This window comes from Acidovorax sp. KPB24-07 (assembly GCF_057543315.1).
This window is the reverse complement of record NZ_BAAJYS010000004.1, coordinates 1-57,671: the sequence shown is the minus strand read 5'-3', so window position 1 is coordinate 57,671 and position 57,671 is coordinate 1. Positions and strand designations below refer to the sequence as shown.

The window sequence follows — 57,671 nt, the reverse complement described above, 5'->3', positions numbered from 1 at the left end:
GCTTGACCTGCTGGCTGACGGCGCCCTGGGTGATGCAAAGTTCGGCAGCGGCCTTGGTGAAGCTGCCGTGGCGGGCGGCTGCATCAAAACAGCGCAGCCAGGCGAGCAAGGAGGCGGAGAGGTGGATGTCCATTACTTTGGCTAATGCGTTCGCCACTATAAATGCGTTGTGGCAACAGGGTGACGGGCGAAGAATGCGTTACAGGGGCCCATTTGGAAATCGGCCCGAAAACCGTGTCCCATTGCTGCCTGAACCTGATATGTCCTATCCAATCAACCGTTCCCCGCAGGCTGGAGTTGACGCATTGGCAATCCGCCTCCGGCAGGCCCAACCGTGCCTGTGGACCAATCCTGAACGCCTGGAACATCCGCCGGCCACGTTGGAGGCACTGGGGCGCAGCATTAGTCTGGATGATACGAAAGCCGCTGCCGCTCGCCTGAAACGTTTCGAGGCATTGCTGGCACAGGTGTTTACGGAATTGGCAGACGCGAAGGGCGTCGTAGAGTCGCCCCTGCTGCCAGCTGCCGCGTTGAAGCCTGTGCTCGGCCTGCAGCCAGGGCAGGGCAACCTGTTCATCAAGGCCGATCATCGCCTGCCAGTGGCGGGCTCCATCAAGGCGCGTGGCGGGATGCATGAGGTGCTGGAGTTCGCCGAACAACTGGCGTTGAAGCATGGGTTGGTGTCGCAGAGCGGTGACGAACATGCCTACCTTGCGCTGGCCGGCACTGCGGCACGCGAAGTGCTGGGACGCTACGAAGTGGCAGTGGGGTCTACCGGCAATCTGGGGCTGAGCATCGGCGTGGTGGCCTCGGCCCTGGGATTCAAGGCGGCGGTACACATGTCGGCCGACGCCAAGGAGTGGAAAAAGGAGCGTCTGCGCCAGCGTGGCGTGCTGGTGGTGGAGCATGCGGGCGACTATGAGCGCGCAGTGGCCGCCGGTCGCTCCCAGGCCGGAGCCGATCCCACGTGCCACTTCGTGGACGACGAGCAGTCGTTCTCGCTGTTGCTGGGGTACAGCACCGCGGCCTTGCATCTGCAAAAGCAGCTGGCAGAGCAGGGCATCGTGGTGGATGCCGGTCACCCCCTCATCGTTTACCTGCCTTGCGGGGTGGGAGGAGCACCTGCGGGCATCACCTTTGGCCTGCGGCAGTTGCTGGGACCCCATGTGCATTGCTTCTTCGCGGAGCCGGTTCAGTCGCCATGTTTCCTGGTGCAGATGCTGGGTGGGCAAGCCGGCTTGGCAAGCGGTTCAGCGCACCCTTCGGTATATGACTGGGGCCTGACCAACCAGACGGAGGCCGATGGGCTGGCCGTGCCGCGCGCTTCGTTGCTGGCGGCCGAATTGATGGCGCCGCTGCTGTCCGGGGGGTTCACGGTGGCGGACGACACCTTGTTCGCCCATTTGGTGCAGGTGCTGGATGCGCTGGGCGAGCGCATCGAGCCCTCGGCCGCGGCAGGCTTCAGCGGCCCCGGCATGCTGACCGGCACCGACGCGGGGCAGGCTTGGCTTCGCAGCACCGGCGTGGGCGAAGTGCTGCCCCAGGCCACCCACCTCGTGTGGACCACTGGCGGGCTCTTGGTGCCTGATGCGCAGTATCAGGGCTTTGTGAAGCGCGGGCGGGCTTTGCTTGCCGCGCGTGACTGACGCAGCGTGCGTCTGCGGCATTTCTCGATGTCTCTTTTTTCTATACCCTTGTTTGACCCTTGGAGCTAACGTCATGAACCGCAAGAAGCTGCTTTTGTCCGCTGTGATCTGTGCCTTGGGCGCGGCTTCGTGGGCCCCTGCCATGGCACAGGAAGCGCCATTCCCCACCAAGCCCATCACGCTGGTGATTCCGTTTCCGCCCGGCGGCGCCACCGACGTGCTGGGCCGGCTGATTGGCAAGAAGATGGGCGATCTGCTGGGGCAAAGCGTGGTCATCGACAACCGCGCCGGGGCGGGCACCACCATTGGGGCTGCTTATGCGGCCAAGGCAACGCCCGACGGCTACACGTTGCTCATGAGTTCAGGCACGACCTTTACCGTGAACCCTGCGGTGCGCCCCAAGCTGCCCTACGACCCGGTCAAGAGCTTCGAGCCCATCGGCATTGCCGGGCGCACCAGCCTGATCCTCTTGGCCAACAAGGACGTGCCGGCGGCTGACCTGAAGCAGTTTGTGGCTTTGGTGAAGGCCGCACCCGATAAATATTCCTATGGCTCCTTTGGCGCGGGCACCACGTCGCAGTTTGCAGGCGAGATGTTCTTTCACGCCGCGGGTTTGAAGATTCAGCACGTGCCCTACAAGGGCAGTGCGCCCGCCATGACGGACCTGATGGGTGGGCAGATTCCGTTCACGGTAGACACCGTGTCGGCGGCACTGCCTCAGCTCAAGGACGGCAAGATCAAGGCCATTGCCGTCACGGCGGGCAAGCGTTCGGCCCTGCTGCCCAAGGTCCCCACGCTGGTGGAAAGCGGATACCCCGGCCTGGAGATGGACACCTGGCTGGCCATGGTGGCGCCGCGCGGGCTGCCGCCCGCCGTCAAGTCGCGGCTGGAGTTGACCCTGGCCCAGGTGGTGTCGGACCCGGAAACCCGCGACAAGATGATCGCTGTGGGCTTTGAACCTGCCTATGCTTCGTCCAAAACGGTGGCCGAGTTGATCGACAGGGAACTGCCCCTGATGCGCGCCATTGCCCAGCGAGCAAGCATCACGGCCGATTGAGACCCACACCGCGCTGTCTTCACCGTGCCATGCGGTAGGACGTTGCCCGCGGGACAGAAAGACTTTGCGCTGCGGCCACTGTTTTGGACTGCCGCAGGTTCAGAGGCTGACGGTGGTTCGCAGACATCATGGATAACGAATGGATACGCGCTGCCGGATGTGCACTGCCAAATCGACAAGGAGACGAATACCCCATGATCACCCCCAGCACGCTGGTCGAGTTGACCGCCAACGAACTGCGTCACCGCATCGGCACCCGAGAGGTATCACCTGTGGAACTGCTGGACGCCTGCATCGAACGCATCGAGGCCGTGAACCCGTCCGTTAACGCCATCACCGCCACCTGCTATGACCGCGCTCGCGTTGAGGCCAGGGTGGCTGAGGAGGCCGTGCTGCGCGGCGAGCCGTTAGGTCTGCTGCATGGCCTGCCGCTGGGCGTAAAGGATCTGGAAGCCACGGCTGGGCTACTGACCACCTATGGCTCGGAAATCTATCGCGACCACATCCCTGTGCAAGACAACGTGCTGGTGGCCCGCCTGCGAGCCGCTGGCGCCATCGTGGCGGGTAAAACCAACATTCCCGAAATGGGCGCCGGCGCCAACTCGCGCAACACCGTGTGGGGGGCTACGGGCAACCCGTTCAACCCTACGCTGAATGCCGGGGGCTCATCGGGCGGCTCGGCCGCGGCACTTGCCTGCGACATGCTGCCCGTGTGTACGGGCTCGGACACGGGCGGTTCACTGCGCATTCCCGCCTCCATCTGCGGCGTGGTGGGTTTTCGGCCGTCACCCGGCGTGGTGCCGAGCTCGCGCAAGCTGCTTGGCTGGACGCCCATCTCCGTCGTGGGCCCGATGGGCCGCACGGTGGAAGAAGCTTGCCTGCAACTGGCCGCGACGGCGGGCATGTCGGCCGGCGATCCGCTGAGCTACCCGCTGGACCCCACAAGCTTTCTATTACCCGAAACGGTGGACCTGGGCCGCCTGCGCGTGGCGATCACGGAGGACTTTGGTGCCTGCGCGGTGGACAACGGCATCCGCGCCGTGTTTCGCACCAAGGTGCAAGCCATGAAGCACCTGTTCGGCACTTGCGACACGATCGACATGGATCTGGGCGACGTGCACCGCTGCTTCGACGTACTGCGCGCCGAGGCCTTCGTGGCCGGCATGCGCGAAGCCTACCAGCGCGACCCAAATAGCCTGGGTCCCAATACCCGCGCCAACTACGAAATGGGTGCCGCTATGACGCTGCTGGACAGCGCCTGGGCACAGGCCGAGCAAACGCGCATTCTGGCGCGGTTTCAGGCGCTGTTCGAGCAGTACGACGTGATCCTGTCTCCTACCACGCCCGTGTCTCCCTTCGCATGGACGCAGCTGTTCGCCAGTCACATCAACGGCGAGCCGCAGGCCAATTACTACCGCTGGCTGGCACTGACCTATGTGACCACGCTCACCACACACCCCTCGCTGAGCCTGCCGTGCGGGCTGGACGACGCAGGCATGCCCTTTGGCCTGCAGATCGTGGGACGTTTCCGGGCAGACCGCTACACGCTGGGCGTGGGCCATGCGATGGAGCAGGCCTTCAAGGGCATCGCCGGGCTGGACCGCCCAAGGCCGGACCTGGCCAAGTTGGTGGCAACCCGCGTGGAGCCCGCACTGACCTCGATCGTGACCGGCGCACCTGATCCGCGCGATGTCCGCAGCCTGCCGCGCGATGACCGAGCGGCCTCGGCGGCGAAGGTGTCTGCGGTGTGATGGGGGAGCGTGAAACCATGCAATCAGTGGACTTCATCATCATCGGCGCAGGCATCGCAGGTGCCTCGCTGGCCTGGCAATTGGTCAATTCGGAGGGTGAGAGCGACCGCCCCGGCGTGCTGCTGCTGGAGCGTGAATCCCAGCCCGGTTATCACACCACAGGGCGTTCCGCGGCGCTCTATATGGCCACCTACGGCACCCCCAACATCCAGGCGTTGACCCGGGCAAGCCGCGCCTTCTATGACGCGCCGCCGCCCGAGTTCGGAGCGGACCCCATCCTCTCGCCCCGTGGCGTGGTCTATGTGGCGGGGCCTGACCAACTGGACCTGCTGCAGCAGGCTTATGACGAAGCCCGGGCCGCATCACCCAATGTGGAATGGGTGGAGAAGGCAGCACTGCTGGCCCAACTGCCATGCCTGAGGCCCGATGCCGTGGCTGCAGGCATGCGCGAGCCCGACGCTGCCGACATCGACGTGCATGCGCTTCACCAGGGCTATCTGCGTGGGCTGCGGCAGCGTGGTGGTCAGGTGCTGACCCATGCCGAGGTAACGGATCTGCAGCGCCAGGGCGGCGGTTGGCGGGTCACACTGGCAGATGGCCGGCAGCTGCAGGCCGGAACCATCGTCAACGCGGCGGGCGCCTGGGCCGATGTGGTGGCAGGCCTCGCCGGCGTGCCGCCCATCGGATTGGAGCCGCGCAGGCGCACCGCCTTCACCTTCGCCGTGCCCGAGGGCCTGGATGCCGCCCACTGGCCGGCCGTGGTAGGCATTGACGAAAGTTTTTACTTCAAGCCTGACGCAGGCCAGTTGCTGGGTTCACCTGCCAATGCCGACCCCACCCATCCGCACGACGTGGTGCCCGAAGAGCTGGATGTGGCCACCGGCATCTATCACATCGAGGAAATGACGACTTTCCAGATCCGCCGCCCATCCCATACCTGGGCGGGGCTGCGCTCATTTGTGCCGGATGGCGACATGGTCATCGGGTGGGACAACCATGTGCCGGGCTTTTTCTGGTTGGCAGGGCAGGGCGGGTATGGCATTCAGAGTGCTGCTGGCGCGTCGCTGCTTGCTCGGCAATTGCTGCGCGGCGAGCCACTGCCTGAGGAATTGGTGCGTGAGGGCTTGGTGGTGGAAGAGCTATCGCCGGCCCGGCTGTCCACACGGCAAAGCACTCCGGGCCAGGTGACATAGCCCTTTCCTGGCCGCGAAGTCAAAAACCATTCCCCGATCACCGATGGGTGTTGTCTGTATCGCGGTCATGGGACATCCATGGCGGCCACCACGATCACGACCTTGGGCCTGAGAGGTCAGGTCATTTTGTACAGCTGATGGGACGCGGCCAAATTCTCGAGCTGTGCACCGAACTGTTCCGCATGGCTCCAAAAGCGCCGGTCCAGGCCATCGAGCACCTGGTTCGCAATTTCATATTCAGGGTGGTCTTCCGATGCCGTGCGCATGAGGTCGAAGCGAGCCACGCGGTTGGCGGGTACTGGTGCGTCACCGAATACCGCAGCCTTTGCCTGCAATAGAAGGTCCAGGGCCAAGGTATCTCCGATCTCTTTGAGCGCATCGACGGTTTCGCGGTAGTGGTTACCGCTGGAGTTGGAGAAGAACTGATCGAAGCCTCCGTTGTGGACCTCGCCAGAAAGGACGCTGAGCAAGTAATAAAGCTGGTCGCCATGCGAGAGCGATTCAAAGCCCTCGCCCTTGTACACCCGGTCGACGAGGGCAATCCAATACAGGCGTTCCGGGGATTCTCGATCGGCACGCTCGGCCTCGCGGCGCTGCCGATGTTCCTCGCGACGCTCTTCAATGGAGCGGGTATTGCCTCGCACACAAGGCATGCACAGGCCATCGTTGCTTGCTGCCGTATCGGGGTGAATGGAGTCGCCGCATCTGGTGCATGGAAGACGTTGCAAGGGTTGATTCCTGTCTGTGGCTCAAGTCGCCTGCGCCGTTCGTTGGGATCACGAACTGGCTTGTGCGTCTGAAGTGGATGACTTTGCCTCGCCGTCCGTCCTTCATGCAAGCGCTGAAACAATTTGCTGCAGTACCACCAAGGGCTGAGGGTGCGCCAGACCAGCATGGGCGTACAAGCTGATCTCGAAGGTCAGAAACCCCCCATAGGTTGGGCTGCCCGTATTGGTTCTCCAGGCTTCGAACGCGCCGATGATGCTCTGCACCGTGCTGGTCGCATTGAATTCAGAGAGTGGTAGGAACATCACCGGAGTCAGGGTTTCAATGGCCGGTGTGGAGCTTGCGACACGGTAGCCATAGGTGGTACGGACCAAGATCTCGCGACCCGTTTCATCGCTGTCGAACAACGCGTTGAACAGTGGCGTCAGTGGGTTGGTGGCCACGTCGTTGGTCCAGATGCCGATGGGCAGCGGGGTATCGATGCGGATGAGTGGGATCAGAGGTTCTGAAAACCCCCTCTGCGGGGTTCGGTAGACAAAGGCCGGGCAGGTCAGGGCGCCGTCGGTGCCCAGCAATTGCGCATTGCGTATGACGGCCACGGTCGCGTTGGCCCGTTGATAGCGAGCCACGTGCAGACCGGAAAGCGTCCATTGGCACGACACAGGGGTGAAAGCCGGCACATTGGGCACGCCTTCACCCGCAGGAAAGTTGTAGTCACGACTCTGGCCCACCGGCTCTACTCCGATCAGCAGGACGTTCACGCCGTCTGCACAGAGGATCGTGATCTCGGGCCATGCTGCGGGCCCATCGGCTTGCAGCCGCTGCAGCGTCAGTTTGCAGTAGGCCGGTGGATTGGTCCCCTCGCCAGCGGCTGTGGTGGTGTGCAGCGTTGCCAGGTATTGGTAGCACTCATGCGGCACACTCGCATCGGTCAAACTTGGCATGGTGGCGGAATGCGCGGCACTTTCAGAGCTGCTGGAAAGGTGTGGCGCCCGATGTCCGCCCATGCGGTGCGTGGCAGGGGGCGAGTACTGCGAATCATGGCTGGGCCACCAATCCGACCAGAGTGCACCCACACGTTCGGCCAGGTCGGCGAAGGTATGGAGTGCTGTCACGAGCACCGGGTCCTTCGGCGAAACACTGGGCGCTTGCAGTTGCTCAAGGATGGCCCAAAGGGGTTCCTGCACGGCCGTGTACTGCGCCAGGGCCTGGAACAGCGCGTTGTCACCCCGGTTCCCGAGGTCGGTGGCAACGGGCGGCTGACCGTTGAATTCAATCTCGATGAGGGCTTGGTCTTGTGCTGCATTGTCGTGGGCATGGGTGAACACATAAGACCAGTGCAGAGCCTCTGCCAGCGTGGCTGGGTCAACCGGCCCTTCGGCCTGATGCGAGACCACGATCGGAGGGTTGGGGCAGGCGCGCAGCGGTACCGGTACGACCGTCGTGCCCAGCGGCGCGCTGAAAGCCGCGGGTGGGAACCGTTCGAAGTCGCGCAAGAAGCTCAGTCGCTTTGGCGTGCCACTGTCGTTGTCCGAAAGCTGGCCGGCGACCTCCATGTCATGGACGGCATAGTCTGGTTGCAGTGCCACCGCTCGGTGGAGGGCGGGCTGGTCGACATCCAGCGGGAAGGAGACAGTGCCTTTGCGGGTGTTGGCCAGGGCGGTCGCGGCATTTCCCAACTGGCAGATTTTCCACGCGCCTGGATCGTCGGAGACGGAGTCGTGTGCGCCTGCAGCCTGTGGATTGCCCACGTGCCCAGTCCCCCAGAGCCGTGCCATGGACGCGGTGGCTGGGGATGTCACAGCGGCATTGAACTGCAGGATGGCAGCGGTGTCGTAGCCACTCAGCAACTGGTCCTGCAGGCGCTGTTGCAGTGCTTCGCGAGCCGCTTGCCATGCCTCCGAATCTAAGGCACCAAGGCTTGCCTCCTGGATCACCAGGACGGGGGAAAGCCCGTTTGCCACGGCGCGGGACAGAACCTTCTTGGCGGTCATCAGCCGAGCGAGCGCTTCGGGCGCCACTTGTGCAGCGGGCACGGCATAGCGGCCAGTGCAAAGCTGGTCCAATCCCGCCAACCAGATGCGCGCCCAGGCCTCCAGGTCGATGCCCTGGTAATCGTTGACAGTGGAGGCACCCCAGCCGCCGGTGGTCTCGTCAATGGATCGGATTTCGACGCCAGTCGCGTGCTCCAACGTGTTTGACAGAGGGCGCAGCGCGAAGCTCAGCGGCTGGAGCCCTTCAACCCCGGGCACGCTGGCCTGTGGCGACACCTTCACTTCGGCGATGCCGCCAGGGTCGACGAAAAGAGATGCCCCATACATCGACGGGGGTAGTGCCATGCTCCGTGGCCAGTTTCAGGCCCATCACAGTGCTCTCGATGGCAACAGCCAACTGGCCCAGCGCGACAGCGTTGCTTTCTTGGCCATCGCCAATGCCGTTGCCCACCGCCACCACCACGCTGCTGTCCTGCACCGCCGCGCCGGGCGCTTCTGTGGTGCCGCGCAACGCCGGTGGTACTTGGTCAGCGTCGCGCTTCAGCGTAACCCAGGTACGCAAAGGAAAAATCGCTCCCGGCAGTTGCCAGCCGCCAGCGCCGAAGGCAGCGCGCAGTACCGTATCGACCGGCGGCAGAAGCAATTGCGCGCCGGCTGCCAGAAACGCGGTGCGCTGATTCGCGCGGACCAAGTCCTCGATGCTGACGTCATTCCCGGCCAACGCGAAGCGGCGGATGATGGCATGGATGCTGTCGCCTTGCGCGGTCTCAATGGTGGGTTCATCGGCGACTTGCGATGGCTTGAGCAAGACGCTTGGCACGATCAGCTTCGGCGTGGCCGCATTGGCGCGGAGCAGTGCTGTCGCACTCAGGCCATAAGCGATAGCCAGATCCTCTGGCGTGGTAGCGCTTGCCAAAACAGCGGGTGGACAAAGTAGCAGCGCGCCAGCGGCCAGTGCTTCGGGATCGGTGGCGATGGCCGTGGCAAATTCATCCAGAGTGACGGCTGGGTTGGATCGCGCGATCAGCGTGTCGAAGCTGTCGCCGGATTGGGTGGTCAGTGGCTGGCCTGCGACGATGATCACCTGGCCTGGCGCCAGCGTGGCGGGCATGGAGCGGTTGGTCTCGCACAATGCCTGTTCGTCTGTTTGCTCTGTGTCTGTCGCTGCGGCCGGGACGAACAGCCCAGCAATGGTGGACAGTGTTTGACCAGCGCGAACGCGGTAAGGAATGCGCAGCGAAAGGGATGTGCCAGGCCATGCCGCCAAGCCGGGCACGGGCAAATCGCGCACCGCCAGTCCCGCGTTGTGGCGCAGCAGATCGCCCGGTCCGATGGCATGGGCGTGGGCCAAGGCGCCGAGAGGCTCTGCATCCAGGCCTGTGGTCAGCGTGGTTTTGAGCAAAAGCGCCGAACCTGCAGGGAGCAGATCGACCGTACCGACATTGAGTCTGGCCAGCGGGCCCATGGCAATGCCGGTGGGGTTGTCCGCCAGCGTCCAGCCGGCTTCGATCAGCCTGCGGTCCACTGCCAGCGTGATACCAGGGCGGAACATGCCTGGCTTGTCTGCGTTGGCCAGGGCGACCATGGCCGCTTCAATCGATACACCTTTGTCTGAAAAGAGGTGCGCGATGTCGTTCAGGCAGGCATCGGCGCCTGGATCGCCTTCGGCCGGAACTTGCACGGCCACGCCTTCGGCTTCGAAGACAAAACCTGGCGCCAGCAGAGCGGGGCGGGTGCAGTTGGCCGCCACCAGACTGGCCGGAGTCAGGTGCAGCGTGGCGGCGACTGCCGACAGCGGCAGGCCGCCGGTGGGTTGTGTCTGGTCGGTGGTCGGAATCGCCAACTCGATGCCGGGGTTCAACGGCAGTGAGATGTTGTTCGGGTCGGTCAGCACGGCAGCAGGGTCCAGATCCTCGGCCACCAGCGCTGCCACGGTGCCACCGGCCACGAAAGCGGCATAGCTGGGCATCCACAGCCCCTCGGGTGGTAGGTGCACCAGGGTGCCAATCGTGCGGTCTCGAGCGGCCAAGCCCATCGCCTGCCAATCCACACCGTAATGCGAATAGACATCGGCCAGCGTGGCTGCTGCGACGGGGTCGGCCATGGCCACGCCCAGCGTTGCAGCCGCTTGGCTGAATGCGTGGCACGCTGCGGCATAGGCGCGCAGCGGCGGGATTTCCACCGGCATTTGGATCGGCGTGCCGCCAGCCGGCTGGTTCAGCGAGGTGGCGAGGGACAGTTGCATGTCCGGCTGTACCAACTGCCACATGATGGCTTCGAAGCGGGTTGCGACTTCGCTGGCCATGGCTGCCGCCGCATCGCCCGCCGCTGTGGGTGCGGGCAGCAGGCCTTCGGGACGCATGGCGATGTTCACCGCCAATGTGGCGCCCGTTGTCTCGGCACTGGCAGGCAAAAAACGCCATGCCATGGTGGTGCTTGGCCAGGATGCAATGCCCAGCACGGCATCGCTGTAGCCGACCGGCGTGCTGTCGGTGTCGGCCTTTGCATCGCTCGATGGGGCGGTGGCTTGGGAGGGAGAGGGCGGAGAGTTCACTGCGGCGCTCATGGTCGCGCGTCCCCTGGCGCTGTCAGGCTGGCCGAGACGGCCGATGCAACTGCCTTGGATGCAGTGCTGCTGCGCAATATATCTTGGAAGCTCTGCACCACCTTCGGGAAATGGGTGGCACGCTGAGAGCCGGCACCAAGATGCCTGCCCGGCCAAACTTCAGCAAGCCCCTTTCACCAAGCCGTCTCTTGACCCTGCAGCGCACGCCGGGCCATCAGGAAGGTGGCTGCATTCCAGCTTTGCCCGGCCATGCCGAGCGGCGCCAGCGTGCGGCCGTGGAACCACTCGGTGAAGCGCCAATTGTCGAGTTCGTTCGTGCGCGCCAGCTTGACCAGTTCGGCCCAGCCTTCTGCTTGCAGGCCCACCTTCGTCAGTGCCATGACCCAGAAAGCACCGACGAAGGGCCAGATACCTCCGTTGTGGTACTGGTGCGCAAGGTTCTGTCGATGCCGTCCCATGTAGGCTCGCCAGAGATCGTGCTGTTCCGACAGGGGATGCAGCACCACCCGCACCGGATAAGGATCGCTGGCCCGCGCGGCCCCGATCGCGTTCGTGATGCTGTGCGACATGGCCTCGTCGGCCAGGCCGCATTGGATGGCCAGCAAATTGCCGAACACATCGCCTTCGTCCCCCACGACCGCCAGATTCACGAAGCTCAGGTAGAGCCCACGATCCCGGCGGCCACGGCGCGCATAGTGCTGCAGCAGGCGCGCACGGTGGTACTGGTGCAGATCGCGCTGGAACGGATTGAAGAGATGGTTGAAGTGGTGCTGCGTCTCGTCCGCATGGCACAGCGCGAAGCGGCGCTTGACGTCGAACCACAGCGCGTTGGTGTAGAGCACGTACCCCGAGCGCGGCATGATGTCCGCCCAGTCGCTTGCCTCGTTCTGCTGCAAGAGGCGAAAGTGCTGATGCTCTTGTGCCAGCAGCCATCCAATCGCTCGGTCGACTTCGCTGGCCCAGTGGTCCGCCCCCACCTCACCATGGCGCCGCACGTGGTCCACCGCGATCAGCCACCACAGCGTGGCGTCAATGCAACCCAGGTACCAGAAGTCCGCATCATGGCCTTCCGGATCTACGTACTTGGGAATCTGCCCGTTAGGCGCCTGCTTCACTGCCAGCGCATCCAGGCTGGCCACAGCGCCCTGTTCGAGCGCCTGAACACCGCTGCCGCACATGGCCATCACGCAGATCGCCGCGTCCCGCCCGAAGATGCGCGTGTAGCGTCGCGCCTCTGCGGCCGCGGTGCGGCTTGCCGCCAAAATGCCGTGCTGGGTGAGGTTGCTCTCCAGCAGCGTCAGCGCAGCTTCCGAGCAGGTTTCAATCAAGGCGAGCGAGGACGGATCAAGGGTATGGTCGGACATGGGCAGTTCAGATGCCAAAGTGAACGATGCGTGGATTTTGCCGATCGTGGCGAGCGCTGACCCTTTCTCCTTTTGCGCGGCACATCGCTGCAAATCAATGGAAACGACAATCCATCCTATGCCAAACCAATCGAAGCGGGCGAATAACCACGATGGATTCGTTCTTGTGCGGGGCGCACGGGAACACAACCTGAAAAATGTGGATGTCGAGATTCCCCGCAATGCCATCGTGGTGTTCACCGGCGTCTCGGGCTCCGGTAAATCTTCGCTGGCGTTCGGCACCATCTATGCGGAAGCGCAGCGCCGGTATTTTGAGTCGGTGGCGCCCTATGCGCGTCGTTTGATCGACCAGGTGGGCGTGCCTCAGGTCGATGCCATCGAGGGTTTGCCGCCCGCTGTGGCCCTCCAGCAGCAAAGGGGCACGCCCACCGCACGATCCTCCGTGGGCAGCGTGACCACTATTTCCAGCCTGGTACGCATGCTGTACTCCCGCGCTGGAACCTACCCAGCCAGACAGCCTATGCTGTATGCGGAAGACTTTTCGCCCAACACCCCACAGGGCGCTTGTCCGCACTGCCACGGCTTGGGCCGCATCTACGAGGTGACCGAGGCTTCGATGGTGCCCGACGATTCACTCACCCTGCGCGAGCGGGCTGTGGCGGCTTGGCCCAGCGCCTGGCAAGGGCAGAACCTGCGCGATATCCTGACCACGCTGGGGCATGACGTCGATGTGCCTTGGCGAGATCTGCCGCGCAAGACGCGGAACTGGATTCTCTTCACCGACGAGCAGCCGACAGTCCCTGTGTACGCAGGCTTCACGATGGAGGAGGTACGCCGGGCACGACGTGCCAAGCAGCAGCCCAGCTACATGGGCACCTTCACCGGCGCTCGCCGCTACGTGATGCAGACTTTCGCCACCAGCCAGAGCGCCATGATGAAGCGCAAGGTGGCCCAGTTCATGGTGGGGACGCCCTGTCCCGTGTGCCATGGAAAACGGCTCAAGCCGGAGGCCTTGTCCGTCACTTTTTGCGGACTGGACATCGGCGACCTCACGCACCTGTCCCTGTCCGCATTGGCCGATGTACTCGGCCCGGTGGCAGAGGGTTCGCCATCCGGTGGGCCCTCGGAAAATGCAGGCGCCAGCTTGTCGAAAGCGGCTCGCATGCGTGCGGCCGCAAAGCGCGAAGCGACAGGAGCTTCGGGCCACGCGGGCGCGTCCGACATCCGCCGTACGCCCAACCTGTCGGCGGAGAAGCAATTGGCCGCTCAGCGCATTTCGCAAGAGCTACTTTCCCGTGTTCGCGCATTGACGGACCTCGGACTGGGCTATCTGTCGCTCGATCGCGCCACACCTACCCTGTCGCCCGGCGAGTTGCAGCGGTTGCGTCTGGCGACCCAGCTCGCATCGCAACTCTTCGGCGTCGTGTACGTGCTCGACGAGCCTTCTGCAGGCCTGCATCCCGCTGACAGCGCATCGTTGCTCACGGCGCTGGAGCGTCTGAAAGCCGCCGGCAACTCCATCTTCGTGGTGGAGCACGACATCGCCACCATGCGCCGTGCCGACTGGCTGGTGGATGTGGGACCGGACGCCGGAGAGCATGGTGGGCAGGTGCTCTACAGCGGCCCACCGCCAGGATTGGCCTGCGTGCCGCACTCCCATACGCGCCGGTATCTGTTCGACGACGTTGCACGTGATCGCCGCGTTCAGCGAACACCGCAAGCCTGGCTGACATTGGAGGATGTGCATCGGCACAATTTGCATGGTGTGGATGCAGCTTTCCCCATCGGCTGCCTGACCGCCGTAACCGGTGTTTCAGGGTCAGGCAAGTCGAGTCTGGTCAGCCAAGCGCTCCTGGAACTGGTCAGCGCCCATTTGGGGCAGCCCATGCCGACGCCCGAGGACGGTGGCATGCCGGAAGGACCGCCCGATGCGGCTGCTGGCGATGATGATCCGGGCGCTACTCTTGAGTTGGGTGGAGCCATTCTCACCGTGGGCCGACTGGGTGGCGCAACCGATCAGGTGCGCAGGCTGGTGCGGGTGGATCAGAAACCCATTGGACGCACGCCCCGCTCCAATTTGGCCACTTACACGGGCCTTTTCGATGCCGTGCGAAAGTTGTTTGCGGCCACACCTGCTGCACGAAAGAAGCAGTACGACGCAGGGCGGTTTTCGTTCAATGTCGCGAAAGGTCGGTGCCCCACCTGCGAGGGCGAAGGTTTCGTCAGCGTGGAGTTGCTCTTTCTGCCCAGTGTCTATGCGCCTTGCCCCACTTGTCACGGAGCACGCTATAACCCCCAGACATTGGCCATTACCTGGAACGGACTGTCGATTGCCGACGTGCTGGCACTTACCGTGGACGCAGCATGCGATACCTTCGTGGAAGAACCCACTGTTTTCCGGTCTTTGCAAGTCCTGCGCGACATCGGTCTCGGCTACCTGCGCCTTGGCCAGCCCGCCACGGAACTGTCGGGTGGCGAAGCACAACGCATCAAGCTCGCCACCGAATTACAGCGCACGCAACGCGGGCACACGCTGTATGTGCTGGACGAGCCGACCACCGGTTTGCATCCAGCCGATGTGGACCGCCTGCTGTCCCAGTTGGATGCTCTCGTGCAGGCAGGCAACACGGTGGTAGTGGTTGAGCACGACATGCATTTCGTCGCCTCTAGCGATTGGGTGATCGACATCGGCCCGGGGGCAGGCGCCCAGGGCGGTTGCATCGTGGTGAGCGGAACTCCGGCGGAGGTGGCACGCTGTGCAGAGTCTCGCACCGCCGCCTACCTTAAAGCGGTGTTGGGAGTGATCACAACTGAAGCCTAAGCCAGCAGGAACCCATGAGCAACGGCAGGATGCACCGCCCCGCTTAACCGCGTGATGGGGTGGTTGTGCTACCTGTCGTCTTGCGAGACTGGTATTTTTTCCAGAGATAGCCAGCGACAGCCATGAGAATCATTTTTCGCATCTGAAGACTCCGTTTGATGAAGCCCAGAGCTTCCATGCGTTGTCAGCCACGCCTTGTAGGAAGTCCGGGCGAGGCCATGTCGTCTTCTGCGGAATGCACTGATCCTTGTGTGAGGGGGTGAACGAGAGGTTGGGCTTGTCGAGCCCATTCACGGCAGCAGAGTGAACGCACTGGCTTGGAGGGTCTCCCATCAATGCTGCTGCGCTGAATCCAGCAGCCAACTCCTAAAGGTCTGCAGGGTCGGTGATTGCACTGACTCTTCCGGATAAACGAGGTAGTAGCCCTTGGGGCTGCGCCATGTGCGCGAAGACAGGCGCACAAGCCGCGTGGCCTGCACCATGTCGTCGGCCATGTAGTCCGGCAGCAAGACCACGCCCAGGCCCGCCACAGCGGCATTCAGTGCCATGGACATGATCTCAAGCGGGGGCCGGCGCGGCCGGGGTCAGCGTCGATTTGCTCTGCCAGAAACCACTGCTCCCACGCATCCGGCAGTGTGTGGTGATGCAGCAGCCCCGAACCGGGCGTTGCTGCCCCGATCTGCGCGCCGTGGCGCGCCACCCAGGCGGGGGCGGCATAGGGTGCGAGGTCCAGTGCCGCCACGAAGTCGCAGCACAGGCCGGCGCGCTGGCCATCGCCGAATTCTAAGGAAGCATCAATGGTGCCAGTCTTGAAATCGGCGGGGCCCACGCGTGTGCTCAAGCTCAGCGTAATTTCTCCATGCGCCCGGGTGAATGCAGGCAGGCGGGGGATGAGCCAATACGCACCGATCGAAGCGCCCACCGACAAAGCCAACCCGCCGCCGCGCCCTTTGAACGCCATCACATTGACCGTGGCCCGCTCCAGGCGCTGAAGCAATGGCGCAATCTCCTCGAGGTAGTAGCGTCCGGCATCGGTGGTGATCAGCGATTCACGCCGCCTAACGAACAGACGCACGTTCAGCCGTGATTCCAAGGCCTGTATCTGCCGGCTCACCGCGCCCTGGGTGAGGTGCAATTCCTGGGCTGCGGCAGTGAACGAGCCGAGGCGCGCGCTGGCCTCCAGGCATAGCAGGGACATGGTGGATGGAGCACGGTACATGAAGAGAAACCATGAGCAATGCACATGCCGGCAGCAAGATGCACCTGGAAGGGGTCAAAGATCACCGCAATAGTGCATGAGAAAAAGACATGGTATCCCCAGCAAACATGGTTTGTGCCAAGCCAGATCGATTTCTAGCATTCATGCGGTTGAATCCAACGAACTGAAGGAATGCACCGATGAACGCTCCGCTCCGCCCCGCATCCCTGTCGCGCCGCCGCTGGCTGCAGACGGTCTCTCTCACCCCCTCCGTCGCACTGTTGCCGGATTCGACCCGGGCGGCGCCAGGGTATCCCGATCGTCCCATTCGCCTGGTCGTGCCATCGGCCGCAGGCGGTTCTCCGGATGCCGTCTGCCGCATCCTGACGAACGAGTTGCCCAAAGCACTGGGCCAGCCCTTCGTGGTGGACAACAAGCCCGGTGCCAGCGGCAATATCGGCATGGCCGACGTGTTTCGTGCCCCTGCAGACGGCTATACGCTGGGCTATGCCAACGTGGGCACCCTGGCCATCAACAAGGCCCTGTATTCCAAGCTTCCTTACGACCCTTACGCTCTGGTTTCCATCGGTTTGATCGGCTTCGTGCAGAACGCTCTGGTGGTGCGCAAAGACCTGCCCGTGCAGAGCGTGAAGGACCTCATCGCGCTTGCGCGCGCCAAGCCCGGGGAGTTGACGGTGGCTTCGGGCGGCAGCGGTACCACGGGGCACCTGAGCGGCGAGTTGTTCAAGGCATCGACCCAGGTGTCGATGACGCACATCCCCTACAAGGGCAGCCCGCAGGCCATCACTGACCTGATGGGCGGCGTGGTGGACCTGATGTTCGACAACCTCAGCTCCATTCTTCCGCACATCCAGTCGGGCCGGGTGCGCGTGCTGGCCGTGACAGGCGCCGCGCGCAGTCCGCAACTGCCGCAGGTGCCCACCGTGGCAGAGGCCGGCGTGCAGGGTTACGAGACCGTGGGCTGGGGTGGCATCGTCGCCCCGCCTGGCACGCCCAGCGCGATTGCCGCCCAGCTCAACAAGGCCCTCAATGACGCTCTTCGCCTGCCCCCCGTGCAAGAGAAATACGCGGCCCTCGGCTTCGAACTGACGCCTGGTCCTCCTGAGCGCCTGATCGAGCGGGCCCGAAAGGAATCACCAATGTGGGCAGACGTCGTCAAGCGCTCGGGTGCCCAGGTGGGGTGAGGCAGGCCATGTTCGATCTCCTCATTTTCGGAGGCACCGTCGTGGATGGCAGCGGAGCGGCTCGTCGGCAGGCCGACGTCGGCATTGCAGGCGGGCGCATTCTCGCCGTTGGCGACCTCTCAGCACAGCCTGCCCGCCAACGCCACGACGCTGTCGGGCGCATCGTGTGCCCCGGCTTCATCGACGTCCATACCCATGATGATCGGTTGTTGCTCACATCACCGGCCGGCCCCCATCCCAAGCTCACGCAAGGCGTGACCACAGTGGTCACCGGAAATTGCGGGATCAGCCTGGCGCCGCTTCTGAGCAATGAGACACCGCCAGCACCACTGGACCTGCTTGGCGCGGACGACTGGCGGTATGACCGGTTCGGTGACTACCTCGATGCACTGGAGGCCGCGGGGCCGGCGCTGAATGCGGCATGCCTGGTGGGGCACTCCACTTTGCGGGTGCGCCATGTGCCGGACCTGCGTCGACCGGCCACCCCGCCCGAAGCTGAGCGCATGGCCAGGGATCTGGCCGAAGGATTGGATGCGGGCGCTTTCGGCTTGTCCACCGGGCTTTACTACCCTCCCGCCCGGGCGGCCACGGCAGAAGAGGTGATTGCGGTGGGCGCTCCGCTTTCGGCGGCGCAGGGCCTGATCACGATGCATATCCGCGACGAGGCAGATGCCATTGACGATGCATTGCGCGAAGCCTTGCACATTGGCCAGGCGCTGGGGGTGAGCACTGTGCTGTCGCATCACAAGTTGATTGGCCAACGCAACCATGGGCGCTCGGTGAACACCTTGGCCGTGGTCGACGCCGCCGCGCTGTCGCAGCCCGTTTGTATGGACTGCTATCCCTACAACGCTTCGTCCACCATGCTGCTGGCCAGCCGCGTCGGGCAGTCCCGGGAGGTTCTCGTGACTTGGTCTGTTGGCGATCCATCGGCGGCTGGGAAATCGCTGTTTGCAATGGCGCGCGAACGGGGCTGTTCCCCCGAATCCTTGGTGGAGCCGTTGTCTCCCGCGGGTGCGGTGTACTTTGCCATGCATGAAGATGATGTGCGCCGCATCCTCCGACACCCTTTGACGATGGTCGGCTCGGACGGACTGGCCCACGATGCGGTGCCGCATCCTCGTCTATGGGGAACCTTCCCCCGCGTACTGGGGCATTACGCGCGCGACCAGCGCCTGTTTTCTCTCGAAACAGCGGTGCACAAGATGACTGGGTTGAGCGCGCGCCGCTTCGGGCTGCGCGACCGGGGGGTGATCGCCCAGGGTCATGCGGCGGACATCGTGGTGTTCGATGAGACGTGCATCGCGGACCGTGCCACGTTCGAACAGCCCACCGCACCCAGCGCAGGCATTGATGCAGTGTTCATCAATGGCCAGTTGGCTTGCGCGCATGGCCATACCGTCAATGCGCATGCAGGTCAGGTGTTGCGGCGACAACGCTCGTTCTGATTTCCGAACGCAGGAAGCCACTTGGTTGGCGGGCATGCCAAGCGCGTCCGGGCGATTGATTCACTGGAGGCTGGATGGCTCTGCAGCGTCGCCGCACCACGAGCGTGGATGTTTCTGTCGATGTGATTAAGCAGTTTTCCCATTTTTATCAAATACCGATAATTGATTTAATCAACTCCTTCAATAATTGCATCTGATAAGAATTCATAAGAAGTTTTTTTCTCGTGTCCGATAAGACATTCTTTGTGGTTATGTGAATAAAGAATCTCAAATATTTATCGATACTGTAAGTAAAAAATACTTTGGTGCGTGAGGCATTCATCGTTAGCAGAAGGGGGCCTGAATCTCATCTCGGAGTACTCATGGCCTGTGTGCGATATGGAATGGTGGAACGGGCAGTGATTGATCATTATATTTTTCTATTGGTAACGGTTTTTTGTGGAATTGCGTTTGAGGGGATTATTCACTGTTTGAATAATAAGGGTAAACCCTTGCATTGAGAGCGGCCACCCCTAATAGACTTTTTGAAAATAAATGTGTCGGCTCAAAATAAACAGCCGTAATGGACAGGGACGGGAGGGATTCATGTCATTGAATCAATGGAGAGGGTGGGCGCAGCGTATGGGCGTGATTTGGAAGGCGCGTCATTGCATGGGCGTCCAAGGTGCTGGGAGGCCGGGGTTGCGTCTGCGGGCGTGCATTCAAAAAAGCGACGTCGGACGCCGCAGAATGTTTCCACCCGCGGGCCATGGGAGGGCTTGGTCTTGCTCCGCCTACCGGCGCCCCCACGCGAGTAAACGCTCCGGTGTCTTTGGCGCATTGGATGTGTGTGGATGTTTTTGCCTAACGCCGCTGCAACGCGCCACTGCTCCGCCATGCGGCGGGGGCGAGGCCGGCTGGCCGTTGCATTCAGGCGGTTTTCCAGGGCGGCGGTGAAGGGCTTTCTTCCCTTGATCTCGAACGTCGACTAAGCCCGGCAGGCGCGGGCCGCCAAGGCCGCGCGATGCCGGCACGTTCCACACCCGGCCGGCTCTGGCCGGCCAGCGCGATCTCAGGCTCTTGCGAGCCTGCCAATAACGATTTCAAGAGCGACATACGTCCGTGCGGTGCAGGTGCGGATGCTGACTTTCGTCCATACGACAGGGAGAATTGCATGAATACGGTCGATCAATCCGGTGGCTCCGCCGAGCTCATGGCAGGCCAGATGGCCATGTGGCTGGGGTCTCAGTTCGCTTCGGCAGACACCAACTTCAATTTGGCTGAGGCCATCGACATCGAGGGAGACATCGATCCCGCATTGTTCGCCGAGGCGGTGCGCCGAGTCACCGACGAAGCCGAGGCCACGCGGCTCAACTTTCTCGATGCGGGGCAAGGCCCGAAGCAGGTGCTCGCACCGACCTTCAATGGAGAGTTGCCCTTCCTCGATTTCAGCGGCGAGGCCGACCCGATGGCCGCAGCGCAGGCATGGATGCAGGCTGATTTCAGTCATCGGGCAGAACTGGCATCAGGGCAGTTGTGGCTCTGCGCGCTGATCCGACTCGCGCCAGGGCGGCATGTCTGCTATCAGCGCAGCCACCATATCCTGCTGGATGGTTTCGGTGGCGGCCTGGTGGCGCGGCGCATTGCGGATATCTACACGGCGCTGGCCCAGGGGAACACCATTCCTGAAACCTCGCGACTTGCACCGATGGCACAGTTGGCCGAAGAGGAGCGCGCCTACCGTGAATCCGGTCGGTTTCCGAGGGACCGCCAATACTGGATGGAGCGCTTTGCTGACGTGCCGGAACCCTTGACCCTGGCGTCGCGTCAGTCGGTGAACATCGGCGGCCTGCTGCGCCAGACCGTGCACCTGCCGGCCGCCAGCGTTCAAGCGCTTCATGCCATCGGCCAGGCCTGGGGAAGCACGCTGCCTCAGATCCTGATCGCCACGACGGCTGCCTATCTCTATCGCACCACGGGGGTTGAAGACATGGTGATCGGCATCCCGGTCACCGCGCGGCACAACGAGCGCATGCGACGGGTTCCTGCCATGGTGGCGAATGCATTGCCGCTGCGCCTGTCCATGCGCCCTGACCTTTCCTTCCCTGAGCTCGTTCGCGAAGTGGGCCGCCAGATGCGCCAGATCCTGCGGCACCAGTGCTATCGCTACGAGACCCTGCGGGGTGATTTGAATCTTCTGCTGAACCACCGGCAACTCTTCACCACGGTCGTCAATGTGGAGCCTTTCGACTACGACTTCCGTTTTGCGGGGCACGTGGCCAAACCACGTAATCTTTCCAACGGAACGGCAGAGGATCTGGGCATCTTTCTGTACGAGCGCGGCAACGGCCAGGATCTGCAGATCGATTTCGATGCGAATCCAGCGCTGTACACCGCACAGACCCTGGCCGAGCATCAGCGGCGGCTGCTGACGCTCATGGCGGCCGTGATCGAGCGGCCGGATCAGGCCATCGGACGCATCGAGTTGCTGGGCGCGCAGGAGCGCCAACAGGTGCTGGCGGGTTGGAATGACACGGAGCAGGCGGTGCCCGACATTCACCTGTCTACCTGCATTGAGGCTGGTTTGCTGGCTGACCCCCAAGCCACTGCCTTGCGGTTCGAGGACCAAGTGCTGAGCCGTGGTGAACTGGATCAAAGGGCGAATCGGTTGGCGCACCTGCTGCGTGCGCGTGGCGCAGGGCCGGAGCGTGTTGTGGCAATCGCCGTGCCGCGGTCGCTGGATCTCATGGTGGCCTTGCTGGCCATTCTGAAAACCGGGGCCGCCTATTTGCCGGTTGATCCGGACTTTCCGGCGGATCGCATTGCCTACATGCTGGGCGATGCCCGGCCGGTATGCCTTGTCACGACCAAGTCTTTAGCGCAAACCCTGGCCGCACCAGTGTCGTTTGTGCTGTTCGATGACCCGGAAACCATCGACGAATTGGGCAGACATCCCGAGACCCGCCCGGAGCCGCTGGGAACGCTTGACACGGCGCAGCCGGCCTATGTGATCTACACGTCTGGATCGACCGGAAATCCGAAGGGGGTCGCTGTATCGCACCGTGCCATCGTCAACCGGCTCCGGTGGATGCAGAACCAATATGGCCTGCAAGCCGATGACCGAGTGCTGCAGAAGACCCCTTCCAGCTTCGATGTGTCGGTGTGGGAGTTCTTCTGGCCCCTGATCGACGGCGCCACGCTGGTGCTTGCCAAGCCGGGAGGGCATAAGGATGCAGCCTACCTGGCCGAGATCATCGTTCGCGAAGGCATCACCACCCTGCATTTCGTGCCCTCGATGCTGGAGGTCTTCCTGCTGGAGCCGGCAGCATCCGCCTGTGCCAGCCTGCGGCGCGTGGTCTGCAGCGGCGAGGCCCTGTCGTCTGCGCTGGCAGGCAAATTTCACCAGCAGTTGGGATGTGAACTGCACAACTTGTACGGTCCCACGGAGGCGGCTGTCGATGTGACTGCATGGGCCTGCCCAAGCACGCCGCTGATGGAGCCGGGTTCGGAGGGCGTACCCATCGGCCACCCCATCTGGAACACGCAAATGGTGGTGCTGGACAGTGGACTCCAGCCGGTGCCCGTGGGGGTGACGGGCGAGTTGTACATCGCGGGCATGGGCCTGGCGCGGGGCTACCTGGGCCGCCCGGTGCTGAGCGCAGAGCGCTTTGTGGCCAATCCGCATGGCGGTCCGGGCAGCCGCATGTACCGCACAGGCGATCTGGCGCGCTGGCGCACCGACGGCAGCCTGGACTTCCTGGGCCGGGCCGACCAGCAGGTGAAGATCCGGGGCTTGCGCATTGAGCCGGGAGAGGTCGAATCGGCCTTGCTGCAGCACCCTCTGGTGGCGCAGGCGGCGGTGATAGCCCGCGAGGACGTGGCGGGGGAAAAGCGGCTGGTGGCGTACGTGGTGTCCACCGGTGAGGGCGAGCCTGCGTCAGGGGAACTGCGCAGCCATCTGGCGCTGTCTCTGCCCGAGTACATGGTGCCATCGGCGTTCGTTCAATTACCGGCATTGCCGCTGAGCCCGAGTGGAAAGCTGGACCGCAAGGCGCTGCCTGCGCCAGAGGTACAAAGCGCCGTTGCTTATGCGGCACCGCGCACACCGACGGAGAAGGCACTCGCGGACCTGTGGGCCGAGACACTGCATCTGCCCCGTGTCGGCATTCACGACAACTTCTTCGAGTTGGGTGGGCATTCTCTGATGATCGTGCAGTTGATCTCGATGATCCGGCAGCAGTTCCTGATCGATCTGCCCCTGGGCACCTTGTTCCAGGTCTCCACCATTGCGGGGCTGGCGGAACGGCTGGACCAGGAGGCGGTAGTGCGGCCGCGCCTGGCACCGATGCCCGCCCGGCGCGGATTCCGCTGTCGTCCGCACAACGTCGCCTGTGGCTCATGAACCAGCTGGACGGTGCCAATCCGGCCTACAACATGCCCCTGGCGTTGCGTTTGTCCGGCATGCTAGACCGCGTGGCGCTGCACGCCGCCTTGGGCGATCTGGTGCAGCGTCATGAGAGTTTGCGCACGGTCTACCCGCATGAGGCGGGACTGCCATACCAACAGATCCTTGACGGTGCCGACGCCCACCCACCCGTGATTGAGGCGGAGGCCTGCGAAGACGATTTGACTGCGCAGTTGCACGCGGCGGCCCGCCACGCCTTCGACCTGTGCCATTCGATGCCTTTGCGGGTCTCGCTGTTCCGGCTGGCCGAGGACGAGCATGTGCTGTTGCTGCTCACCCAACACATCGCAGGCGATGGTGCTTCGCTGCTGCCATTGGCGCGGGACCTGAGCGTGGCCTACGCCGCGCGTTGCAGCCGCCAGACTCCAGAATGGGAGCCGCTGCCGCTCCAGTACGCTGACTACGCACTGTGGCAGCAGGCGCTGCTGGGCAGCGAAGACGATCCCGATAGCCTGGCCGGCCGGCAGCGCAGGTTCTGGCATGACGCGCTGCGCGACCTGCCTGAGCAAATGGCATTGCCTGTCGACCGTCCCCGCCCCCTGGTGCCCAGCCACCGTGGCGACGTGGTCCCGCTGCACATACCGGCTGCGGTCCATGAACGCATGCTGCAGCTGGCCCGAGACGGGCAAGCCAGCGTTTTCATGGTGCTCCAGGCTGCCTTGGCCGCGTTGCTGAGCCGCTTGGGGGCTGGCGACGACATCGTGATCGGCAGCCCGGTCGCGGGGCGCAGTGACCACGCCCTGGATGGGCTGATCGGCTGTTTCGTTAACACGCTCGTTTTGCGTACCGATACGTCGGGCCAGCCAGGGTTGCGCGAACTGATTGCGCGTGTGCGTACCACCAATCTGTCGGCCTATGCGAACCAGGATTTTCCTTACGACCGCCTGGTGGAGTTGCTGCGGCCGGGGCGCTCGCGGTCCAATCTGCCGCTGTTTCAGGTCATGCTGGGATTCCAGAACAGCAGCCGGTTGTCATTCAGTCTTCCGGGGCTGTCGATCACGCCGCAGCCTGTGGCCGTGGACACTGCCAAATTCGATCTGTCCTTCATCCTGACGGAGCAACGCCATCACGATGGCCTGCCCGGTGGGATCTCGGGTGGCATTCAATACAGCACCGATCTGTTCGACAGGTCCACCGTGGAGTCCCTGGCGGTCCGGCTGGTAAGCTGGCTGGAACAGGCGTGCGACACCCCGGACGAGGCGATGAGCCGCATCGACATCCTGCATCCCCAGGAGCGCCGCCGTTTGTTGCAGGAGTGGAGCGGCTTCGAGCGCCCCTTGGTTACCAAGACGATTGCCTCGATGGTTGAGAACCACGCCAGCCAGCGACCCCAGGCACCTGCGGTGATTCTGGATGGCACCACGATCCGCTATGGCGAGCTCGACACACGGGCGAACCGCCTGGCCCACCTGCTGCAGGCACGGGGCGTGGCTGCTGGGTCCATCGTCGCGACGGTGCTGCCGCGCTCGCTCGATCTGGTCGTAGCGCACCTGGCCATCGTCAAGGCGGGGGCAGCTTACCTGCCCCTCGATCCGAACCATCTGGCAGGACGCAGTGCGCTGGTGTTTCAAGAGGCCGCTCCCACCGCCGTCCTTACGCACGAAGCGCTGCTGCCGAGGCTGAGCGATGTGGCGCATTGCATGGCGCTTGACAGCGACCTGACGGTTGCGGCCCTGGCGATCCAGCCGGACAGCCGCCCAGGCGGTTGGGGCGCTGCGCGACACCGTGATAGCCCTCACGCGCAGGAGGCGGCATACCTCATCTATACGTCGGGCTCCACCGGAACCCCGAAGGGGGTCGTGGTGCCGCACGCAGGCCTTCACTCCCTGGCCGCTTCCATGGCCGAGCAGATGGACATTGGGCAGGACGCCCGCGTACTGCAGTTTTCTTCCAGTGGTTTCGATGCTTCGGTGATGGACCTGTTGATGGCCTTTCACGTTGGCGCGGCGCTGGTGTTGCCCGGGCCTGCGCCATGGCTGGGACAGGATCTGGCGCAGGGGCTGGTTCGCCAGTCGATCAGCCATGCCCTGATTCCGCCTGCCGCGCTGGCTTCGGTGCCGCCCGGCGAATTTCCAGCGCTGCGCACGCTGGTGGTCGGTGGCGATGTGTGCCCGCCCGCGCTCGCAGCGCAGTGGGCGACAGGGCGGCGCATGATCAACGCCTACGGCCCGACGGAGATCACGATCTGCGCGAGCCTGAGCGAGCCCATGCAGGCCGGGACTGTGCCATCGATCGGGCAACCGATCTGCAACACGCATATGTACGTGCTGGACGGAGACCTTCAGCCGGTGCCCGTGGGGGTGACGGGCGAGTTGTACATCGCAGGCATGGGCCTGGCGCGGGGCTACCTGGGGCGCCCAGTGCTGAGCGCAGAGCGCTTTGTGGCCAATCCGTATGGCGGTCCGGGCAGCCGCATGTACCGCACAGGCGATCTGGCGCGCTGGCGCACCGACGGCAGCCTGGACTTCCTGGGCCGGGCCGACCAGCAGGTGAAGATCCGGGGCTTGCGCATTGAGCCGGGAGAGATCGAATCGGCCTTGCTGCAGCACCCTCTGGTGGCGCAGGCGGCGGTGATAGCCCGCGAGGACGTGGCGGGGGAAAAGCGGCTGGTGGCGTACGTGGTGTCCACCGGTGAGGGCGAGCCTGCGTCAGGGGAACTGCGCAGCCATCTGGCGCTGTCGCTGCCCGAGTACATGGTGCCGTCGGCGTTCGTTCAATTACCGGCACTGCCGCTGAGCCCGAGTGGAAAGCTGGACCGTAAGGCGCTACCCGAGCCGCAGGCGCCGGGCGACCAGCCTTACGCCGCCCCGCGCACCGACACGGAAATCGCTTTGGCCGCGTTGTGGGCTGACATCCTGCATTTGCCGAGAGTGGGCATTCACGACAATTTTTTCGAAATCGGTGGCCATTCGCTGATGGCAATCCAGTTGGGCATGCGGATCCGGGACCAGATCCACCCCGACTTTCCTCATGCGGAGGTTTACAACCGCCCGTCGATCGCACAATTGGCCCAATGGATGGACCAAGCCGGCGACGATGGAACCTCCCTGGATCTGGCGCGCGAGATCCATTTACCAGAGCACATCCAGGGACAGCCCGGGGCGCCCAGTCTGACGCCGGCGCATGTCTTTCTCACCGGGGCCAGCGGATTCGTCGGAAGCCATCTGCTGGCTGCGCTGTTGCGCGACACCTCGGCTTGCGTGGTCTGCCACGTGCGGGCTGCCGACGAGGCGCAGGGGCGGCAGCGCCTGCAACGCGCCATGGCAGAGCGGCAGCTTGGCGCGATATGGGACGATGCGCGAATCCAGGTGGTCACGGGCGATCTGGGTGCACCGCAGTTGGGGCTGGATGAAGCCGCCGTGCAACGGGTCCGCGACGGCTGCGACTCCATCTACCACTGCGCCGCGCAGGTGGATTTTCTGCATCCGTACGCCAGCCTGAAGGGCCCCAATGTGGACAGCGTGGTCACATTGCTCGAATGGACATCGCAAGGGCGGCCCAAGACCCTGCATTACGTCTCGACGCTGGCCGTGATTGGCCAGAACGAGGACGGTGGCACGGTCACGGAGCGTTCGGCGCTGCCTTCCTGGAACGGCCTGGTGGACGGCTACAGCCAGAGCAAGTGGGTCGCCGACGCGTTGGCCCGGGAAGCGCAGGCGCGGGGAATGCCGGTGGCCATCTATCGGCTCGGTGCCGTGACCGGTGACCACGATCACGCGATTTGCAATGCCGCTGACCTGATCTGGCGGGTGGCACACCTGTATGCGGACCTGCAGTCCATCCCCGACATGGACTTGCCTCTGAACATGACCCCGGTGGACGATGTGGCGCGGGCCATCCTGGGCCTGGCTGCCCGGGCATCTTCGTGGGGGCAGGTGTACCACCTGGTGAGTCCGGCGCCGCTGCGGGTGCGGGACATTCCTCCGGTGTTCGAGCGTCTCGGGCTGCATCTGGAACCGGTGGCGCTGGAGTCCTGGCTGCGGCGTGCCCACGTGCGGCTGGCCGAGGGGCAGGACCGCGATTTGGCTGCCGTGCTGGCCATCCTGGACCGCTATGACGCATCGGCCACGCCACCGAAGGTGTGCGGCGCGGCAACCCACGCGCAACTTGAATCCATCGGTGCGGCAATCCGGCCGGTGGATCGTGATCTGCTGCACCGCTATTTCGTCGATCTGGGTATCGATGCCAAGGCACACCGTGCCTTGGAAACCAGCATTTCTTGAACGAAGGAGGAAACCATGGCACGTTATCTCATTGCAGCAACCGCCCTGCCGGGACATGTGTTGCCCATGCTGGCCATCGCCCAGCATCTGGTGCGTCAGGGACACCAGGTGCGGGTGCACACTGCCAGCCACTTCAAGGAACAGGCCCTGGCCACGGGCGCGTCCTTCACCGCGTTCGATCCGTCGATTGACTTCGAGCACCAGGAGCTGGACCGGCGGTTTCCGCAACGTCTGCAACAGCCTTCCGCCCATGCGCAGCTGTGCTTTGGACTGAAGCACTTCTTTGCCGACGCGATGGCGCCGCAACTGGCGGGGTTGCGGCGCATCCTGGCGCATTTCGATGCCGATGCCATTTTGGTGGACACGATGTTTTGCGGCACGTTCCCGATGCTGCTGGGACCGCGGGAGGAGCGGCCCGCCATCGTCGCCATCGGCATTTCGGCGCTGGCGCTGTCCAGCCGGGACACTGCCTTTTTTGGCACGGCGCTGCCGCCTTCGTCCACGGCCGAAGGTCGCACTCGCAACCAAGCCATGAACCGCAATCTTCAGCAGGTGATGTTCGGCGATGTGCAACGCCATTTCAATGGTGAACTGGCGCGCTTGGGAGCGCCGGCACTGCCCCATTTTTTCATCGATGCGATGGTGACGCTGCCGGATCGGTATCTCCAACTGACGTCGGCATCTTTCGAATATCCACGCAGCGACCTGCCTGGCTCCGTCCGGTTCGTGGGGCCGCTGCTGGCACCGTCACGTGCCGACTTCAACCCACCTGGCTGGTGGCCCGAACTGGATGACGGCCGGTCCGTCGTGTTGGTCACGCAGGGCACGCTGGCCAATCAGAACCCTGCGCAGTTGATCGGGCCCACCGTGCAGGCGCTGGCCAGGTTCGATGACATCCAGGTGATTGCGACCACGGGCGGACCAGTGCCCCCAGGCCTCAGCGCCGCGATGCTGCCCGCCAACGCCCGTGTGGTGCCATTTTTGCCATATGACCGGCTGTTGCCCAAGGTGCACGCCATGGTCACCAATGGTGGATATGGCTCGGTCAACCATGCGCTCAGTCTGGGCGTGCCGCTGGCCGTGGCGGGCGCGACCGAGGAGAAGCCGGAAATCGCCGCGCGAGTCGCCTGGTCGGGCGCCGGCATCAACCTGGCCACCGGGCAGCCCAGCGCGCGTCAAATCGGCGATGCGGTGCGCAAACTGCTGGACGACCCTTCCTACCGGCAGCGCGCCCAAGCGCTGCGACTGGATTTCGCACGCCACCACGCGCTGACCGAGATCGCATCGGCCCTGGTGACGTTGCATGAAAGAGCCCCCGCCATCGCGGAATTTGCATGATTTTCCAAGGAGACCTGACATGAGCAATCCATTCGACGACGAGAACGGCCGTTTCCTGGTGCTGACCAATCCCGAAGGCCAGCACTCACTGTGGCCCGAGTTTCTCGATGTGCCCGCTGGCTGGGAGGTGGCCTTGCCTGCATCCGACAGAGCAGCGTGCCGTTCGTACATCGAAACGCACTGGAGGGACATGCGGCCCCGTTCACTGGTCGTCGCAATGGGCGGTTGATCGCCGTGCCATCGGCCGCCGCGAAATTTCCTTCGGGATTCAACGCGTTTTTTCCGGAAACCCTTGTGCGGCCCATGCGACGGTCTGGACGCCCATTCCGTGGCGCGCGGCCTGCGCAGCCAGGAGGGCATGCATATCAAAGAGTTCGGTGCCCTCCCAGCGCTCTTGTGCATGCGTCACCATGCCTGCTTGCGCACGCTCTGCCATGTCAGGACACCACTGGCTCAACACCCGTGGGAATGCCCGGCAGTACCCCTTGGCGACGCCAGCGAGTTCGGCCAACTGCCCATACCCGACTCGCTTGCCAGCCGGTATCCGCCGCACGATGTCGACGATGCGATCCTTCCAATCGTCGCTCAGAGGGGGAATCGGCGCAGGTCCTTTGCAAATGGCATCGCCCACCCGCAGCATGCCGCCTTGCAGCACCCGCGCCAGTGTGCCGCGACGTCCCTTCAACGCTTTGACGACGCCCGGCCGGCATTGCTCCAGGCGGGCGCAGGGCTCGCATTGGAAGGTGATCCAGAGCACCACCTCCGGGCCGATTCTCAACAGCGACCCGGAGGGCAGGCTTGCCGTGGGGCCATCGATGAGAAGGTTTTCGCGCAGCGTGGAAGGTGGCAGTTGGAGGTCGCGATACGCATCTATCCCCGCCAGCAAAACCTGGCGTGGCGAAAGCCGATTGGCATACCGGTCGCCAAGCAATCCCTGATCGGTCATGGCCATGGCCTCCGATACCAACTGGGGGCCTGGAGCGGCCTGACTGTGCAAGCACAGACCTTGCAGGGTGCCCACGGCCCGCCAGGGCATGGATGGGGGAAACTGCAAAGTGAGGGCACCCGCAGGGGCAGCGACTGGCATCTGGGGAGGCGGCAAGGGGCGGGAACGGCGTGTGGGCAGAGCTTTGTTCCACAGCTTGACAGAAATTTCCATGCGACGGCGGATGCAGGCGCAATTCCTACAACCTGGCTGCGGCCTGCCGAGCAAACTGGCTCGCCCACCAGGCCGTGAAAGAAGCGCCATGCAATCCAGCCAACCTTTGTCGGCAGCTCGCAATGAGAACTGCGGCGACCGCTTTGCTTCTGCCCACTCCGTGCGACTGCGCGTGAATGGCCAAGACCACCATGTCGAAGTTCCCAGTTGGGTCACGCTGCTTGACCTGCTGCGCGATCGGCTGGGGCTAACGGGAACCAAGAAAGGCTGCGATCATGGCCAGTGCGGCGCTTGTACAGTGCTGGCTGATGGGAAGCGCATCAACGCGTGCCTCACGCTCGCGGTCATGCAGGATGGGGTGGACATCATCACGGTGGAGGGGCTGCCCGCCCTGTCCGGAGAAGGGCTCACAGACACCGGACTGCATCCCTTGCAGCAGGCCTTCATCGACCATGACGCATTCCAGTGCGGCTATTGCACACCAGGGCAGTTGTGCTCCGCGGTGGGTCTGCTGAACGAAGGGGGAGTGCACACGGCTGAGGAGGTTCGGGAGCGCATGAGCGGTAACCTCTGCCGTTGCGGGGCCTATCCGCAGATCGTGCAGGCGGTCGCTCAGGTGGCTGGCATCCGGGTCGATGCCATGTGTTATTCATCGCCCGGCCCCTTCAAGGTGCAGGGGAGCCAGGCATGAGGGCATTCGGGTACGAAGCCGTCGCCACTGCGGATGCCGCCCTGTCTGCAATGCGCGGCCAAGCGCCAGACTCTGGCGAGACCGCACCGCAGGCCAAGTTTCTCGCGGGGGGAACCAACCTGATCGACCTGATGAAAGAAGACGTCGTGCGCCCACAGTGGCTGATCGATATCAGCCGCCTGCCGCTGGCCTCCATCGAGGCCCTGCCCCATGGAGGCGTGCGCCTTGGAGCCATGGCACGGAATGCGGCCACTGCGCGCCATCCCTTGGTGCGCGAACGCTATCCGTTGCTGTCGGCGGCCATCCTGGCGGGCGCATCGCCGCAGATTCGCAACATGGCGACCAATGGGGGCAACCTGTTGCAGCGCACGCGGTGCCACTACTTCTACGACACGGGAACACCCTGCAACAAACGTGAGCCGGGCACGGGTTGTCCCGCGCGTGAAGGGCTGGCCCGGCAACTGGCCATCCTGGGGACCAGCGACCATTGCGTGGCCACGCATCCGTCGGACATGTGCGTGGCGCTTGCCGCGCTCGATGCGGCGGTGCATGTGCAATCGCCGAACGGGCAGCGAACCATCGCGTTCGCCGATTTCCATCGATTGCCAGGCAACGCGCCGCAGCGCGACAACACGCTGTCGGGCGATGAACTCATCGTGCACATCGAACTGCCGGCCAACGGGCTGCAGCAGCACAGCACCTATCTGAAGCTGCGTGACAGGGCCTCCTATGCCTTCGCCCTGGTGTCGGTGGCTGCGGCGTTCGAGCTGGACGCTGCCGGGCTGATGCGAAGCCCTCGCATTGCGTTGGGCGGCGTGGCCCACAAGCCCTGGCGCGACGCCGAAGCGGAACAGATTCTGGAGGGGCAGCCGCCGGAAGCTGCGGCCTTCCATGCGGCGGCGCAGTTGCTCTTGCGGGATGCCTGCGGCCACGGGGCCCCGGGTGGACCCGGTGACAACCGTTTCAAGATTGTTCTGGCCCGGCGTGCCATCGTGCGTGCGCTCGAGATGGCGCGCGATGGCGAACTGACCAACACCGGAGAGCTGGGTACCGGACCTGTACAGGAATTTCAACCATGAGCACCCACGATGATTTCCGCACAGACCCCGGCGCCGGGCAGGCCCTCTCCCAGCAGCCCATGGCGGAGCCTGGCACCGGGCTGGTGAAGACGGGTGCGCCCGTCTCCCGCATCGATGGCCGCCTCAAGGTCATGGGCCAGGCGCGCTACGCTGCGGAGCATGCCAGCGATGACCTGATTTATGGAGTGGTCGTCAACAGCACCGTGGCAAAAGGGCGGATTCTGAATCTGCGGACGGATCGAGCGCGTGCAGTGCCGGGCGTGCTCGATGTCATCACACACATGAACCGCCCCGCGGTTCGGTCGCTCGATCTTTTCTACAAGGACATGACTTCCCCTGGGGGCTCGCCGTTCAAGCCCCTGCACGACGCGCGCATCCACTACAGCGGCCAGCCGGTCGCGCTGGTGGTTGCCACGTCGTTCGAGGCGGCGCGCTGTGCCGCTGCCTTGGTGGAGCTGGATTACGAGGTTGAAAAACACGAGACCCATCTGGTGCACAACTTGCGCCATGCGCGGGAACCGAGCCGGCTCAAGGCTGGCTACTCACCGCCACCCAAGCCCCGGGGGAATGCCCCCCGAGCGTTCGGCGCGGCTCCGGTCAGGATCGATGCCCAGTACTACAGCGGCGTGGAGCACCACAATCCGATGGAGATGCATGCCTCCACCGTACTGCGCAGTGCCGATGGCCATCTCACCATCTATGACAAGACCCAGAGCCCGCAGAACAGCCGGTGGGTGGTGTCGCGCGTGTTCGGTCTTTCGCAGGAGGAGGTGACCGTTCGCAATCCCTTCGTTGGCGGGGCATTCGGGTCGGGCCTGCGGCCGCAGTACCAGCTCATCCTGGCGGTGATGGCTGCATTGCACCTGCAGCGTTCGGTGCGGGTGGTGCTCACGCGCCAGCAGATGTTCACGTTCGGGCACCGGCCCGAGACATGGCAGCGCGTCAGGCTGGCCGCGGACCACGATGGTTCTCTGAAGGCTGTCATGCACGAAGCTGTGGCAGAGACTTCGCGCCTTGAAGACTACGTGGAAGTGGTGGTGAACTGGTCCGGCCAGCTCTATCAGTGCGACAACGTCAGCCTCGGCTACCGATTGGTCCCTCTCGACCAGTACAGCCCCCTCGATATGCGCGCACCGGGTGCCGCCCATGGCGTGCACGCGCTGGAAGTGGCCATGGACGAATTGGCCTATCAGCTGCGCATGGATCCGCTGATCTTGCGGCTCAAGAACTACGCCGATCGCGATGCCTCCAAGGGGTTGCCCTTTTCTACCAAGGAGCTGCATGCGTGCTACCAGCAAGGTGCGGAGCGGTTCGGTTGGGCGCAGCGCCCGCTGGAGCCACGTTCCATGCAGCAGGGGCGAGAGCTGATTGGCTGGGGCATGGCCACGGGCACCTGGGATGCCATGCAGATGTTCGCGCGCGTTCGCGCGGTGATGTATGCGGACGGGCGATTGGTCGTGAGCAGTGCGGCCTCCGACATCGGTACCGGCACCTACACGGTGATGGCCATGATCGCCGCCGAAGCGATGGGATTGCCACTGGAACAGGTAACCTTCGCCCTGGGCGACTCGAACCTGCCGTTGGCCCCTGTGGAAGGCGGCTCGTCGCATGTAGCGACGGTCGGTGCCGCGGTGGAGGGCGCATGCGAGAAGCTGCAACGGTTGCTCTGGGCGCTGGCAAGGCGCAGTCGGAGCATGGGCTTCGGCAAGGTGCTGCTCCAGGAGGTGGAATTCAAGGAGGGTCGCATGCGTCGCCGGGACGCCCCACCGCAGGACTTGGGTGTCACGTTCGCCGACATCCTGGCGTCGCAAGGGCGCTCGATGATCGAGGTGCGGCACCTCATGCTTCCCAACGTGCTCCGGCAAAAGAAGTTCGTCAGGGCCACCCACTCCGCCGTGTTCTGCGAAGTGCGGGTAGACGAGGCTCTGGGAACGGTTCGTGTCACGCGGGTCGTCAGTGCCATCGCTGCGGGGCGCATTCTCAATGCCAAAACGGCCCACAGCCAGATCACCGGGGGCGTGGTCTGGGGTATCAGCCAGGCATTGCATGAAGAGACGCAGACCGACCATGCCCTGGGCCGGTTCATGAACCACAACTATGCGGAATACCACATTGCCACCAACGCCGACATTCCGCCGATCGACGTGATTTTTGTGCAGGAGGATGACCGGATCGTCAGCCGCCTGGGCGCCAAGGGGGTGGGCGAGATCGGTATCGTGGGTGTGGCGGCGGCCGTGTGCAATGCCATCTTCCATGCCACTGGCCGGCGCGTTCGCTCCACCCCCATGACGCCTGACAAGGTGATGCTCCCTGCACCACCGGCCGTGCCGTCTTCCGCGGAGGACGCTGTGTCCCTGTAGGCGGCCAGGGCTGCCGCCGCATGCGACCGGATCGTGGCGGGTCGTCAGTCCGGATTCATGGGCGTGGATGCCATGCTGCGTCCTTTTCGTGGCGATCGGCCAGCAGCGCCCTCAGGCGCTCCAGCAATCTGCCCATGTCCACCGGCTTGGAGAAATGGTCGTCGAAACCTGCCTCCAGCGCGAGCAGCCGGTCGGCATCGCTTCCATAGCCTGTCAATGCAATCAAAGGAAGGTGCCGGGTGTCTGGCTGAGAGCGAACGCGGCGCGCCAGTTCGTACCCGCTGATCTCGGGCAGGCCGATGTCGAAGATGGCCGCGTCAAACCGTGCTTCGGCCAACTGGGCGAGGCCGCCAGCGGCACTGTAGGTGGCCCGTACCCGATGGCCTTCCATTACCAGCCACTCCGCCAAAAGGTCGGCGGCATCGGTATTGTCATCGACCAAAAGCAGTCGCAATGCAGGCAAGGCCTCCGATCCCGTATCTCCTCGCGGGTCATCGGTGGCCTGTGGTTGGCCGAGCAAGGGCAACCGCAGCGTGAAAGTGCTTCCTTTGCCCGGTCCGTCGCTGTGCGCCTTGATGGTGCCGGAGTGCAGGCCCGTCAAGCTGCGGGCGATGGCCAGTCCCAGGCCGAGCCCCCCGGACGCGCGCTCCAAGGCCTGCTCACCCTGCACGAACCGCTCGAATACGTGGTGGAGCAGGTGGGCAGGGATGCCCACGCCCTCATCGCTGACGCGGAGCACTGCCCAGCCCGCCTCGCTGGCGAGTTCCATCCGGATGGGTGTGTCCGGTGGGCTGAATTTCGCGGCGTTGTTGAGCAGGTTGCAGACGATCTGAACGAGCCGAAGCAATTCGCCCTGCACGAGGACAGGCGTCGTCGGCATGCTCAACTGGGGCGTGGAGCTGCGCGCCTGCAAGGCGGGCATCGTCAGCTCCAGCGCACGCTCCATCACCTCTCGGAGATCCACGGGTTCCAGCGACAGGGTGATCTTTCCCGACACGATTCTCGAGATGTCGAGCAGGTCGTCCACCAGGCGCGACAGGTGCTTGACCTGCCGGTCGATGATTTCACGTTCCCGGGAAAATGCCGTGGGATCGCGGCGGGCGATCAACTGCAGGGCCAGCACGATGGGGGCCAGAGGGTTGCGGAGTTCATGGCCCAGCATGGCCAGGAATTCATCTTTCGCGCGGTTGGCCGACTCGGCTTCGCGCTGCGCCTTCCGTGCCTCCGACAAGAGCAGCGCATTGTCCAGCGCCAAGGCTGCGCGTTGCGCAAGTTCGCCGATCAGTGCGCTGTCTTCCGCTTCAAAGATGCGGTTAGGACCGGCCTGGAGCACCGCCATGGTGCCGATGGTGCGTCCCCGCGCAATGAGTGGAACGACGCAGGCCGCGCCGGCTTCGAGTTCCGGCACAAGCGCTGAAATGTCTTTGATCTGGCCCTCGACTTCGCCGGTCTGGCCGGACGGATACAGGCGGGGCTTGCCGGTCTTGAGGGCGGTGATCAGCACCTGCGGCGTTTCCGCGGCATGGACCAGCACGTGGTCCTGTTCGGCAAGCCTGCCGCTGTGCTCCGCCCATTTGGAGTGGCTCAGCCTTGGAAGCAAGGCCCCTTGCTCATCCAGCAGATCGATCCGGCAGGCATCGCCGATGGCAGGCACCACCAGGCGGGCAATCGCGTCGAGCGTATCCGACTCCTCCAGTGATCCGGAAAGTACGGCACTGGCATTGACCAGCAACCCCAGCCGCTGTTCGGCCGCCTGGGCTGCGGACCGTGCATGGCTTTCAAGCTGCAGCAACTCTTCCCGCTCTGCCTCACTGCCGGCGCGCTGCACGGCGGCCGATTCGAGCGCCCGTGCCACGGCGTCGATTTCCGTGATGCGCGACATGCCGGATGGCCGCAATTCGCCCCGGCCCAGGGCATCGGCGTCGTCTCGCAGGCTGCGCATGGGCATTGTGATGGACTTCGACATCCACCAGGCACCCGTCCCCCCGAGAACCAGTGATGCCAGAAGACCCAGCACGTAGGCCCCGGCGGTGCGCCACCAGGAGCTTTCTGCCTTCGACAGCGATGTGCCCAGGACGAGCGTCCAGCCCCCTTCGCCGAGCCGCGCGAGCACAGTCTTCGCAAGCACACCATCGACATTGGTGCTGGTGCCCAGGAGTTCTTGCTTATCGTGGCCCAGTGCCTGGAAAAGGGGCTTGAGCGATTCACTGGGGCCGGAACCCCGCCATTTTTCGTCGTCCACCGTGCGGGCGATGCGAGCCAGATTGGCATCGAAGACGGACACGTACCACCCTTCGGGAACGCGCTGCGCACGCAGCACGGCGGCAATGGCCTCCGGTCGAATGATGGCTGTCAACACATATTTCACCACGCCATCCCGTATCACCGGAACGCGGACCGGAAAGGCCAGATTGCCCCCGGCACCACGCGCCATGGACCCGGCGACGGGTCGTCGGGTCTGGACGGTTGCGTCAAAGCTGGATCGCTCCACCACGTTCGCGCTGTTGGGGCGGTCGGTTTCAGTGGAAAACACCACGCGCCCGGAAGGGTCCGCCAGCAGCAAGCCGCGCCACTCCGGATGGGAGGCGCGCACCGCCCGGCTGAGTGCGAGGGCCTGCGCTCTGCCCTCGCCGTCCGCCGTGCCCAACGGATCTGCCAGAGCCAGCGTTTGCAAGGCGGACATCGTCAGTCGCAGCTCTCCCTCCACTGCCGTGGACAGCGCGCGTGCGACACCCAGGCTCGACGCCTCGTTTTGCGCACGCTGGCTTTCGAAAAGGGCGGACAGGGAGATGCCGCACACGATCGCCAGCGGCAGGATCGCCGCCACAGCCACCAGCAGCAGTTGGGTTTTCAAGGGAACGGTGCGCACGGGTTTCGAAAGGCGTTGTGTCCACTGAGACGGGCGGGTGTGGCGCAATGGGCAGGCGCAAGCATGACCGTTTTGCGGCGTGGCCTGGGTGCAGGGCAGGGGTGGAAGGCGACAGCATGTTATCTCCGCCCGGGCAGATTCCTTTCCTCCTCTGTTCCGCAAATTTTCTGGCCCCCTGGCCTCTGACCGAAGATTTGTTGCAAAATGTTCGATTGATCCGCTTGGCGGAATGCAGGAGGGGAGAAATGGCAAGAAGACGTCAAAAACAAAGTGCCGCAGGCGATTTCATGGATTGGGTGGCACGGCTTCCATGGTGGATTGGACTTGGCCTGGCGGCCATGATTTATTGGGCGCTGCATATGTTGGCATCCCAGCCCATGCCAGCGATGAGAACGCCGCACGAGATGGGACAGGTGATCACCGGCGCGCTCTGGCGCAGTCTGGCTTATGCCGGGCAATTCGTGCTGCCGCTTGTGTGCCTGACGGGCGCGGTGCTTTCCGCCGTGAGGCGTCGGGAGCGGCGCCATCTGCTGGACGACTGCGGGACCGCCAGCTCCAGCGCACAGGCCTTGCAAGGCATGTCCTGGCAGGCTTTCGAAAAGCTCGTGGGTGAGGGGTTCCGGCGACGCGGCTATGCGGTGCAGGAGCGGGCGCAAGAGGGCGCGGATGGCGGGGTGGATCTGGTCCTCACCAAGGCAGGGGAGATGTCCCTCGTCCAGTGCAAGCATTGGAAAGCCTTCCAGGTCGGCGTCCAGGTAGTCCGCGAGTTGTACGGCGTGATGGCCGCCCACGGGGCGTCCGCCGGCTTCGTGGTGACCTCAGGGCGCTTCACGCAAGACGCCACGGCGTTCGCCAGCGGGCGCAACATCCGCCTGATCGATGGTGCAGCACTGCTGCAACTCATTCGCGAAACCACTGCGGATCGCAGCCAGGCCCCGCAAACCGCGTCCAAGGTGTCGGTGCCTTCCTCACCTCAGGAAACCGCGGCAGTGCGGTCCGAAGTGTCCTGCCCTCAATGCGGCAGCCGAATGGTGCGGCGCACAGCCAAGCGAGGTGTGCTGGCCGGTCAATCTTTCTGGGGTTGCTCTGATTACCCTTCCTGCCGGGAAACGCGCAACGGCTGAAAGGGCTTTGCACGGTGCGCAGACCTTGCAGGGTTTGGGCGCCCAGCGACAGCGTGACCGGCAGGCCCCGTTCAGCCAACCCACTCCGGTCTGTGAGCCCGGCTCAAGACAGCGGTTTGGCCCGGGTGCCCCGGGGAACAAACCGCTGCACGAAGTCCGGCTGAAAACAGCGTTGGGTCCCGTCGGCAAAATCCACCGTGACAGAAATCGCATCAATGGCCGCCACGGTGCCCTGGCCATACCGTTTGACGCGAACGGTTGCCCCCAGTTCGAGCACCTGGGCATCATGACGGGCTTGGGCTGCCGATGCGATGACCGGTTCTCCCACTTCGCCCAGGTCGCTCGCCACCAGTTTCCGCACCGTGTCGGCAGCCCGCTCGACCAACGTCTGTCGGGCCAGCTCGGCCATGCGAATGCAGTTGTCGCAGGTGCCACAACGCTGCGGTTCGTTCGATGGATCGAAATACTCGAGCAGCACCTGCCAACGACAGCGACCCGTCTGCGCATAGAACACCATGCGCTCCAGCGCCTGCTGGTCTTGCTCCCGCTTGTCGGCATAGGCCTGCAGAAGCGCACGCACCGACGCGGGCTCCAGTTCCGTCTTGCGCAGGGTGAGTGCGCCGCTGCGTGCTTTCGAGACCATCTTGTGCCGCTGCAGCAGGCCCAGCCCCACCTGGAGCTTGCTGCGGGGCCGGTCCAGGCGCGCCTGCAGGCTGTCGAGCGTCCAGAAGCCCGGGTCTTGCGGCGCGGGATCGCGCAACGCCTGGTACAGCGCGTCGATGTCGTCCGCGCTGGGGTAGCGGCCTGCCAGAAAGAACTGCTGAACCGCTTTGTCCTTGCGGAGAAACAGCAGCGTGCAGTCTGCTGGATCGCCATCGCGCCCCGCACGCCCTGATTCCTGGTAGTACGCATCGAGGCCGCCCGGCATCTGGTAGTGCACGACAAAGCGCACATCCTGCTTGTCGATGCCCAGTCCGAACGCATTGGTGGCGACCATCACGCGGGCCTTTCCGTGCATGAACGCATCCTGGGCTTCACTGCGCTCTGCGGCTGGCATGCGCCCGTGGTAGAGGCTGGCCGCCACATCCGCAGCGCGCAGTGCTGCATGAACCTCCTGCGCTGCTTTCACCGTGGCGGCATAGACCAGCCCGGAACCCTCGGCCGCTTTCACGATATCGATGAGGCGGGCCCGTTTGTCGGCTTCGTTGGCCAGCGCCTCGGCGCGGTAGCGGAGGTTCGGCCGGTAGGTCCCCGTGTCGACGACGCCCGCCGCAGGAATGCCCAGTTGCTTGCGAATGTCCGCCGCCACCGGCCCGGCCGCCGTAGCGGTCAGCGCCAGCACGGTCGGGCGGCCCAGCCGTGCCACCGCACCGGCGATTTCGAGAAAGGCCGGCCGAAAATCATGGCCCCATTGGGAGATGCAGTGGGCTTCGTCCACCGCGAGCAGGCCGATCGGTCCGCTGGAAGCGACCAGGGCCAGAAATTCTGCATCGGCGAGCCGCTCCGGGGTGGTCAGCACGATGCGTGCGCTGCCGTCGGCAATGGCTTGCTCTGCCTCGCGCGTTTCCTGCGGTGTGAGTCCGCTGTGCAACTGCACGGCAGGAACACCCCGCTCGCGCAGCGAGTCGCACTGGTCCCGCATGAGCGCGATGAGCGGTGACACCACCACCGTCCTGCCTTCAATCATCAGGGCAGGCAATTGGTAGCAAAGCGACTTGCCCGCCCCGGTCGGCATCACAGCCAACGTGTTTTCGGACTGCAGCACTCGGTCGATCACCTCGCGCTGGCCCGCCCGCAATGCGCGCAAACCGAACGTCTTCTTCAGCACCGACTGGATTCGGGCCGCTGACGGCGTGCGGGGTGCTCGCGGCTGGCGGGCACGTTTGGGAGAGGCGGGTGTGGGCTGTGGCGGGATGACAGGCATAGGCTGCCATGCTGGCGGGGGCCGCATCTCCCCCGCGTCAGACGTTGCTCACGCCGAGTGTCATCCGCTGTCTCTGCCCTCCACCCCTCTGCCCGGTGCGTCAGAAGCGTGCCTGCACGCCCAGCGTCACCGCGCGCGCCGTGCCCGGTGCAACCCAGAGGCGGCTGTACGAACTGGTGTAGTACGTGGTGTCGAAAACATTGTCCATGTCCAGGGTCAGCCGCACGGCCGGGGTGATGCGCCAGTAGGCGACCAGTTTGGCTGTGCGGTAGCTGGGCAGATCGAAGGCCGCCGATCCCGCATTGGCCTCGGCCTGGGTACGGGCCTGGCCCAGGCGGCGGCCGACGTGCGTGACGCCGCCCCCGATGCCATAGCGTTGCCCATTGTCGAAGGCGTTCTCGTACACCGCCAGCACGCTGCCATTGACCTTGGGCACGTTGAGCAGCCGGCCCCCGACCTCCAGGGTGTTGTCACGGGTGATTTCCACGTCGTTCAGAACCAGGCTGGCATTGACCCGCCAGCGGGCCGTCACCTGGCCTGCGAAATCCAGCTCCAGGCCCCGGCTGCGCACTTCGCCTGCGGCCACGGAATAGCTCGAATTGAGCGGGTCGGAGGTCAGTACATTGCGTTTGCGGATGTCGAACAGGGCGGCCGTGGCACCCATGCGCTGGTCGGCGCTCTCCCACTTTGCGCCGACTTCCAGGGAACGCCCGGTTTCCGGATCGAAGGGCTGCGAAGCACTGTCGGACCCCACGTTCGGGCGGAACGAGCGCCCCGCGTTCGCGTACACCGTCCATTGCGAGGACGGCAGCCAGCTCAGGCCAACGCGCGGCGAGGTGGATGAAGGCTCCTGGCGGACCGTGGTGCCATTGCGCCGGTTTTCCAGCGACTGCCGGTACTGGTCCACGCGTACCCCGCCCACCAGGCGCCACGTCGGCGACAGCTTGATGGCATCCTGAAAATAAAGCGCGGTGTTGCGCTGGCGCTCCAGGGTGTCCGTGTTGGGCAATGGCGTGGGCTGGGACTGTCCGTAGACAGGGGCCTGGATGTCGATCGCATAGGGCGAGGCCGCCGTGGGGTTGGCGCGCAGCATCAGCGTGTCCAGGTGGAACTTGAAGCTTTCCACGCCGAACAGCAGCTCGTGTTCCATGCCGCCGGCCTTGACGTTCCCCTGCAGTTCGGCCTGCAATGCGATGTCGTCCGAGGCGAAGTCCCGAAAGCGGCGCTGGCGGGTGAGCAAGCCGCTGGACTGCAGTGCGCTGGCTTCGGTGGAGAAGCCCTGGATGGAGGTCTCGCGGTACGACAAGCCCAAGCGGCTGCGCCATTGCGGGCTCCATTCGTGCGACAGGATGAACTGATGGGTCTGGTTCTCCACCGTCACATCGCCATCGCCCGGCTCGCCCAGGAATCGGCTGCGCGGGATGGTGCCCAACCGATTGCCCACGGCCACGACGCCTCGGTCCAAAGGCGTGGCATGGCGCAGAAACTCCCCGGCGTATTCCAGCGACGTGTCGCGGCTCAGCTTCCAGGTGAATGCCGGGGCGACCACGCGCCGTTCGGAACTCACATGGTCGCGGAAGCTGTCGCGGTCCTCCGCTGCCACGTTGAGGCGATAGGCGAAGTTCTCGCCGATGGGCCCGGTGCTGTCGAATGCGCCCCGCTTGAGGCCCTGGCTGCCCACGGAGCCCTCGACGGCGTTGGCTGCCTTCCACAAGGGCCGCTTGCTGACGATGTTCAGGGTGCCGCCGGGTTCGCTGCTGCCATAAAGCGCTGCTGCGGGGCCTTTGAGAAATTCGATGCGCTCCACGCCGGCCAGATCGCGCGGCGCGTTGAAGCCCCGGTTGGAAGAAAAGCCGTTCATCAACGTGGCCATGCCGGTGTTTTCATTGCCAGGCAGGCCACGGATGGCCACGTTGTCCCACAGCCCGCCGAAATTGTTCTGGCGGGACACACCCCCCACGTAATCGAGCACGTCATCGAGCCGCGTGGCGCCCAGGTCATCGATGGCCTGGCGGGTGACGATCCGCACCGATTGCGGCAGCTCCCGCAATGGCAGGTCGGTCTTGGCGCCCGCGGCTTCTTCGGCATGGTAGGCCCCGGACTCGGTGCGTCCGACGATCTCGACAGTGGACAGTTGGGGCGCACTGTCTGCGGTCTGCGCCATGGCAGAGCCGCACGACAGGGCCGCCATGGCGAGCGTCAGGGGAAAGGGGGCGCGAGCGCCCCGGCAGGCAATAAGGAACATGAACGTACTGAAGAAAAATCGCCGGCCGCGATTCAGGGCGGCCGGATGGCATGCACGGACCCGCCCGCGGCGGCAAAGCCGCCACGGCGAGAGAGAGAAGATCCAACTGGGATGCGGCCGCCTTGCGGTGCGGCATGCATCAGGCGATGGGAAGAGGGGGATCGCGCGATGCAAAAGGCCAGCGGCCAGGTGCTGGCACGAAGGCAAATGCCGCTGTGGGCTGTGGGCTGTGGGCATTTGGGGCCGGCGCCTGCCTGCGGAACCGGCAGTCCGATGCCGCCTGACAATGCGGCGGGCTGCGCGAATGCCAGGCAACCGGCACAGGGGCCGTGCTCCAACGCGTGTGCCGGCTTCGCCGGCTGGGGCACATCGTTTTGCTCCGCGCTGGCGGTCTTCGGGCCCGTGCCCATGGCGGCTTGCAGATGCTCCGCCTCGTGCAAGGGCAGCCCGATGCACGTGTGCAGGAACACGGCAAGCAGGAGCAGGCGAAGGAGGGCGCGGCGGTGGTTCATGGCGAGGGCGCCGAATCATAGCGGCGTCTTTGCCGCTTTCGCGCCGAGGCAAAAGGGGTCAGGCGCTTTCGGTCGCCACCACCACCTGGTTGCGCCCTTGCTGCTTGGCCTGGTAGAGCGCCTGGTCGGCACGCTGGACGATGTCGGTCTCGTTGGTGTCCTTCAGGCTGCAAAAACTCATGCCCAGGCTCACGGTCAACTGGCCAACGGCCGCGAACTGGCTCTGGCTCACCGCGAAGCGGATCTTTTCAGCCACCACACGGCCCTCCTGCCGGTCCTGCGGCTCCGGCAGCAGCACCACGAATTCCTCGCCGCCGTAGCGCGCCACGAAATCGGTGATTCGCACACTGCCCGAGATCACCTGGGCCAATTGCTGGAGCACCGCGTCGCCGGCCTGGTGGCCATGGTGGTCGTTGACATGCTTGAAATGGTCGGCGTCGATGACCAGCAGTGCGAAGGTCCGGCCCGTGCGCTGAAAGAGCTGCACGTACTCGCGCAGCTTTTCATCGAACCTGCGGCGGTTGTAGAGCCCGGTGAGCGCGTCGTGAATGGCCAGGTTCTCCAGTTCCTGGTTGGCGCGGTGCAACGCCAGCGTGCGTTCCGCCACCTGGGCTTCCAGGGACGTGTTCAACTGGGACAGTTCGCGCTCCCGCTCGAGCAGGGACGCCGTCATCGACTGGAAGGAGTGGTTGAGTTGCGTGATCTCCGATGCGTGTTCGTCGCCCGGATAGATCGGCGTTCCAGCGCGGTTTTCGATCATGCGGGCGGCGCGGGCCAGCTGTTCGATGGGCCGGCTGATGCGCGCTGCCAGCCGGTAGGCCACCAGGGCGCAGGCCAGGGCCGTGAGCAGGCCGAGCAGAATCAGTTGCTGGCGCAGCGCTTTCACCGGGGCCAGTGCCTTGTCCAGCGGCTGGCGCAGAACGATGCGCCAGCCCAGATCGGTGTGCGCCACGGTCGGTAGCTCCACCATGCTGGTGAGGTACTCTGCGCCATCGCTCCATTGCAGGCGTTCCGACTGCGCCTGCGGAGAAGCGCCGGCAGGCAGATTCAACAGTCCGACATGCTGGAACGGGTAAAGAATGTGCCCGGCCCTGTCCGCGATCAGCACCTCCGCACCGTGCTGGCCGACCCGGTTCACCACGATGGACTCTACCGTCTCGGTCACCCAGGACCAGTGGGCGTGGGCACCCAGCACCCCCCGCAACTGGCCCTGCTCGTCCAGGATGGGGGCCGCGAAGTCGATGAAGCGCAGCGGCTGGTCCGGGTTGCGGTTGGGCAACTGCTTGGCGAGCAGCACGGCCTCGTGCACGTCGCCCACGAACAGCCCGGAGCGGGCGGACTGGAACCAAGGCCGGTGCTCGACCTGGGCACCGACCAGCACGCCATCAGTGGCTTGCGTGACCCGTCCGCTCGCGTCGGTGACGCCGATCCAGGCGTATTCGTTGTGGGTGGTCTTGCGCAGGTCCAGCGCCTGCCGCATCTCCTGAGCGGAAAGGTCGCCGCGGGTGAAGAGCGCCAACTGGCGCAGTAGGTCGATTTCCTGGGCCCGCTCGCGCAGGTTGGTCGCCAGCAGGTCGGCGGCCGATCGGGCACTGGTGTGCAGCAGTTCACCGCCGAACCGGGCCAGTTCCCCCGTGGCGATGTGGCCCACGTAGACCCCCACGCCCAGCAGGCTGGCAAGCGACAGCCCGCCGAACAGCAGGGTGAGCTGTCCCCTGAAGCTCTGGCGCGAGCCCTTGGCCTTGTCGGTGGTTTGCATAGCCTTTCGATTTTCTCCGGATCAGAAGGGGCTCTCTACAATGCCGGCCCTTTGGTCCTGGAAACCCCGCCCATGCATATCGTCGTCAACGAAGAACTCAAGGCCTATATCGACCCGCTGAGCCCCGAGGAACACGCGGCCCTGGAGCGCAGCCTGCTGGCGGAAGGGTGCCGCGATGCGCTGGTGCTGTGGGGCGATGTGCTGGTGGATGGCCATAACCGGTACGGTATCTGCCAAAAGCATGGGTTGCCGTTCCAGACGGTTCAAAATCAGAATTTCCGCTCCATGGAAGACGTGCACCTGTGGATGATCGACCAGCACCTGGGTCGGCGTAGCGTATCGGACTTCCAGCGCGGCGTGCTGGCCCTGCGCAAGCGGGAGATTCTGGCCGATCGCAACGTGCGTGCCGCCAATGGCGAAGCCCTTCGGGGGGCTTCCCCCGGCGAACCCGGGGAGGATGCAGACGCCCCCGGTGCCGCCGCCCCTGCCCCGACTGCAGCCGATGCGCTGGCGCAGGAGGCATCGCCAGAGCCCCAGCCGCTGTCCAGTCGGGAGGCCATTGCCAAGGCCGCACGGCTGAGCAGCAGCCAGGTGGTGATGATCGAAAAAATACGCAAGCAGGCCGCGCCCGAGGTGGTGGCAGCGGTCAAGGCGGGCGCCCTCTCACTGAACGCAGCGGCGGCCGTGGCCACGTTGCCGCAGGACGAACAGCGTGCGGCAGCCATGGCGGGAGGCGACGAACTCAAGCAGGCGGCCAAGCGGGTGCGCGAGGCCAGGCGCAAGCCCCGGGACGAGGCCGATGTCCCATCGCCCGAGACCCTGCAGTCGTTGCGTGAACGCGTGGCCGAACTCACGGCCGAGAACGAGGAACTGCGCCGCCAGCTGGCGGCCTGGCAGGCACAGCCGGGCGCCTAGCGTCAGGGCGGGGGGCGCACGGGCGGTTTTAGACGCCGCGCCCCATTTTTTCGAAGGTATCCGCACCTTGTGTGCGGGTGTTACTGCCATGCCATTGGGCTCTATGATTTGGGCCCACTCCGATCCGCGCCATGACATCTAACGCCCCTTCCTCCCAGATCCAGCGAGGCATGCCGATCCGGCTGTTCGCTGGCTTCATGTTGGCCGCGTTGGCCACGACCATCATCGCCCTGTTCACCTACCAGTCGCAGCAGGAGCGGGCCGAAGCGGTGACTCGCATCAATGCGGCCGTGGAATCGCTCACGCAGATGCAGACCGTCCTGTCCATCACGAAAGATGCGGAAACCGGTCAGCGCGGCTATCTGCTCACGGGCGAAACCCGCTACCTGCAGCCCTACACGGCAGCGCAGGCCGCGCTCAAGCCCGAGATGGGACGGCTGCGCACCCTGGTGCAGGCATCGCCCGAGCAGGTGCAGCGCTTCGAGCATCTGCAGGCCCTGGTGGCGCAGAAGATGACGGAACTCGACGAAACCGTGAACATGCGGCGCGCAGGCAATGCGGAGGGTGCGGCAGACGTGGTGCGTACGGACAAGGGCCGTGCAACCATGGACGCGATCCGCAACATCCTTCGGGAAATGCTGAACGCTGAGCGCCAGGAACTGGATACCCGGCGCGGCGAATGGGATGCCGCGGCCACCTTCGGCGCGTATTTCACCTGGGTCAGTTCGTTCGTGCTGCTGCTGCTTATCCTGATGTCCGCTGTCCTCGCCCGAAGCGATCACCGCGCCAAGGCCCAGGAGGACTGGATCAAGGGCGGCCTGGTGGGGCTGGGCAACCGGCTGCAGGGCGATCACCGCCTGAGCGATCTGGGCCCGATCGTGATGGACTACCTGGCAGACTGGCTGGGCGCGCGGGTGGGCGCGGCGTATGTGGCCGAAGGCGGCGGCGTGTTTCAGCGGTTCGGCAGCTATGCACTGGCCGATCCCCAGGCCGGTGCCCGTGTCTTGAGCGGCCAGGGCCTATTGGGGCAGGCCGCCGATTCCCGCCAGCTGATGCATGTGACGGACGTGCCGACGAACTACCTGCCGATCTCCTCTGGGGTGGGGCACGCCACGCCGGCCGAGATCGTGCTGGTGCCGGCCGTGCACAACGGTGTCGTGCATGCGGTGATCGAATTCGGGTTCTTCCGCACGCTGCGCGATGCCGATCTGCAGCTGCTCACCCGCGCGTCGGAATTGCTCGCCACCTCCATCCGCTCGGCCATCGACCGGACCCGGCTCGAAGCCCTGCTGGAAGAAACCCAGCGCCAGGCCGAAGAACTGCAGGCACAGCAGGAGGAATTGCGCGTGAGCAACGAAGAGCTCGAGCAGCAGAGCCGGGTGCTGCAGGAGTCCCAAGCCCAGATGGAAGCGCAGCAGACCGAGCTGGAGCAGAGCAACGCCCAGCTGGAAGAGCAGACGCAGCAACTGGAGTACCAGAAGCAGCAGTTGCTGCGCGCGCAGGATGCCCTGTCGCAAAAGGCCAACGACCTGGAGCAGGCCAGTCAGTACAAGAGCGAGTTCCTGGCCAACATGAGCCATGAGTTGCGCACGCCGCTGAACTCCAGCCTCATCCTGGCCAAGCTGCTGGCCGACAACAAGTCCGGCAACCTGACGGGCGAGCAGGTCAAGTATGCCCAGACCATCCATGGTGCGGGCAACGACCTGCTGTCCCTCATCAACGACATCCTCGACCTGTCCAAGATCGAAGCGGGGCAGGCCACCATCTCCATCGAGCCGATGGACGTGGCCCGTGCGGTGAACGCGTTGGTGGACCCGCTGCGGCCCATCGCGCACGACAAGGGGCTGGCCCTGCATTGCACGGTGGAGCCTGGCGCCCCGGCCACCTTGCAGACCGACGTGCAGCGCTTCGGCCAGGTGCTGAAGAACCTGCTGTCCAACGCCCTGAAGTTCACCGAGCAGGGCGAGGTTTCGCTGCGCGTCTTCGGCAACGCCGACGGCACGGTGTCGTTCGCGGTCAGCGACACGGGCATCGGCATTCCCGAGCACCAGCAGGAACTGATCTTCGAGGCGTTCCGGCAGGCTGATGGCAGCACGCACCGCCGGTATGGCGGCACAGGCCTCGGACTGTCCATTTCCCGTGACCTGGCGCAATTGCTCGGCGGCAGCATCGCCGTGCGAAGCACGCCGGGACAAGGCAGCGTGTTCACCCTGGTGCTGCCCCTCGTGGCGCCGCTGAATGCACCGCAGGACGCGGCGCGGCCCACCGCGCAGGCGTCTCCGGCCTCCACGGTTCCCGCGCCGGCCAGCCGCCCGTCCGTGCCGCAGGCGGACGGCTTGCCTGTCGTGCTGCCACCGCCCGCCCCGGTGCGGCGCCCGGCAAATGCCGTAGCGGACGACCGGGACCAACTGGCGCCGGGCCGCCGCACCATCTTGGTGGTCGAGGACGACGTGCGTTTCGCGCGCATCCTGCTGGACCTGTCGCGGGAGATGGGTTTTCAGTCCGTGATCACCCACACCGGCGGCGAAGGCCTGGCCGCAGCGCTTGAATACATGCCCAGCGCGGTCGTGCTGGACATGAACCTGCCGGACATTTCCGGCCTGGCGGTACTCGACCAGCTCAAGCGCAATCCGGTGACGCGGCACATTCCGGTGCATGTCGTCTCCGTGGCCGACTACGCCCAGGAGGCCATGGGCCGGGGGGCCATCGGCTACGCTCTCAAGCCCGTCAAGCGCGAAGAACTCGTGCAGGCCCTGGAGCGCATGGAGGCCAAGTTCACCCAGGCCATGCGCCGCGTGCTGGTGGTGGAGGACGACGAGCGCCAGCGCGAAAGCATGCACCACCTGCTGGCCAATGGCGATGTGGAGATCGTCGGTGCCGAGACGGCGCAGCGCGCGCTCGAACTGTTGCGCACGAGCACGTTCGACTGCATGGTGATGGACCTGAACCTGCCCGATCTGAGCGGTTACGAGCTGCTGGAGAAGATGGCCGGCCAGGAAGAGGTGGCGTTCCCGCCCGTCATCGTCTACACCGGCCGCTCGCTGTCGCGCGACGAAGAGCAGCGCCTGCGGCGCTACTCCAAGTCCATCATCATCAAGGACGCGCGCTCGCCCGAGCGGCTGCTGGACGAGGTCACGCTGTTCCTTCACCAGGTGGAGTCCAAACTGCCCGCGGACCGCCAGCAGATGCTGCAGATGGCCCGGGACCGGGAGTCCACCTTCGAGGGGCGCAACATCCTGGTGGTCGAAGATGACGTGCGCAACATCTTCGCGCTGTCCAGCGTGCTCGAGCCCACCGGTGCCAAGGTGCAGATCGCGCGCAACGGCCGCGAGGCGCTGGAAGCCCTGCAGCGCGCGCAGTCCGGCGATGCGGCCACGGTCGATCTCGTCCTGATGGACATCATGATGCCGGAGATGGACGGCTTCACCGCCATGAGCGAGATCCGCAAACGCCCCGAATGGCGTCGCCTGCCCATCATCGCGCTGACCGCCAAAGCCATGAAGGACGACCAGGAAAAGTGCCTGGCCGCCGGTGCCAACGACTACATCGCCAAGCCGCTGGATGTCGAGAAACTGCTGTCGCTCGTGCGCGTGTGGATGCCCAAATGAGCGAAGACCCGGCGGCGCAGCAGCAGCGAAAGAAGACGTTCGACATCGAGCAGCACCTGCTGGTCGAGGCCATCTACCAGCGCTACCACTACGACTTTCGCGGGTATGCGCAGGCCTCGCTCAAGCGCCGCCTGCAGACCGCGCTCACGCGTTTCCATTGCCGGTCGGTGTCCCAGTTGCAGCACCTGGTGCTGCACGACCCGGAAGTGTTTCCCGCCATGCTGGAATACCTCACGGTGCAGGTGAGCGAGATGTTCCGCGACCCGACGTACTTTCGGGCGTTGCGCGAAACCGTGGTGCCGGTGCTGCGCACCTATCCGTCGCTCAAGATCTGGGTGGCGGGCTGCAGCACGGGCGAGGAGGTGTATTCGCTGGCCATATTGCTGCGGGAGGAGGGACTGCTGGAGCGCACCCTGATCTACGCCACCGACATCAACGCCAACGCCCTGCAGAAGGCCGAGGCGGGCATCTACGCCATCGAGCGCGTGCCGGCCTTCACGGAAAACCATGCCCGCTCGGGCGGGCGAACCTCGCTGTCGGAGCACTACACCGCCGCCTACGGGCGCGTGGTGCTCGACAAGAGCCTGCGCAAGCACATCGTGTTCTCGGACCACAGCCTCGCCACCGACAGCGTGTTCGCCGAAGTGCAGCTGGTGTCCTGCCGCAACGTGCTGATCTATTTCGACCGCGAGCTGCAGGACCGCGCACTGGGCCTGTTCCGCGATGCGCTGTGCCGCAAGGGCTTTCTTGGGCTGGGGTCGAAGGAGTCGCTGCGCTTTTCGTCGCATGCGGGCGAGTTCGAAGAGCTCGTGCCGCAGGACCGCCTGTACCAGAAGAAAGGCGGGGCATGAGCGACCGCATCCGCCCGCAGGCGGTGGTGATCGGCGGCTCCGCAGGGAGCATCGAAGCGCTCTCGGTCCTGCTGCCGGCGCTGCCATCCGGCCTGCGGGCCGCGGTCTTCGTGGTGCTGCACCTGCCGCGCGAGCGGCCCAGCCTGCTGTGCGAAATCTTCCAGCCGAGCTGTGCCGTGCCTTTGCGCGAAGCCCAGGACAAGGAGCCGGTGGAGCCCGGGACCGTTTACTTCGCGCCGCCGGACTACCATCTGCTGATCGATGCCGGGCCTTCGCTGGCCCTGTCCGTGGACGATCCGGTGCATTTTTCGCGCCCGTCCATCGATGTGCTGTTCGAATCCGCGGCGGACGCGTATGGTGAGCGCTTGCTTGGCATCCTGCTGTCGGGCGCCAACAGCGACGGAGCGCAAGGGTTGGCAGCCGTGCAGGCCGCGGGGGGCACCACGGTCGTGCAGGACCCGGACAGCGCCCCCATGCCCTTCATGCCCGAAGCCGCGATGAGCGCCTGCACCCCCGGCCATGTCCTTTCCCCGCAGCGCATCGCTTCGCTGCTCGAGACCCTGTTCCATCGGAGAGCTTCTTGATACCCGCCCCCATCCCGCCGTCCCCCATGCGCACTGCCCCGGTGAAGTGCCTGATCGTCGACGACGTGGAGGAAAACCTGATCGCCCTGGAGGCCTTGCTGCAGCGCGATGACGTGCAGGTTCTCAAGGCCGCTTCGGGCTCCGAGGCGCTGGAGCTGCTCCTCGTGCACAACGACGTGGCCCTGGCGCTGCTGGACGTGCAGATGCCCGAGATGAACGGCTTCGAGCTGGCCGAGCTGATCCGCGGCAGCGAGCGCACCCGGCATGTGCCGCTCATCTTCATGACGGCGGGCTCACGCGACCAGAACTGGCAGTTCAAGGGCTACGAGACCGGTGCGGTCGACTTTCTCTACAAGCCCATCGATCCGCACGTGCTGGTGAACAAGGCCAACGTGTTCTTCGACCTGCAAAAGCAGAAGGTGGCCCTCGCGCGCGAACTGCAGGAACGCACCGAAGCCCTGCGGGTGAACGAGATGTTCATGGCCGTGCTGAGCCATGACCTGCGGGGGCCTTTGAGCGCCCTCCTGGCGAGCGCGCTGGTGCTGCAGCGGCCGCAGGAGCCCGACAAGGTGCAGGCCATCGCCGGCAAGATGCAGTCGAGCGCACAGCGCATGGGCCGAATGATCGAGGACCTGCTGGATGTGACGCGGGCGCGCCAGTCCGGCGGGCTGCCCGTGAAGACCGGGCCCGCCGACCTGGGCGAGCTGGTGCAGCGCCCGGTGCACGAGCTGCACGTCAGCCACCCCGACCGGACCATCGAGATCACGCAAAAGGGCAACCTGACGGGCCAGTGGGATGCCGAGCGCCTGTGCCAGGTGGCGGCCAACCTCCTGGGCAATGCCATTCACCACGGCGATGCGGCCGAGCCGGTGCAGGTGATGCTGGACGGCACGGCGCCCGACCGGGTGGAGTTCACCGTGCGCAATGCCGGCACGATTCCCCCGGCACTGGTGCCCCACCTGTTCGATCCGTTCCGGGGGCGGGAGCGCGAGCCGGGGCAACACCAGGGGCTGGGGCTGGGCCTCTACATCGTGCACCAGATCGTGCAGCGCCATGGCGGCCGCATCGACGTCTGCTCGCGCGAGGGCCACACGGCCTTCCATGTGCAGTTGCCCCGCCAGCCGGCCGTGGCCCGTCCGGCAGCACGCTGATCTGTCCCACGGGCCGCACACGGCCTGGGCCTGCTTCAGCGAGCGTTGGGATCTATTGGCGTGGCCGCGGCGGCTGCGCTGCCAGAAGAACAAAAAAAGGGGGCACGAAGCCCCCGTTCACTGTGGCGGTGCTCTGCGGTCAGGCGGGGTGATTGGAGCTGGATCCGCGCAATTGATCGCGAATCGAATCCATGAGCTCTTCCAGCTCTTCCAGCTCGAATGGCTTGAGCAGCGCACGCACATTGGGGCCCAGGGCATTCAGTCCGTGGCCGAACTGGTAGCCCGAGCACAGCACGATCCAGCGCTGCGGATTCTCCGCCACCAGTTGGCGGCACAGGTCGGTGCCCGACATGCCGGGCAGGCTGACGTCGGTAACGACCAGGTCGTAGGGGCCCTGCGCATCCAGCTTCAGCGCCTCCTCGGCGGTCGCGCACAGCGACACTTCACGGTCGTCCCCCTCCAGCAGCATGCCGATGGTTTCGCGGAGCTCCGCGTTGTCCTCTACGTAAAGGATGCGCAAGGGAGGGGTCATGCTGTGGTCGGTCCGGTCGAGCGGTCTGTGAAGGTCTCCGGCTGGCGGTCGCGCGTCAGTGGAAAACGGGGTGGAGGGGTGGGCCAGCGCTTGCATCATGCCAGCGTGCGCACGGAGGGTTCGCGCGCCCATTGTCGCGTGCTGGCCGCTTGAATGAAAGCTGCTGTCTCAGCGGGGTCCACCACGCCGGCGTCCGGCTGGATGCCGGCGGCCTTCAGGATCGGCTGCGAGCCCTTGCACGCGGCGATGGCCTTGAGGTGGCCGAACGCGTCGCGGAACCAGTCCACGGCAGCGGCTTCGCGCGACAGTTGCTCGCCCGCTTCGGGCGACAGGACCGAGGCCACGGCGTCGAACACCGTGGAGGGCGTGCCGGCCAACTGGCCATCGGCCGGCAGCCGCGAGCCGTCCGCCAGCACGGCGCCGCCCACCTTTGGGGCCACGATCTTGACTGTGGCACCGGCCTTTTCCGCCGCCTTGCGCAGCGCGGCGATGGGTGCGGCGGCCGAGCCGTCCGCCACCAGGATGCCCACGCAGCGACCCTCCAGCGTGGGCTTCATGCGGTCGATGATGCGCAGCGCGGGTGACAGCGGCAGGTCTTGCACGGCGGCGGCTGCAGGGAACGGCTCGGGGAGTTCCGGCATGCCCAGTCCGTCCGCCACGCGGCCGGCCAGGCTGTCGTCCACATTGCGCAATTGCGCCACCACGGCCGTCCGCACAGCCGGCGTTTCGACCTTGGACAACTCGAACACCAGGGCCGATGCCATGTGGGCCTGTTCCAGCGGGCTCTGGCTGCGAAAGAACATGCGCGCCTGGCTGTAGTGGTCGGCAAAGCTCTCGGGCCGCACGCGGCCCTTGGCGCCGCCATCGGCCACTTCGGCGAAATGCCGTGTGCCCTGTGCCAGCGAGGCGCGCGGGCTGTCTCCGAGCAGGCTGCTCGGCTCATAGGCCACGCGGCCCTTGGGCACCTGCATCTGCATGTGGCCGTCGCGCTGCATGTTGTGGAAGGGGCACTTGGGCGCGTTGATCGGGATCTGCACGAAATTCGGGCTTCCCAGGCGCGACAGCTGCGTGTCCAGGTATGAGAACAAGCGGCCCTGCAGCAGCGGGTCGTTGGAGAAGTCGATGCCCGGCGGCACGTTGGCGGGGCAGAACGCCACCTGCTCGGTCTCGGCGAAGAAGTTGTCGGGCCAGCGGTTGAGCACCATGCGGCCGATCATCTTGAGCGGCACCAGCTCTTCGGGGATGAGCTTCGTCGGGTCCAGATGGTCGAAGGGGAACGCCTCGGCCTCTTCTTCGGTGAACAGCTGCACGCCCAGTTCCCACTCGGGGAAGCTGCCGGCCTGGATGGACTCGAACAGGTCGCGGCGATGGAAATCGTTGTCCGCCGCCTGCAGCTTCAAAGCCTCGTCCCACACCGTGGACTGGATGCCCAGCTTGGGACGCCAGTGGAACTTCACGAACGTGCTCTGGCCTTCTGCGTCGAGCAGTCGGAAGGAATGCACGCCGAAGCCTTCCATGGTGCGCAGGCTGCGCGGGATGGTGCGGTCGCTCATGGCCCACATGATCATGTGCATGGCCTCGGGCATCAGCGAGATGAAATCCCAGAACGTGTCGTGTGCGCTGGCCGCCTGCGGAAAGCCGCGGTCGGGCTCCATCTTCACGGCATGCACCAGGTCGGGAAACTTCATCGCATCCTGGATGAAGAACACCGGGATGTTGTTGCCCACCAGGTCCCAGTTGCCTTCTTCGGTGTAGAACTTGACGGCGAAGCCGCGCACGTCGCGCGGGGTGTCCACCGAGCCGGCGCCGCCGGCCACGGTGGAGAAGCGGCAAAACAGCGGCGTCTGCTTGCCCACCTCGGTGAGGATGCGGGCGGTGGTGTACTGAGACAGCGATTCGGTCAGCTCGAAGAAGCCGTGCGCGGCGGTGCCACGGGCATGCACGATGCGTTCGGGAATGCGCTCGTGGTCGAAATGCGTGATCTTTTCGCGGAGGATGAAGTCCTCCAGCAGCGTGGGGCCGCGGGGCGTGGACCGCAGCGAATTCTGGTTGTCCCCGACCGGAATGCCCTGCTGGGTGGTGAGCACCGGGTGGGCGCCTCTAGCCTGCTGCTGCAATTCGCCCCCGGTGCCGCGCAGTTCTTCGCCTTCGTGGGCCTGGGACGAGGGGGCGGAGGCCTTTTTCACGGGACGTGGAACTGCGGGTGCTTTTGCCATGGGGGGCCTTTTGGTTGAGATTGCCGTGGGACCGCCGATCTTTTGCCGTGCAGGGGGACGCTGGTGTAGGACAAGCCCGCGTCGGCCGGATTGCCCGCAGGGCGGATCACCGGGCGACCTGCCGCGCGGGCTGGCACTTCGATGCGATGTCCACTGACAAGGCGCGCCCGCGATGGGGCACATACTCCAGCAGCGGCTGATGCGGCATCGATCGAATGACCGACCCACCAGACGCAGGCTCTTTCCCATCTACCACCACGGCAGGCCCCATGATCCGAATGAAACTCCAGTTGGAGTTGGAGTACGCGGTAGGCGATCCCGGCGCTGACTTCGTCTTCAACATCCACGCAGCGCAGACGCGTTGCCAGATCGTCCAGGACGAGAACCTGGTCATCAGCCAGGACATTCCGACCCACTTGCACACCGATCCCGCCACGGGTACCCGCTGCCTGCGGCTGCATGCCGAACCCGGGCCCCTCACGCTGGCCTATACCGCGACGGTGGACCTGCACCACCACACCGCCGATCCGGCGCTCATTCCCGAGGTCGGCGTTCGCCACCTGCCCGACGATGTCGTGGGCTACATCTTTCCCAGCCGCTACTGCCAGTCGGACCGGCTGGCCACGCTGGCCATGCGCGAGTTCGGTCACCTGTGGCAGGGCTACAGCCGTGTTCAGGCGATCTGTGACTGGGTGCGCAACCACGTGACCTTCCGCTCCAACACCTCCAACTCGACCACCTCGGCGGTCGACACGTTCGTCGAGCGCGTCGGCGTCTGCCGCGACTTCGCCCACCTGATGATCGCGCTGTGCCGGGCAGTGAACATTCCCGCGCGCATCGCCACCGGCACCGACTACGGCGCCGACCCGGCGCTGGGGCCGCCGGACTTCCACGCCTACGTCGAGGCCTATCTCGGCGACCGCTGGTACCTGTTCGATCCGTCGGGCACGGCCATTCCCATGGGCATGCTGCGCCTGGCCACCGGCCGGGATGCCGCGGACGTGGCATTCGCCACCATCTTCGGCAGCGTGCAGTCACAACCGCCGAAGATCCGCGCATGGGCCGTCCAGGACCCGTCGCGGGGCTTGCAGTTGCCGCAGCATTCGTCCTTGGCATTGTCCACCGATGCGCCGCAGAGTTCGGGCGCGTCACCCTTGATGTCCGGTGGCCACTCGATGATGGCCGGCTGAGGCCTACGGGCCGGGAACGCAGTGGCTCGGGCCCGGGCTGTTTGCGGCCCTGCCCGGGGGCATCGCTGGCCGGCGGAAGCAGCCGGTATGCCTGGTGACCGTAAAAACTGCTCGATGCCCTAGTAATCATTGGCTCGATTGCTATATATTTAGTAGCAATCAAGGCCCCGGCACTGGTGCGCCAAGGCGGTCATGGCATCTCCGATGTCCGGCGCGGGCAGGCCGGCCCTGCTTCGCGCAGTTGCATGGCTCTTCGGGTGAATCCCTCCTTTCCGTTCGTGGCAGGGTTGGAATGCAGCCTCACGGAGAGGTGGCCAGGCCCTGCTGTACAGGGCCTGGCGGCAGGTACAGGGCGAACACGGGCTGGAATACCGGCTTCGGGCCCGCGCGTGCGAAACCTTTCTTTCGCCACCCTGCAACGCCGAGCGCCTTTCATGCCATCCGCTGCCCTTCCTTCATCGCTCCCTTCCCGCCGCGCGGCGGTGGACGGCGGTTTGCACGAGGGGGCTGGGTCCGGCAGCCCTCGGGCTGGTCCGCACCCTCGTGCACCGGCCTCTCCCCGTGCTTCGGCGCAACGGCAGGAGCCCACCGCGATCCTGCCGCGCTCGCCCATCCCTCCCGGTGACCCCGCCGCCGCGAGCGCGGCCAGCTTGCCGCCCCGTGCCTTGCCCCAAGCTTCGCCCCCTGGTCCCGCCTGGGGCGCGCTGGCCTCGCGCGGCATGCACCTGCTGCAGCCCCATCCCGCCGTGCTGCGGTTCGGTGCCCGGCACCTGGTGTCTCCCGTCCTGTGGCTGGGCGAGCAGATGCGAACCCATTCCGAATGGACCTTGCTGGCCGTGCACACGCTGCAAGACCCAGCCTCTGCCGCCGCATTGGCGCAGCGTGTGGCGCTGGCGGCCGGGCTGTTGGCCACCGGCACCGCCGCGCTGTCGCGGCAATTGCAGGAGCGCGACGATCCGCAGGCCGTGGCCCGCATCGCGCAAGCGCTGGTGGACCTGGATGCCGCACGGCTGGCGGGCGAGCTGCTGGGCGAGGCGGTCCAGGGCCTGCTCCAGCGGCTGCCCGACCGCGACGTGGCAGGACTTCAGTTGTTCGTGGGGATCGGCGCGGTGATGGCCCACTGGCACCTGAAGCACCGCGCCCCGGCACCTGCGCCGATTTCGCCCCCGGAGGTGCCGGACACCACCGCGACCCCGGTCACCACCACGGCGCATGGGGAACCTCCCCGCCCACGAAGCGCAGGGCTGGACCGCGTGGTCCTGGCCAACGCGGTGGTGGCCCTCCACCATGCGGGACAGGGCGTGCTGGGCGAGGGGTACGCCCGTGGCGTGGCCGAATCGCTGTCCGACGGCGTGCGGGAGGCCGTGGGCCAGTGGCTGGCGCGGGCACGGGAGCGGCGGTAGCGCCACGCGACCGCCGATCACCCCGCCCGGCGGAAGGTCAGGTTCACGCGGACCGCTCCCCACTCCGCGTGGTGGCCTTGCGGCACCGGCAGCACGCCGTGAAAGCGCAGGCGGTCCTCCCCGCCCCACACCACCACATCGGCATGGCGCAGCGGCACGCGCAGGGCGCGGTCGCTGCGCGCCAGGCCACCCCAGAGGAACGTGGCCGGGAGCCCGAGCGAGACCGAGACGATGGGCGCCCGCAGGTCGCGCTCGTCGCGGTCCTGGTGCAGCGACAGGCGCGTGCCCGGGGCATACCGATTGACCAGGCAGGCATCCGGGGCGAAATCCGCAAAGCCGGCCGCTGCCGCCGCCTCGCCCGCCAGCGTGGACAGCACGGCAGGCAGGGCGGGCCACGGCCTGCCGCTGTCCGGGTCCACGGCGACGTAGCGGTAGCCGCGGGCATCGCTCACCCAGCCCAGGGCGCCGCAGTTCGTGGTGGCCACCGACATGCGGCGCCCGCCCGGCGTCGCCATGTGGCGCCAC

General features: G+C 65.1%; 36 protein-coding genes and 1 pseudogene (1 of these 37 running past the window's edge). 22 read left to right on the top strand and 15 right to left on the bottom strand.

The window, feature by feature from the left end; all coding sequences use genetic code 11:
• Positions 1-133, bottom strand: a pseudogene (locus AC27IQ_RS01370) (LysR substrate-binding domain-containing protein); it reaches 817 nt to the left of the window's first position.
• 127 nt (positions 134-260) lie between these two features.
• Between AC27IQ_RS01370 and dsdA the strand changes: the two are divergent.
• From dsdA to AC27IQ_RS01350, 4 genes are all read left to right on the top strand, one after another.
• Positions 261-1,646 (top strand): D-serine ammonia-lyase, encoded by a 1,386-nt coding sequence (gene dsdA / locus AC27IQ_RS01365; RefSeq protein ID WP_487087659.1) that lies wholly within the window; start codon positions 261-263, stop codon positions 1,644-1,646.
• A 73-nt stretch (positions 1,647-1,719) separates the two neighbouring features.
• Entirely contained in the window at positions 1,720-2,703 is a 984-nt protein-coding gene (locus AC27IQ_RS01360; RefSeq protein ID WP_284429810.1) for a Bug family tripartite tricarboxylate transporter substrate binding protein, read from the top strand.
• Between the two features lie 194 nt (positions 2,704-2,897).
• Positions 2,898-4,454, top strand: a complete 1,557-nt coding sequence (locus AC27IQ_RS01355; RefSeq protein WP_487087632.1) for an amidase — start codon at positions 2,898-2,900, stop codon at positions 4,452-4,454.
• A gap of 17 nt (positions 4,455-4,471) precedes the next feature.
• Positions 4,472-5,647: an NAD(P)/FAD-dependent oxidoreductase gene (locus tag AC27IQ_RS01350; RefSeq protein ID WP_487087631.1), complete on the top strand. Its 1,176-nt coding sequence runs from the start codon at positions 4,472-4,474 to the stop codon at positions 5,645-5,647.
• 116 nt (positions 5,648-5,763) lie between these two features.
• On the opposite strand, the gene AC27IQ_RS01345 is transcribed toward AC27IQ_RS01350, so the two are convergent.
• The 4 genes from AC27IQ_RS01345 to AC27IQ_RS01330 all read right to left on the bottom strand — a co-directional run bounded on the left by AC27IQ_RS01345 (position 5,764) and on the right by AC27IQ_RS01330 (position 12,297).
• A complete protein-coding gene (locus AC27IQ_RS01345; RefSeq protein ID WP_487087630.1) occupies positions 5,764-6,375 on the bottom strand; it encodes a DMP19 family protein in 612 nt (203 codons plus the stop codon).
• A 102-nt stretch (positions 6,376-6,477) separates the two neighbouring features.
• Positions 6,478-8,712, bottom strand: a complete 2,235-nt coding sequence (locus tag AC27IQ_RS01340; protein WP_487087628.1) for a hypothetical protein — start codon at positions 8,710-8,712, stop codon at positions 6,478-6,480.
• Positions 8,612-10,933: a LysM peptidoglycan-binding domain-containing protein gene (locus tag AC27IQ_RS01335; protein WP_487087626.1), complete on the bottom strand. Its 2,322-nt coding sequence runs from the start codon at positions 10,931-10,933 to the stop codon at positions 8,612-8,614. Before AC27IQ_RS01335 ends, AC27IQ_RS01340 begins: the two co-directional genes overlap by 101 nt.
• 173 nt (positions 10,934-11,106) lie before the next feature.
• Positions 11,107-12,297 (bottom strand): glycoside hydrolase 100 family protein, encoded by a 1,191-nt coding sequence (locus AC27IQ_RS01330; RefSeq protein ID WP_284429815.1) that lies wholly within the window; start codon positions 12,295-12,297, stop codon positions 11,107-11,109.
• A 97-nt stretch (positions 12,298-12,394) separates the two neighbouring features.
• Here AC27IQ_RS01330 and AC27IQ_RS01325 point away from each other — a divergent pair, with 97 nt between their 5' ends.
• Positions 12,395-15,118, top strand: coding sequence for an excinuclease ABC subunit UvrA (locus tag AC27IQ_RS01325; RefSeq protein ID WP_487087657.1), 2,724 nt, complete (start codon positions 12,395-12,397; stop codon positions 15,116-15,118).
• 332 nt (positions 15,119-15,450) lie between these two features.
• On the opposite strand, the gene AC27IQ_RS01320 is transcribed toward AC27IQ_RS01325, so the two are convergent.
• Positions 15,451-15,672 (bottom strand): LysR substrate-binding domain-containing protein, encoded by a 222-nt coding sequence (locus AC27IQ_RS01320; RefSeq protein WP_487087624.1) that lies wholly within the window; start codon positions 15,670-15,672, stop codon positions 15,451-15,453.
• The gene (locus tag AC27IQ_RS01315; RefSeq protein ID WP_487087622.1) at positions 15,657-16,253 is read right to left on the bottom strand and encodes a LysR family transcriptional regulator; all 597 of its coding nucleotides are present in this window, start codon (positions 16,251-16,253) and stop codon (positions 15,657-15,659) included. Before AC27IQ_RS01315 ends, AC27IQ_RS01320 begins: the two co-directional genes overlap by 16 nt.
• 263 nt (positions 16,254-16,516) lie before the next feature.
• Here AC27IQ_RS01315 and AC27IQ_RS01310 point away from each other — a divergent pair, with 263 nt between their 5' ends.
• The 6 genes from AC27IQ_RS01310 (at position 16,517) to AC27IQ_RS01285 (ending at position 29,203) form a co-directional block, all read left to right on the top strand.
• Entirely contained in the window at positions 16,517-17,521 is a 1,005-nt protein-coding gene (locus tag AC27IQ_RS01310) for a Bug family tripartite tricarboxylate transporter substrate binding protein (RefSeq protein WP_487087620.1), read from the top strand.
• A gap of 8 nt (positions 17,522-17,529) precedes the next feature.
• The gene (locus tag AC27IQ_RS01305; RefSeq protein ID WP_487087618.1) at positions 17,530-18,969 is read left to right on the top strand and encodes an N-acyl-D-amino-acid deacylase family protein; all 1,440 of its coding nucleotides are present in this window, start codon (positions 17,530-17,532) and stop codon (positions 18,967-18,969) included.
• A gap of 1,153 nt (positions 18,970-20,122) precedes the next feature.
• Positions 20,123-23,350, top strand: a complete 3,228-nt coding sequence (locus tag AC27IQ_RS01300) for an amino acid adenylation domain-containing protein (RefSeq protein ID WP_487087616.1) — start codon at positions 20,123-20,125, stop codon at positions 23,348-23,350.
• Positions 23,347-27,636: a non-ribosomal peptide synthetase family protein gene (locus AC27IQ_RS01295; RefSeq protein ID WP_487087614.1), complete on the top strand. Its 4,290-nt coding sequence runs from the start codon at positions 23,347-23,349 to the stop codon at positions 27,634-27,636. Before AC27IQ_RS01300 ends, AC27IQ_RS01295 begins: the two co-directional genes overlap by 4 nt.
• A 15-nt stretch (positions 27,637-27,651) precedes the next feature.
• Entirely contained in the window at positions 27,652-28,974 is a 1,323-nt protein-coding gene (locus tag AC27IQ_RS01290) for a glycosyltransferase (protein WP_487087612.1), read from the top strand.
• A gap of 19 nt (positions 28,975-28,993) precedes the next feature.
• Complete coding sequence (locus tag AC27IQ_RS01285) at positions 28,994-29,203, top strand: MbtH family protein (protein ID WP_487087610.1); 210 nt, start codon at positions 28,994-28,996, stop codon at positions 29,201-29,203.
• A 39-nt stretch (positions 29,204-29,242) separates the two neighbouring features.
• On the opposite strand, the gene AC27IQ_RS01280 is transcribed toward AC27IQ_RS01285, so the two are convergent.
• Positions 29,243-29,926, bottom strand: a complete 684-nt coding sequence (locus AC27IQ_RS01280) for an MOSC domain-containing protein (RefSeq protein WP_487087608.1) — start codon at positions 29,924-29,926, stop codon at positions 29,243-29,245.
• Positions 29,927-30,221: 295 nt separating this feature from the next.
• Between AC27IQ_RS01280 and AC27IQ_RS01275 the strand changes: the two genes are divergently transcribed.
• From AC27IQ_RS01275 to AC27IQ_RS01265, 3 genes are read left to right on the top strand one after another with little or no spacing between them, the layout of a single operon-like run.
• Positions 30,222-30,824: a (2Fe-2S)-binding protein gene (locus AC27IQ_RS01275; protein WP_487087606.1), complete on the top strand. Its 603-nt coding sequence runs from the start codon at positions 30,222-30,224 to the stop codon at positions 30,822-30,824.
• Entirely contained in the window at positions 30,821-31,903 is a 1,083-nt protein-coding gene (locus tag AC27IQ_RS01270; RefSeq protein ID WP_487087604.1) for an FAD binding domain-containing protein, read from the top strand. Before AC27IQ_RS01275 ends, AC27IQ_RS01270 begins: the two co-directional genes overlap by 4 nt.
• Positions 31,900-34,263, top strand: coding sequence for a xanthine dehydrogenase family protein molybdopterin-binding subunit (locus AC27IQ_RS01265; protein ID WP_487087602.1), 2,364 nt, complete (start codon positions 31,900-31,902; stop codon positions 34,261-34,263). The genes AC27IQ_RS01270 and AC27IQ_RS01265 overlap by 4 nt, the downstream gene beginning before the upstream one ends.
• A gap of 55 nt (positions 34,264-34,318) precedes the next feature.
• On the opposite strand, the gene AC27IQ_RS01260 is transcribed toward AC27IQ_RS01265, so the two are convergent.
• Positions 34,319-37,132: a hybrid sensor histidine kinase/response regulator gene (locus AC27IQ_RS01260; RefSeq protein ID WP_487087600.1), complete on the bottom strand. Its 2,814-nt coding sequence runs from the start codon at positions 37,130-37,132 to the stop codon at positions 34,319-34,321.
• Between the two features lie 245 nt (positions 37,133-37,377).
• Between AC27IQ_RS01260 and AC27IQ_RS01255 the strand changes: the two genes are divergently transcribed.
• Entirely contained in the window at positions 37,378-38,256 is an 879-nt protein-coding gene (locus AC27IQ_RS01255; protein ID WP_487087655.1) for a restriction endonuclease, read from the top strand.
• A 103-nt stretch (positions 38,257-38,359) separates the two neighbouring features.
• Here AC27IQ_RS01255 and AC27IQ_RS01250 read toward each other — a convergent pair whose 3' ends face one another.
• The 3 genes from AC27IQ_RS01250 to AC27IQ_RS01240 form a co-directional block, all read right to left on the bottom strand.
• Positions 38,360-40,180 carry a RecQ family ATP-dependent DNA helicase gene (locus AC27IQ_RS01250; RefSeq protein ID WP_487087598.1) on the bottom strand — a complete coding sequence of 607 codons (1,821 nt, stop codon included), beginning with the start codon at positions 40,178-40,180 and terminating at the stop codon, positions 38,360-38,362.
• Positions 40,181-40,280: 100 nt separating this feature from the next.
• Positions 40,281-42,425: a TonB-dependent siderophore receptor gene (locus tag AC27IQ_RS01245; RefSeq protein ID WP_487087596.1), complete on the bottom strand. Its 2,145-nt coding sequence runs from the start codon at positions 42,423-42,425 to the stop codon at positions 40,281-40,283.
• Between the two features lie 570 nt (positions 42,426-42,995).
• Complete coding sequence (locus tag AC27IQ_RS01240) at positions 42,996-44,696, bottom strand: sensor domain-containing diguanylate cyclase (protein ID WP_487087594.1); 1,701 nt, start codon at positions 44,694-44,696, stop codon at positions 42,996-42,998.
• Between the two features lie 72 nt (positions 44,697-44,768).
• Between AC27IQ_RS01240 and AC27IQ_RS01235 the strand changes: the two genes are divergently transcribed.
• The 5 genes from AC27IQ_RS01235 (at position 44,769) to AC27IQ_RS01215 (ending at position 51,805) form a co-directional block, all read left to right on the top strand.
• A complete protein-coding gene (locus tag AC27IQ_RS01235; protein WP_487087592.1) occupies positions 44,769-45,611 on the top strand; it encodes a plasmid replication/partition related protein in 843 nt (280 codons plus the stop codon).
• A 131-nt stretch (positions 45,612-45,742) separates the two neighbouring features.
• Positions 45,743-49,219 carry a response regulator gene (locus AC27IQ_RS01230; protein ID WP_284429830.1) on the top strand — a complete coding sequence of 1,159 codons (3,477 nt, stop codon included), beginning with the start codon at positions 45,743-45,745 and terminating at the stop codon, positions 49,217-49,219.
• A complete protein-coding gene (locus AC27IQ_RS01225) occupies positions 49,216-50,070 on the top strand; it encodes a CheR family methyltransferase (RefSeq protein ID WP_284429831.1) in 855 nt (284 codons plus the stop codon). Before AC27IQ_RS01230 ends, AC27IQ_RS01225 begins: the two co-directional genes overlap by 4 nt.
• Positions 50,067-50,654, top strand: a complete 588-nt coding sequence (locus AC27IQ_RS01220; protein WP_284405024.1) for a chemotaxis protein CheB — start codon at positions 50,067-50,069, stop codon at positions 50,652-50,654. The genes AC27IQ_RS01225 and AC27IQ_RS01220 overlap by 4 nt, the downstream gene beginning before the upstream one ends.
• A 26-nt stretch (positions 50,655-50,680) precedes the next feature.
• Positions 50,681-51,805 (top strand): hybrid sensor histidine kinase/response regulator, encoded by a 1,125-nt coding sequence (locus tag AC27IQ_RS01215; protein ID WP_284429832.1) that lies wholly within the window; start codon positions 50,681-50,683, stop codon positions 51,803-51,805.
• 139 nt (positions 51,806-51,944) lie between these two features.
• Here the strand turns inward: AC27IQ_RS01215 and AC27IQ_RS01210 are convergent, their stop codons facing one another.
• Positions 51,945-52,337 (bottom strand): response regulator, encoded by a 393-nt coding sequence (locus AC27IQ_RS01210; RefSeq protein WP_372588161.1) that lies wholly within the window; start codon positions 52,335-52,337, stop codon positions 51,945-51,947.
• Between the two features lie 95 nt (positions 52,338-52,432).
• Positions 52,433-54,553: a catalase gene (locus AC27IQ_RS01205; protein ID WP_487087588.1), complete on the bottom strand. Its 2,121-nt coding sequence runs from the start codon at positions 54,551-54,553 to the stop codon at positions 52,433-52,435.
• A gap of 269 nt (positions 54,554-54,822) precedes the next feature.
• Between AC27IQ_RS01205 and AC27IQ_RS01200 the strand changes: the two genes are divergently transcribed.
• Positions 54,823-55,743, top strand: a complete 921-nt coding sequence (locus tag AC27IQ_RS01200; RefSeq protein WP_487087586.1) for a transglutaminase-like domain-containing protein — start codon at positions 54,823-54,825, stop codon at positions 55,741-55,743.
• A 719-nt stretch (positions 55,744-56,462) separates the two neighbouring features.
• Positions 56,463-57,146, top strand: coding sequence for a hypothetical protein (locus AC27IQ_RS01195; protein WP_487087584.1), 684 nt, complete (start codon positions 56,463-56,465; stop codon positions 57,144-57,146).
• A 17-nt stretch (positions 57,147-57,163) separates the two neighbouring features.
• Here AC27IQ_RS01195 and alkB read toward each other — a convergent pair.
• On the bottom strand, positions 57,164-57,671 hold a 508-nt coding region (alkB, locus tag AC27IQ_RS01190), incomplete at its 5' end, for a DNA oxidative demethylase AlkB (RefSeq protein WP_487087582.1).

Coding starts and splice junctions, on each gene's coding strand:
- AC27IQ_RS01250 (WP_487087598.1), bottom strand. CDS start 40,180: ATGCCTGTCATCCCGCCACAGCCCACACCCGCCTCTCCCAAACGTGCC.
- AC27IQ_RS01310 (WP_487087620.1), top strand. CDS start 16,517: ATGAACGCTCCGCTCCGCCCCGCATCCCTGTCGCGCCGCCGCTGGCTG.
- AC27IQ_RS01300 (WP_487087616.1), top strand. CDS start 20,123: ATGAATACGGTCGATCAATCCGGTGGCTCCGCCGAGCTCATGGCAGGC.
- AC27IQ_RS01295 (WP_487087614.1), top strand. CDS start 23,347: ATGAACCAGCTGGACGGTGCCAATCCGGCCTACAACATGCCCCTGGCG.
- AC27IQ_RS01290 (WP_487087612.1), top strand. CDS start 27,652: ATGGCACGTTATCTCATTGCAGCAACCGCCCTGCCGGGACATGTGTTG.
- AC27IQ_RS01355 (WP_487087632.1), top strand. CDS start 2,898: ATGATCACCCCCAGCACGCTGGTCGAGTTGACCGCCAACGAACTGCGT.
- AC27IQ_RS01230 (WP_284429830.1), top strand. CDS start 45,743: ATGACATCTAACGCCCCTTCCTCCCAGATCCAGCGAGGCATGCCGATC.
- AC27IQ_RS01205 (WP_487087588.1), bottom strand. CDS start 54,553: ATGGCAAAAGCACCCGCAGTTCCACGTCCCGTGAAAAAGGCCTCCGCC.
- AC27IQ_RS01225 (WP_284429831.1), top strand. CDS start 49,216: ATGAGCGAAGACCCGGCGGCGCAGCAGCAGCGAAAGAAGACGTTCGAC.
- AC27IQ_RS01325 (WP_487087657.1), top strand. CDS start 12,395: ATGGAAACGACAATCCATCCTATGCCAAACCAATCGAAGCGGGCGAAT.
- AC27IQ_RS01200 (WP_487087586.1), top strand. CDS start 54,823: ATGATCCGAATGAAACTCCAGTTGGAGTTGGAGTACGCGGTAGGCGAT.
- AC27IQ_RS01210 (WP_372588161.1), bottom strand. CDS start 52,337: ATGACCCCTCCCTTGCGCATCCTTTACGTAGAGGACAACGCGGAGCTC.
- AC27IQ_RS01275 (WP_487087606.1), top strand. CDS start 30,222: ATGCAATCCAGCCAACCTTTGTCGGCAGCTCGCAATGAGAACTGCGGC.
- AC27IQ_RS01305 (WP_487087618.1), top strand. CDS start 17,530: ATGTTCGATCTCCTCATTTTCGGAGGCACCGTCGTGGATGGCAGCGGA.
- AC27IQ_RS01270 (WP_487087604.1), top strand. CDS start 30,821: ATGAGGGCATTCGGGTACGAAGCCGTCGCCACTGCGGATGCCGCCCTG.
- AC27IQ_RS01265 (WP_487087602.1), top strand. CDS start 31,900: ATGAGCACCCACGATGATTTCCGCACAGACCCCGGCGCCGGGCAGGCC.
- AC27IQ_RS01195 (WP_487087584.1), top strand. CDS start 56,463: ATGCACCTGCTGCAGCCCCATCCCGCCGTGCTGCGGTTCGGTGCCCGG.
- AC27IQ_RS01245 (WP_487087596.1), bottom strand. CDS start 42,425: ATGTTCCTTATTGCCTGCCGGGGCGCTCGCGCCCCCTTTCCCCTGACG.
- AC27IQ_RS01350 (WP_487087631.1), top strand. CDS start 4,472: ATGCAATCAGTGGACTTCATCATCATCGGCGCAGGCATCGCAGGTGCC.
- dsdA (WP_487087659.1), top strand. CDS start 261: ATGTCCTATCCAATCAACCGTTCCCCGCAGGCTGGAGTTGACGCATTG.
- AC27IQ_RS01335 (WP_487087626.1), bottom strand. CDS start 10,933: ATGAGCGCCGCAGTGAACTCTCCGCCCTCTCCCTCCCAAGCCACCGCC.
- AC27IQ_RS01235 (WP_487087592.1), top strand. CDS start 44,769: ATGCATATCGTCGTCAACGAAGAACTCAAGGCCTATATCGACCCGCTG.
- AC27IQ_RS01280 (WP_487087608.1), bottom strand. CDS start 29,926: ATGGCCATGACCGATCAGGGATTGCTTGGCGACCGGTATGCCAATCGG.
- AC27IQ_RS01320 (WP_487087624.1), bottom strand. CDS start 15,672: ATGTCCATGGCACTGAATGCCGCTGTGGCGGGCCTGGGCGTGGTCTTG.
- AC27IQ_RS01215 (WP_284429832.1), top strand. CDS start 50,681: ATGCGCACTGCCCCGGTGAAGTGCCTGATCGTCGACGACGTGGAGGAA.
- AC27IQ_RS01285 (WP_487087610.1), top strand. CDS start 28,994: ATGAGCAATCCATTCGACGACGAGAACGGCCGTTTCCTGGTGCTGACC.
- AC27IQ_RS01220 (WP_284405024.1), top strand. CDS start 50,067: ATGAGCGACCGCATCCGCCCGCAGGCGGTGGTGATCGGCGGCTCCGCA.
- AC27IQ_RS01340 (WP_487087628.1), bottom strand. CDS start 8,712: ATGGCACTACCCCCGTCGATGTATGGGGCATCTCTTTTCGTCGACCCT.
- AC27IQ_RS01330 (WP_284429815.1), bottom strand. CDS start 12,297: ATGTCCGACCATACCCTTGATCCGTCCTCGCTCGCCTTGATTGAAACC.
- AC27IQ_RS01240 (WP_487087594.1), bottom strand. CDS start 44,696: ATGCAAACCACCGACAAGGCCAAGGGCTCGCGCCAGAGCTTCAGGGGA.
- AC27IQ_RS01255 (WP_487087655.1), top strand. CDS start 37,378: ATGGCAAGAAGACGTCAAAAACAAAGTGCCGCAGGCGATTTCATGGAT.
- AC27IQ_RS01360 (WP_284429810.1), top strand. CDS start 1,720: ATGAACCGCAAGAAGCTGCTTTTGTCCGCTGTGATCTGTGCCTTGGGC.